Raw genomic sequence first — 45,641 nt, 5'->3', positions numbered from 1 at the left:
CCACGCCCACGGCGAACTCCTCGTCCATGACACCGCCCGGGACCTTTGGTGGTACCCCGACGCCGACCTGACCCCACGCACCCAGCCGCTCGGCGACCGCCGCCACCGCGTCGTGCTCACCGGCGAGACAGCCATCGACCCCCTCACCCTGGCCGGCGGCCGACCGATGGAACCCGGCACCCACATCGTGTGGGCCAGTGCCCAACTCCTCGGCGTCGGCCGCAGGGCGCGGGTGACACGCGGCGACGAGGCAACGGGCGTCGCCGCACCGGACCTCGGTCTCGGCGCGGGCCTCGGCCTCGGCTTCGGCGCGGTCAAAGTCGGCACCCCACCCCACCTGGTGATCCCGGCCTGGGGCGGCTCGGCCGGCCAACTCCGCCTCTCCGTCCGCCCACCGGGCCAGGCCACGCTCCCGCACCGCCTCTACCTGCGCACCACCTCGGCCCCACCCCTGCGCCGGGCGGCCCGCACGGTCCTGCACCGCCTCCCGCCGGACGTCCGCGGCCGCGCGAAGCAACTGGCACGCAGGGCGGACCCTTGGAGCGGCGGCTGACAGGGCCGAAGGACCATCCGGAACGGCTCTCCCACATGACCTGTCGGTGTGCGAGATGACCAGTGGTATTCGCCCACGCCCGAAACGCGTGGCGTGGGCCGCGAGACGCCGCTGACCATGGGGTGCCGCCGGAGCAAGGGCTCCGGCGGTACACCCACGGGAGAGACATGAATCCGCTGAAGCCGAAGAATCCGCTGAGCCCCCGCCGAACCACATTCGCTCTGGGACTGGTCGCCGCGTCCCTGTTCACGACGGCCATGGCCACCCCGTCGGTCGCCGCGCCCGCAGAAGCACCCTCCGCGCAGGCGGCGGACAGCCGGACCGATGGCAAGTACTGCACCATCGTCGTGGAACCGGTCAAGTCCGGCGAGCAGGCCTCCCGGGTGAAGAGCCGGACCTGTTCCGACACCAGGACGGCGGCGGCCGCCCGCAGCAGCCAGACCCTGCTCATGACCTGGTACGAGCACGCCGCGTACGGCGGCGGCAGCACCGACGTGTACGGGGACTACGGTCCTTGCGACGCGGACGGCTACGTCCTGAGCACCGGCCTGTGGCGCTATTCGATCTCCTCGTTCATCACCTACAACAATTGCGACGGCCAGCAGGCCGTCCTCAACGACGGCCAGAGTGCCGTCTACTACTACGGGTTCGGCACGCCGAACGTAGGTGCCCGAGCGAACGACAACATCGGCTGGTTCAAGGTCTGGGACGCCCTGTAGACCAACACGGCGACATACCGCGCCTCGGGCTCGAACGATGAGTTCAGGCGGCGGATCGGGTCTGCCCTTGCATGACTCGAATCATCGCTGACATCTCGGTCTCCCTCGACGGCTTCGTCACCGGGCCCGACCCCAGTCCGGACGACGGGCTCGGCGTCGGTGGCGAGGCCCTGCACACATGGGCGTTCTCCGACGACCCCGACGACCGCCGCCTCCTGCAGGAGGGGACCGCGCGCTCGGGTGCCGTCGTGCTGGGCCGCCGCCTCTTCGACATCGTCGACGGGCCGAAGGGCTGGGACGACACGTCGGGCTACGGCGCCGGTGAGGTCGGCAAGCCCGCCTTCGTCGTCGTGACCAGCTCCCCGCCGGAGTCGGTGCGCACCACCGACCTCGACTGGACCTTCGTCACCACCGGTCTGGCCGACGCCGTCGCCGCCGCGCGTGAGCGGGCCGAGGCGGCCTCCTCAGCAAGGGGCGAGGACCTCGACGTGATCCTCATGGGGGGCGGCGCCACGATCGGCTCGGCACTGGAAGCCGGGCTGGTCGACGAACTGACGCTGCACCTCGCGCCCGTCGTGCTGGGCGCCGGGACACCACTGTTCACCGGCGGAGCGCCCCGCACGCTGGTGCAGCGGAGCGTGGTCCCGACCTCCACAGCGACCCACCTCACCTACGACGTCTCCCGGTGATCCGATGACCACGGTCCAGGCTCACGGGACGGCCCTGGGCGTCGAGTCGTTCGGGGACGACTCCGGGCCCCTCCTCCTGCTCGCGGGCGGGACGACCATGCTCTCCTGGCCCGACGCCCTGTGCGAGCGCCTCGCCGCCGGCGGACGTCGTGTGGTGCGCTACGACCTGCGCGACAGCGGCGAGTCCACTACGACGGACCCGTCGACGCCCGATTACACCCTGCGCGACCTGGCCGCCGACGCGGCAGCCCTGGTCGACGTGCTCGGCGGCGGCCCCGCCCATCTCGCGGGGATCGGCGTCGGCGGAATGGTCGCCCAGGTCGCCGTGCTCGACCACCCCGGTGCCTTCTCGGCGCTCACCCTGGTCGGCACCCGCGAGGTCGCCCCCGGCCCGCCCGACGACGACCTCCCGGACCACGATCAGGCGACGATGAGCAGGCTGTTCGCGCGTCCGATGCCCGACTGGGCCGACCGCGAGGCGGTCGCGGAGTACGTCGCGGCCGGCGCGGACATCCTCGGCGACGACCCCGACGCGGCCCGCGCGACCGCCGCCCGTATCTGGGCCCGCACGCCCGGCACCAAAGCCCCGGTCCAGATGGCCAACCAGTTGGGCATGGTGTTCGCCAGGCTCGACTGCGCACCCCGCTGGCGCGAGCGCCTGCCCGAGATCGACGTCCCCACGCTCGTCGTCCACGGCCGCCGCAACCGCTTCTTCCCCGTCGGCAACGGGGAGGCGATCGCGCGCGAGATCCCCGGGGCACGGCTGCTCGTCCTGAAGGAGGCCGCCACGGCGATTCCCGACGGGGCGGTCGGCGAGCTGGCCGGAGCGATGCTCGGGCTCGGGTAGGGGAGGGGCCCTGAGGGCGCGGTCACCGTTCGGACACGCGGCCGCCGAGGCGAGCGTCGGCCAGTTTCCGCCCCGCCACGCGAGGCCGCCGGGGAAACACCTACGCACGCACTCCACCGCGAGCCATCACCCCAACGTCGTCTCCTCGCCGACGGACCGCTCACGGGCGGAGGCGACGACCAGGGCCGTGGCCGCGGCGTCCTGCACTGCCACGCCCACCGACTTGTAGAGGGTGATCTGGTCCGGTGTGGTGCGTCCCGGTCGGCTGCCGTTGATGAGTTCGCCCAGTTCGGCGTGCACGTGATCGGCGGTGATGACACCGTCGCGGATCGGCAGGAGCAGGTCGTTGCTGCCCGCGGGAAGCGGGGCGAGCACGGCCCGGCGCGATTCGACGCACACCAGTGCCTCGGCCACCGTGGCGTCGTCGACCTCGCGACCGGCCGGGTTGTACCCCACGGACGTGATGTGCACGCCGGGTGAGAGCCAGGCGCGGCGGATCACGGGTTCGACGGAGTGGGTCGTCGCGGCGGCGATGTCCGCGCCGTCGAGCGCCTCGGCGTAGCCGGACACGGCCCGGACCTCGCCCTCCACCAGGCCGGCGAGCTCCGCGGCCAGTGCGGCCGCCCTCGCCGGGTCGCGACCCGCGACGCGGATCTCCCGGATGGGGCGGACCCGGCAGATCGCGCGGGCGTGGGACCTGGCCTGCACCCCGGTGCCCAGCACCGCCAGCACGGTGGCGTCCTCGCGGGCCAGCAGCCGCGCGGACAGCGCGGAGCAGGCGCCGGTGCGGGCCGCGGTGATGGCCGTACCGTCCAGCAGGGCCGTGGGCTCACCGGTGTCCGGGTCGAACGCCACGATCAGCGCCTGGTGGGTGGGCAACCGGACGCCGTCGTTGTGCGGAAACAGGGACACCAGCTTGGTCATGAGGATCCCGGCCGAGGGCAGGAACCCCGGCATGGCCGCCAGGAAGCCATCCCGTTCGGGCACCAGGGCGGCGACCCGGTCGGGTACCGAGGCCCGGCCCGCACTGAGATCGGCCATCGCGAGGGCCAGGGCGTCGATCAGCGAATCCATGTCGAGCAGGGCCTCGACCTGCGAGCGACCCAGAACAAGCATGCGTCTCACCCTTCTGATGCCGGTCGTACGGCCGACGACCGCACATCGGAAGCGTCAACCGTGGCCCCTGATCGTCCGGGCTTCGACACGCCGCCACCCCTGCGGCGATCTCACCCACTCCTCCCGACGACGCATTCGAGTCAACAAAAAGGAGGCCGTGTGAATTTCGGCCAGAATTGACGCCGAATTCGCTGGCAAATCCTTTCTTCGACGAGCAGATCTTGAATATGTCCTGAACTCGGTCATACGAAAAATCAGCCCGCATTTTCCCGCGATCTGCGCGCACGATCCTGACACGCTTATGGCGGCGCGGACGGCCGAAGCGGCGGTCGCGTCGAAGCCTTCGTAGTCGATCGGAAAGAGGAAGTAATGCGCACTTCTCTGACCAGGGCACTCGTCGTCGCGAGCGCGGTCGTCGGCATCGCCGCCGGAGGTCTCGCGACGGCGAGCGTGAGCGTGGCGGCTCCGCAGCATGCCACCAGTCTTGCGGCCAGCAGCCGGCCTGCCTCGGTCCTCGCGGTCAACAACCTCGGCCTGAACACCGCTCGGGCCAAGAACTGGCAGAGCTGCCTGAACGCCTGGGGCTTCAACGCCGGCACCGAGGACGGACAGCTCGGCACCAATAGCTGGAAGGCGGCCCAGCGGATGCTCAACGCCTGGGGCTACAACGCCGGCGCCGAGGACGGGGTCGTCGGGCCCAACACGATCACGGCGCTGCAGAAGTTCCTGAACGCCGTCGGTGAGAACGCCGGAACCCCCGACGGGATCGCCGGGACCCAGACCAGGGCCGCGTTCTGGAATTACAACGCCACTGGCTGCTGAGCCGATCCCGCACATCTCGTCGGGCTGGTCGGGTGGGTGGCGGAACCACTCGACCAGCCCGGCTTCCATTCCGGCGGGACGAGCGCGGGACGAGCGCGGAATGAGCACCTGATCACCGAGTCCAGGAGTCGGCATGGCGCGCTGAGCGACACCGCCCGGCCAGGGCGCGGCATGGGAGCAGGGCTCACCGTGCGGCCGTAGCCGCGCCGTCACGACCAGACGGTGGCCTGTGCCCGGAAGACCTCGGGATCGCTCTCCACGGGCAGCACGCAGACCAGTTGCCCACCGGGCACCCGCAGCACATGACACTCCTGCCACTGCGCGATCCGCTCCGCGCCCAGCGCGATCAGGCGGGCGGTCTCCGCCTCGACGTCGTCGGTCTCGATGTCCAGGTGCATCCGGGGTGCGTCGTCGACGGCCTGAACGGCGGTGACCAGTCCCGGCAGGGCCTGGTGGAGGGTGGTGAACTGCGGTTCCGGCGGAAACGGCCGGGCCTCTACGCCGAGGGCCGCAGACCAGAAGTCCGCTGCCCGCGCGGCCTCGGCTTCGGGCGTGTCGATGATGACCGCGTAGACACGGCTGCGGTGCACGTTCGGTGACCTTCCGTCAGAGGGTGCGGATCGTCGTACGGGCGCGCGTCACCGTCGTTCGACGGCTCCGGACCGGCCTCAGGGCTTGCGGGCGAGGCCGGCGGCGATGAGGTGCTCCCAGACCGTGAGTTCCCGCGGTCCGTCCTCGTCCCAGGGGGTGTCGACCTGGTCCGGACGCCACAGGGGAGCGGCGACGATGCCCGGGTCCAGGATCTCCAGGCCGTCGAGGAGGGCGGCGATCTCCGCGTCGGTACGCCACCGGCCGCGACCGAACGTCTGCTGGAGGACCTTCTCGGCCTCCTGCGTCTCCGGGTTGTTGCCGGAGCGGAAGTGGCTGACGAAGAAGTAGCTCCCGGAAGGCACGTGCTCGCGCCAGTAGCGGACGAGGCCGGCCGGGTCCTCGTCGTCGTTGACGTGGTGGAGGATGGCGCTGAACATCACGGCGACGGGACGGCTGAAGTCGATCAGGTCCAGGGTGTCGGGGTGGGTGCGGACGGCCTCGGGATCGCGTACGTCGACCGCCACGACCCGGGTCCGCTCGTCCTTCTCCAGCAGCGCACGTCCGTGGACCAGGACCTGGGGGTCGATGTCGACGTAGACGACCCGGGCGTCGGGGGCGTGCCGTTGCGCGACCTGGTGGACGTTGTCGGCGGTCGGCAGGCCGCTGCCCAGGTCGATGAACTGCTGGATGCCGGTCGTCCTGACGATCTCCCCGACCGCGCGGGTGAGGGCCGCGCGGTTGGCGAAGGCGATGGCCACCGAGCCGGGCAGGTCGCGCTTGAACACGTCGCCGATCTCTCGGTCGACGGCGTAGTTGTCCTTGCCGCCCAGCAGGTAGTCGTACACGCGGGCGATGCTCGGCTTGGACGGGTCGATGGTGGAGCCTTCGTACGTCATGCCCGCCATTTTCCCCGCAACCTCCGCCGCTGACCACGGTTTTGAGATCCCCGAACCGCCTCGGGTGCAGGTGGGCCGGTTTTGCCGCCCTGGGTGAAGGGTTCGGAGGTTGGCCGGCGGCGACGGGTCCTATGGCTGGCAGCCGAGGTGGGCGTGCCAGGGGCACAGGGTGCTGGTGGTGATCACGGTGCTCTTGCGGTTCAGGGGGTGGGGTCGCAGCCGGCAGCGACCGATGATCAACGGTCCCACCTGCCGTGATCACCACGTCCGCTCGTCCGCCCACCGGCCCGGAACGGCGCCCGTGAGAAGTCCCCGCTCGATGTCCGTCGTCGGGTGGGGTGATGTTGCCGCTTCGGGGCATTCGGGAGGTAACACGTCAGCTCACACCAGGAGGCACGTCATGATCGCGCTCGGCATCATCCTGCTTGTTGTCGGTTTCCTCACCGGCATATCGATCCTGTGGACCCTCGGCATCATCCTGGCCGTCGTGGGAGCCGTCTTCTGGGTCATGGGGTCCATGGGGCACGCGGTCGCCGGCCGTCGCCACTACTGGTGACCGGGTCTGACCTGGAACGGCGTCTGACGCGGGGCCTGCCCTACGAGGGCAGGGCCGTCTCAGCCGTACGGTCTCGGCGGCTGCGTCTGCCGAGGGAGGAACCTTCTGATGCCCGGGCCCCTGGTCCGGGCATCAAGGGTTGACGGCAGGCAAGGGTTGGCGGCAGGCAGCGAAACCGGCCGCGGAGATCACGTGGGTGCCCGGTTCAGCGCGGCCCCACCCGGCACGCAGGTGGGGCCGAACCACCGGGGTCGGTGCCTACTGGTAGCAGGGATTCCCGCACAGGACGGTGACAGTTCCCTCGTGGGTGTCCGGCGCGGCCGGGACGGCCGGGACCCGGCTGGTCTCCCAGGGCATCGGCGCCGCCATCGCGGGCGCGCCCACGGCGCCCAGGGCGGTCGCGGCCAGGAACACGACGGTGATCGCGCGCTTGCGCAGGTTCATTGGTTCCCCCATTGGTCGTTGGTCGGTGCTCTTCGGGACGTGGATCGGTGCTAGTGGGCCCTGATGGTCACGTGCTGAGCCGGTGGGTGACCGGCGGCCAGGACGGAGCAGCAGCCGAGCAGCAACAGTGCGATCAGTGCGGCCTTGACGGCACGCCCCATGTGATTCCCCCTGGTCGTTCAACGCTGGTGAAGACGGTGCCACGCGCTCGCACGGCCCGCTATGTTTTCGATCCTCTTCGAAACGTCGTCCCGGTGCCGGCCAGCAGGTTGAGGGCCAGTGACGTGGCCGTGTGCTCCACGTGCTTGCCGTCCCGCCTGCTGACGATGAGTCCTGCCCCGCGCAGGACGCCTATCTGGTAGCTCGCACTGGCCGGTGCGAGTTCGAGGGCGTGCGCGACCTCGGTGGTGGTGCGGGCGGGATGTCCCGCCACGTCGACGAGGACCGCGCTCCTGGTCCGCCCGAGCAGCCGGTCCAGCCGCTCCTCGCCTGCCCGGGCGATGTCGAGCGGCTGCTTCCTGATCGGGTAGACGAGCACCGGATCGAGCGCGGGGTCAGCCAGGGCCGTGGGTCTGCGCCAGCAGAAGTACGACGGCACGAGAGTCAACCCCCGCCCCTCCAGACGCAGTTCGCGGTCGACGGGATAGTCGACGTCCAGATACGGCGGGTTCCAGCGGGCATAGGGCTCCAGGCCCTCCAGAAGGGCGGCGGTGCCGCCGTCGAGGACGGCCCGGGTGCGCACGGACACGTCGTCCCCCACGGCCGAACGGACATGGCGCCAGTAGGGGTCCAGGAACGCCCGGAACGAGGCCCGGAGGGCGTCGGACACCAGTTTCAGCGAGGAGGTGGTCCGTTCGTGGGGGCCGCGCATCCAGCCCGGCACCGGCCGGGCGGAGGCGAAGCGGGTCAGTTCCGCGGTCAATCGGTCACGGGGTGTCGCCCGCACCCGGTCGAGTCCCGCCTCCAGGCATTCGCCTGTGACGGGAGGTGTCAGGAAGTCGGGGATGTAGCCGGTGGCGGGGATGACGGTGCGCAGGGTGCCCAGGGCGTGGGAGGCCCTGCGGTCTCGCGACAGCCGCTGAACCGTCTCGCGACGCCAGTGACCGAACTCGACGATCCCCTGCCGGCTCTGGAGGCGGCAGACGGCGCACATCAACTCCCACAGTGGATCGGGTTGTTGCGCGATCCGGACGTTCTCCAGATCGCTCCAGCCGAAGTGGATACGTAGCAAGTGACTCCTTGAGAGGGGCGGTGTGGACGGTCGAATCGGAGAAGGGCTGACCGTGGGGCCGGGCCGGTCACGCCTGAAGCGCCCGGTGCTGTGACGCCCAGGGTGAGCACGGCGGACCGAACGGCGCACCGGACGCGGCACGTTCGACGCCGGGAGCCGGAACGAGCTACGGATGGCGGGGATCACCGCGGCGGACAATCTCGGCGTCGTAGGGACCTGCTGTCACCGCACTCGACGAGGGCACGGTCAGGATCACGGCCGTCCTCACCCCCGTGCACCGCCGCGTCCGCCTTCCTCCAGCGGGCCGGATCCGCAGGACAGGCAGAGCCCGCCGGGAAGCGTCCGGCTCGTCCTGATCCGTCGGCCAGGTAGGCCCCATAGATCCTGATGGAGCGGGCCTGCCAGGGATAGCCCGGAGGGAGAAGAGGATGACGGTCTTGTCGATAACCTTTCGTTTATGAGTACCGGTGGCGGATCCAGTGGCAAGCGGGAGCCGAGTCTGCACCAACTCCGGCTGTTTCTGGTCCTGTCCGAGGAACTGCACTTCGGGCGCGCGGCAGCCCGGGTCTACGTCACCCAGCCCGCGTTCAGCCAGCAGATCAGGTCCCTGGAACAGCGCCTCGGTGTCGTACTCGTCGAGCGCCGCGGCCGTAGTGTGCGGCTCACGGCGGTGGGCCGGTCCGTTGCCGAGGAGGCCGGTGCGGTGGTCGACGCCATGAGCCGACTGCGCCAGGCAGCCGACCGCCATGCCGGCGCGGCGCGCGGGCTCCTGCGGATCGGCAGCCTCGGTGCGGAGGCCGCCATGCCGTACGCCCAGGCCATCCTCGCCGACCTCCGCGGCCGTCACCCCGACCTGGAGATCGAGGTGCGCAATCTGACCTTCCTCGACATGTTCAGCACGCTGCTCAGCGGGGAGGTCGACGCCGCCTTCCTCCGCGGGCCTCTGCCCGCCGGTGTCCAGTCCCTGCACCTGGCGTCCGAGGCGCGGGTGGTCTGTCTGTCCGAGGACGATCCGCTCGCCGACCGGGAGACGCTGACGCTCGATCACCTCGCCGATCGCACGGTCGTCGACATGCCGCCGGAGGTGCCCCGCTCGTGGTGGAACCACCTGACGGTCAACCCACGCCCCGACGGCACCAGGGTCCGCTTCGGCCCTGTCGTCAGGGACACCGAGGCCATGGTGCTCGCCGTCACCCAGGGGCGGGCGATCACGTTCCTGCCGGCCGCGGCCCGCCGCCTGTACCCGCGCGCGGGCCTCACCTACGTCGACTGCCCTGAGTTGGGTCTCTCGACGGCCGAACTCGCCTGGCTGCCCGACAACCGCGACCAACCAGCCGTCGCCGCCCTGCGCGAGGCAGCCCGCCGGACCGTGCGGGGGCACAGCCCGGTTCCCGACCCCGCGTCCGACGCGTGACGCGGCGCGGGACCGATCCCGTTCACCGAAGGCCAAGGTGGCGCACGGGCGCCGCGGTTACCCTCGGCGCGTGATGCAACGGTGGAAAGGCCACGTAATCCGCCACCCCCTGTGGGGCGCCGTCGAGTTCACGCTCGCCTGGCATGTCGTACTGGTGCTGTTCGCCAAGGAGATCCTGCCTCCCCTGGCCCCGTCCTGGTTCCCCGACTTGGGCGCCACCGTGGTCAACGCGGTCTGCTTCGCGGCCGTTTGGGCCGTCCTGTGGCGGTGGGGATGGCTGCGCGTGAGCGGGGTCGCCGTACCGGGCCGGCTCCGGCGCTGGTGGCTGGCTCTGCCGATGCTGGCCGTGGCCTGCGCGTACGCCGTGCAGGGCGTCGAGGGACGTACGACCGTGCTCGTCAGCAGTCTGGTCTCACTGCTGTGGGTGGGCCTCAACGAGGAGATCCTCAGTCGCGGCCTGGTGCAGCAGGTCCTCACCCCGCTCGGTGCGCTGCGGGCGGCGATCGGCGTCGGCTTCCTGTTCGGCGTCGGCCACGTCCAGAACTACCTGTTCTTCGGCGCCCCGTTGGACGACACGCTGTGGCAGATGCTGTCCGCCGGCCTGTTCGGCTTCACCTGCGCGGGGCTGCGGTACTCGATCGGCTCGGTCTGGCCGATGGTCGCCGTGCACGCGCTGGACGACTTCTTCCAGATCCGTTCGCCGGGCTCGGCTCCGGACTGGTGGCAGGTGTCCGTGTACGTCTTCCACGCCGCCTACGGAGTGTGGCTGCTGCGGCGCTACGGCACCGGGGACGCCCGTACGGACCCCGACGAGCGCCCTGAGCCGGCGAGGGCGCTCGACTGACCAGCGGCTCGCGAGGTCGGTGCACATGGCGAGGCCCGGCAGCCCGAGAAGCGGGATGCCGGGCCTCGCCGCGCGAAGCGCGATCAGACGGGGCGGATGTTCTCCGCCTGCGGGCCCTTCTGGCCCTGGGTGACGTCGAACTCGACGGTCTGACCCTCATGCAGCTCGCGGAAACCCTGGGCGGCGATGTTCGAGTAGTGGGCGAAGACGTCGGGGCCGCCACCCTCCTGCTCGATGAAACCGAAGCCCTTCTCGCTGTTGAACCACTTGACAGTGCCCTTGGCCATAGCCGTCTCCTTCGAGGGAAACCGGGCCCGCACCTTGCGTACCCGGAGGTGATCGCCCTGGTCCGGAGAGGTGTGTTACACGCAAGAACGCCCGTGACGGCGATCACGGGCGAACGGGACTTCGGAACCACGACTGCTGAATCATGACGCTACACCCGGCAGGTGTCTGCCGCTACTGAGGGCACGCCCGAGTCACCACTCGACCGGCCGCGTTGCCGACGCGGAGGTTCGGTGTTAGGACGCGGTTCCAGGACGGCGCCGACCGTGTCCGCGGGGGCCGGGACACCCGTCGACGCGGCCGGTCAGTAGTACTGGACCAGGCAGAACTCGTGGTCCTCGGGATCCGCCACCACGACGACCACGCCTTCGTCGTAGTCGTGCCGTTCGCCGGTGAAGCGGCCGCCGAGCGCGAGGACCTGGGCGATGCCCTGGTCGATGTCGTCGACCCCGACGTCGAGGTGCAGGCGTACTTTGGCGCGTTTCGGCTCGGTCACCGGCTGGAAGTTCAGGCGCGGTTGGGGGTCGCCGGGGCGGCCGAGGTAGACCCAGCCGGGGCGGGCCGGCATGGTCGGGCGGTCCAGCAGCGCGCTCCAGAACTCCGCGGTCCGTTCCACGTCCACGCAGTCGATGGTGACGCCGATCCAGCGGTTCGTCATGCCGTCAGTTCTCCTGTGTCGTAGGGCCCGTGGGCCTCGTAGGCTCCGTGAGCCTCGCAGAGTTCGCGGGGCGACGGGGCGACGGCTCGGGGTCCCGCCGTGCGGCAGTGGGGGAGGCCGGGGGCGGCGCCGCGCCGTGAGCCGGGCTCGGGGCTGTCCGGCGAACGCGTCGCTGGGCGAGTTCCGTGGCCGCCTCGGCGGGGGTGGTCCGACGCGTCCGGGCCATGTCGAAGACCTCGCGGAGCGTCGCCGCGATGCCGGAGAGGCGTTCGGTGAGCTGGTCCTCGGACTCCCCGCGCAGCTCGACACCGGTGGCGTGGATGACCCCTCCCGCGCTCACCACCACGTCCGGTGCCCAGAGGATGCCGCGGTCGGCGAGGAGGCGGGCGGTGGCCGGTTCGTCGAGCTGGTTGTTGGCCGGGCCCGCGACGGCGGCGCACCGCAGCAGCGGCACGGTGCGTGCGGTCAGGAGGCCACCGAGCGCGGCCGGCACGAGGATGTCGACCTCCGCCGTGAGGGCATCATCGGGCTCCACCCAGGTCGCCCCCGTCTCCTCGGCGAGCCGGCGGGCGGCGGGGTCGATGTCCGTCACGACCAGCCGGGCTCCGGCACGGCTCAGCAGCCGGGCCACGTGCCCGCCGACCGCGCCGAGGCCGATGATCCCGACAGTCCGGCCCGCCAGCTCCGGTGAGCCGAAGGCCTCGTCGGCGACCGCGCCCAGTGCCGCGAGGGTTCCGCGGGCGGTGTGGACGGAGGAGTCGCCGCTGCCGCCGTCCTCGACGGGGCGGCAGCAGACATGCGCGGTGCGCTCGCCGATCACGGTCATGTCGACCGGGGCGCTCCCCACGTCCGGACCGGCGATGTAGCGGCCGCCGAGCAGTTCGATCGCGTCGCCGACGTCGTGGAGCAACGCCGTGCGCTCCGCGCCGGTCGGCCGTGTCGCGGTGGGCAGGGCGACGACCGTCTTCGCGCCGCCGTGGCCCAGTCCGGCCAGCGCGTTCTTCTCCGTCATGGCCGCCGCCAGCCGCATGGCGTCCGCGATCGCGGCGGCAGGGGCGGGGTAGTGGGCGATGCGGCAGCCGCCGGCGGCGGGGCCGAGCGCGGTCGAGTGGACCGCGATGGTGATCGCGAGGCCACTGCGACCGCCGCGCACGACCTGCACCAGCTCGTGCGTGGGCTCCGGGACGTCCAGGTCCATGGCTTCCACAAGTGCGGCTGTCATGCGGTGAAGCTAGCCGTTCCGACAAAGGTGCTGACGGCTGACCGAACGAAATTCGGTGGAGTCGGCATAATCACCGCATGGACGAACTTGATTCGGCGATCATCGAGCATCTCCAGCGCGATGCGCGGCAGACCAACCGCGACCTGGCCCGCACCCTCGGCATCGCCCCGTCGACCTGCCTGGAACGCATCCGCGCCCTGCGCGCCCGCGGAGTCATCACCGGCTACCACGCCGCCGTCGAACCGGCCGCCCTCAACCGGCACGTCCAGGCACTCGTCCACTTCCAGATCCGCCCCCTCAGCCGCGCCGTCATCGAGGCGTTCAAGACCTACGCGGCCGGCCTGCCCGAGGTCAGCACGGTCTACGTCGTCACCGGCGGCGACGACATGATCGTGCACGTCTCCGCGCCCAGCGTCGACTACCTGCACGGATTCCTCATGGACAAGTTCACCGCCCGCCGCGAGGTCGTCGGATTCCGCACCTCGGTGATCTACCAGCACACCCACAACCAGGTGCTGGCACCCCTCACGCCCTGACCCGCGCCGCCTACACTCCACCCGTAGGAGATACTGGGCAGCAAGACGTGGCAACCAGGGGTGACGGGGTGGACAGTGCAGGAGAGGCGGACGCGCCGTCGGCATCGCCGGGGCCGCCCACGGGGCTGCGCGTGCTGCCGCTGACGGACCGGCCGGGCTGGCAGGCGGCCGGAGAGGTCAGCCTGCTCACGCGCCCGGCCTGGGAACAGACGCTGTGCCGCCTTGCCCGGAGCGACGAAGAGACATGCCACTTGGAACTTTCCGCGGTCACCTTCGTCGACGTCGCCGGCGTCTCCGCCCTGGCGATGACCGCCCAGGGCCTTCCGCTCGGACGCCGCATCGTGCTTGAGGAGCCGCCTGCCACCCTGCGGCGCGTTCTGGACCTGTTCTGGCCGGACCTGCTCACTGTCGAGGTGATGGGGCGATGACGATGCCCGGCACCGAACCGTTCGTTCACCCTGCCTTGTTCTACCGGGGCGAGACCGAGTACTTGCAGGGCACGGTGCCCTTCATCCGCGACGGCCTGGAGGCCGGGGAACCGGTGGCGGTGGCCGTACCCGGGTCCAACCTCGCCCTTCTCAAGGCGGCCCTGGGTGACGACGTCGCCCATGTGCAGTTCCTCGACATGACCGAGGCCGGGCGCAACCCCGGACGCATCATCCCCAGGGTGCTGCGCGCCTTCGCGGACACCCACCGCGAGAAGCGGGTGCGGATCATCGGCGAGCCGATCTGGGCGGGCCGCAGCACCGTGGAGTACCCGGCGTGCGTCCAGCACGAGGCCCTGATCAACCCGGCGTTCGAGGGGCGGGACGTCACCATCCTGTGTCCCTACGACGCCGACAGCCTCGACGAGCAGGCGCTCACCGACGCGTACGAGACGCACCCCGTGGTCATCTCCGGGGGCAGGGAGCGGCTCAGCACGGCCTACGCCCCCGAGGACGTCGTCGCGCGCTACAACCAGCCCCTGGAGCAGCCGGCGGCGGCCGAGGAGTTCGTCTTCCAGGCCGGCCAACTGCCGAGAGCCCGTCAGTTCGCGGTCGAGCACGCCATGCGGTTCGGTCTCTCCGGGATCCAACTGGAGGACGTGGCCCTGATCGTGGCCGAGCTGACCACCAACAGCGTGGTGCACGGCGGCGGTTCGGGCACCCTGCGGCTGTGGGCCGAGGAAGACCACGTGGTGTGCGAGGTGCACGACCACGGCCGCCTGAACGATCCGCTCGCCGGCCGCCGCCCACCCGCACGGGAGACGCTCGGCGGCCGGGGCCTGTTGCTGGTGCACACCCTCGCCGACCTGGTACGCATACACACCAGCCCGGAGGGCACGGCAGTTCGCTGCTACATCGGCCGCCACTGATTCGTGCCGCGGACGGCCGCATGACGCTCAGCTCCCCGGCGGCCACACGGACGCCGGGGGCACCTCCCGTCAGTCGCCGCTCGTCACTGCGAGCCCGCCGCCACCAGCCTCGCGTTGATGGGTTCGAGCTCGGTCACCAGCTCGTCGAGTTCGGCGGGGGACAGGGCGTCGTACGGCGGGGCCGCGAGTTCGTCGGTGAGGGCCTCTACGTGTCGCTTGGTCTCGCGACCGGCGTCGGTGAACCGGCCGTCGGCGTCGACGAGTCCGCGCTCGCGCAGACCCTCCATGACCGCCGCCAGCCGCTTCTTCGGCAGGTGGTGGATGCGCCCGAACGACTCCGGCGGATGGATGCCCATGTCCAGCGCCGAGAGCACATGGGCCTCCGTGCCGCCGATGCGCGCGCCGACGAGGGCGGCGACATGCCCGTCACCGCGGTGCTCGCGCAGCATGGTCGCGGAGTGCCACAGCCGGGCCACCGGGTCGCTCGGCACCGGAAGGGTACGCATCCCGGCGTACATCACCCGGCCCTCGACGGGCGCGTGCGTCGCGGCTTCGGTGGTCAAGTCGGCGGCGCGCACCAGACCGGGGGAGTGGGCCAACTCGTCGCCGAGGATGCGCCGTAAGGAGGCCGCGCTGCCGCGTTCCCGCGCGGCGACGGACTCCTCGGGCGGGATCTTCTCCCACGCGCTCGGGATGTGCCGGGCCACCTCACCGTCGGCGAAACTGTAGAAGGCCGCGTGCACGACCTCCGCCGGCACCCGTCCCAGCGGTGCGGCGCGGCTGGCGAAGTAGCCGTCCCAGTAGGTGCGGTGGCCGAGGGCGGCCAGCTCTTCGTTGCACTCGTCGGCGAAGTACGTGACCAGGCAGATCGGTTCGAGGAGTTCGTGCATACGACGGGCGGTGTGGGTCATGGCGTCCATCATGCCCGCGGGTACGCCCCTGGAGGCGCTGTCGCGTGCGGGGGCCGAACGCAGTGCGGGGCCGTCCGGCGCGGCGCGTGTCGTCGGCGTAGGACGGCGGGGCGGTGAGCCGCCGCCTCGACTCGTACGCGTACGAGTGTTGGCGCTACACGCTGAAGGGCGAGCCCTGCCGGGACGCTTACTTGGACTTTCCCATCGGGTAGGGGCCAGGCCGTGACCAGGTCGGGTGTGGTCCGGATCGGTGCCCGGTGCCGGCGGCTACGGCCCGGCGGGGCCGCCGGGGGTGGGGAGTCGCTCATCTCCCGTCGGCTGGTCGCCCGCCGCCAGTCGGTTGAGAACTTCCCCAGGGGTGAAGCTCCAGCCGACGAGCCGCGGCCCGCTCCAGTTGATGCCGATCATGTATCCCTCTCGGGCGGCATCGGGCAGATCGCGATCGCGCCAGACATCCAGGGGCATGGAGGCAACACGTAGCCCGTGCCCCCAGGTGCTCGCCGCTCTCTGCGCGCGGGCCGAGGTCGACCAGTAGGGCAGACTTCGCGTGCCGTCCTCGGAGAGGGGGGCCGGGCTTCCCTCGTCGTCACGGACGAACCAGACCAGTCCGCTCCGACGGGCGTCCCGGAAGAACGCTGCTGCCTGCGCACCACTCTGGCTCATGTCACGTGAGCCCAGCTTTCGGTCTTACGCCCGTCAGGTCCCGATGCCGTGGGCGAGCAGGCTCTCGGCCGTGTCCTCGATGGTGTCCTCGATGGGACGGGCCCGCCAGCCGAGGAGGCGCTCGGCCTTGGCACTGGTGGCGTCGAGGTCCCGGCCCAGTTGGTGCCTCAGCAGGCGCAGTTCGGGGTTCACGGCGCCCAGGGTGCGGGCGAGCCATACGGGCAGTTCACGGGTCGGCGCCTTGGCGGCGCGGTCGCCCAGGCGCTCGTGCAGGACGCGGGCGATGTCGAGGACGCGCAGGCTGTGCCCGGCGATGGCGAGGAAGCGTTCGCCGGCGGCAGTCGGGTCGGTCATCGCGCGCAGGTGCAGATCCGCGACGTCCCGAACGTCGACGAACCCCATCCCGAAGGGAGGGCACGCGGGCACCCGGCCTTCGAGCATCCTGCGCACGAGACGCAGGGACGGCGGGTCGTCGGGTCCGAGGAGGGGGCCGAGAACGCCGACGGGATGAATTGCCGCCAGTTCCAGAGTGCCGCCCTCCTCCTTGACGAACTGCCAGGCGGCGCGCTCGGCCAGTGTCTTGGACCGCTGGTAGGGCGGGATGTCGCTGTCGACATCGGTCCAGTCCTCCTCGGTGAAGGGTGTCGAGCGTGGCGGATGCCCAATTCCCACGGCGCCGAAGGCACTTGTCAGAACGACCCGACGCACGCCGGCGTCGCGCGCGGCACGCAGCACCCGCAGGACGCCCTCCCGAGCCGGGACCACCAACTCGTCGTCGTTGGCCGGGGCGAGGCGCAGGGTGGGTGAGGCGACATGCAGGACGTAGTCGCAGTCGGCGACGGCGTCGTCCCAGCCGTCGGGACTCTCGAGGTCGGCGCGCACGACCGTGAGACGGTCGTCGTCGAACGACGTGGCCGCGTGGAGCCAGGAGCGCAGTGCGGGCTCCCGCTGCGGGGTGCGTACGGTGGTGCGGACGGTGTGCCCTGCGTCGAGGAGGGCGAGCACGCACCAGCTCCCGATGAAGCCGGTCCCTCCGGTGACCAGTACCCGTGTCATCTGTGTCTCCTCAACTCGCGAGTCGGGTGTCGTACGGCGTCAGCGGGCGGGTCGCTCGACGCCGGTGGGCGGCGGCCAGGCTGCTTCCGAGGAGGGCGTGGCCGATCATGATGGGGTAGATCACGGCGCGTTCGAACATGCCCACGTTCCACATCCAGCCGGTCCAGACGTCGGCCATGAAGAGGGGGAAGGCGAGCAGTCCTGCGGTGCCGAGCGCGATGCTTGCGCGGGACCGGCCCCTGCTGAGACCGGCGCGGGCTCCGGCGGATCCGACGACGATCGCCATGATGTTCCCGGTGAGCATGACGGCCTGCGCGCCGACGGTGTGGAACACGATCAGGCCGTTGTGGACGTTCGCGTTCGAGCCCTGGAAGATGCCGACTAGCGAGACGCCGGTACCGGCGAGGACGGCGAGCACCACGACGAGGGTCGGCCGGAGGCCCTTGCGCGGGTCGAACACGAGGAACGCGCCGACGATCAGGAGGACGCCGTACACCACCCAACCGGTGTCCATGACGGCGCCGAGGGGTGAGTTGGCGGCCTGGCCGAACGCGGTCTGCGGTGGGCCGGTCAGTCCGAGGTGGCTGACCCAGTTGTGCAGCGGCGAGTACGGCGGGTCCTGCCATGCGGCGGCGGTGACGAACTCGGCGGTCCAGGACACGAGCGGGCCGAGGAGGATGAGGAGGGCTCCGGCGCGGGCGGCCGCGCCGGAGCGGACGATGGGGTTCATGCCAGGGCCATGCCTGGGACGCGCTGTCGGATGGCCTCCATCTCGGCCTCGTCGGACACGCCCTGCCAGTCGTAGCGGGGGGTGTACGGCGTTTCCAGGGCGCGTACCTCGTCGTCGGTGAGCTCGATGTCGAGGGAGGCCACGGCTTCGTCGATCTGCCGGATCGAGCCGGCCCCGACCAGGGGAGCGGTGACGACGGACTGGCGGCGCAGCCAGGCGAGGGCGATCTGCGCGCGGCTGGCGCCGTGGGCGTCGGCGACCTGGCCGACCGCGTCGATGATCGCGCGGTTGGACTCCTCTTGGGCTGGCGAGTAGAGCAGGTCCGCATAGGCTCCGTCGGACTCGGAGCGGGCCGTCGAGCGGGCGTCGTCCCAGCCCCGGGCTAGGCGGCCGCGGGCCAGCGGCGACCAGATGATCGTGCCGACCCCTTCGTCCAGGCACAGCGGGATCATCTCTCGCTCCTCCTCACGGGCGAGCAGGTTGTAGTGGTTCTGCATGGACACGAACCGTGCCCAGCCGTGCTGCTTCTGCAGGTTGAGGGCCTTCGCGAACTCCCAGGCGTGCATGGACGAGGCGCCGAGGTAGCGGACCTTGCCGGCCTTCACGAGGTCGTTGAGCGCTTCGAGCGTCTCCTCCCAGGGGGTGGAGTGGTCGTTGCGGTGGATCTGGTAGAGGTCGATGTAGTCCGTGCCCAGGCGGCGCAGCGAGTGGTCCACCTCGGTCATGACCGCCTTGCGGGACAGCCCCCGTCCGTTCGGCCCGAGCCGCATCGGGTGGCGCAGCTTCGTGGCGATCACCACGGCGTCGCGGTCGCCGTACTCCTTCAGCGCACGGCCGAGGATCTCCTCGCTGGAGCCGTTCGAGTACATGTTGGCGGTGTCGAAGAAGTTGATGCCCGCGTCCAGGGCGTGCCTGATGAGCGGGCGTGCCTCCTGCTCGCCCTTCGACCAGACGGGGTGGCCGCGGTCGGGCTCGCCGTAGGTCATCGCGCCGATCGCGACGGGGGACACGTCGAGGCCGGTGGTGCCGAGCTTGATGTATCGCATGACGCTCCTTAAAGTATGTGGAGAGCTCTCCAGATAACGTAGTGGAGAACTCTCCACTTAGCAAGGGGAGGTCTTGTGGTCCGTTCGGACGCCCGTGAGAACAGGGCGCGCATCCTCGCTGCCGCACGTGAGGCACTCACCGCGGACGGCAGCACGTCGATGAACCAGATCGCCCAGCGCGCCGGAGTCGGCGCCGGCACCCTCTACCGCAACTTCCCGACGCGCGAGGCGCTGGTCCTGGCCGTCTACCAGGACGAGGTCGCCCGCATCATCGGTACCGTGCCGGGGCTGCTGGAGAAGATGCCACCGCTGGAAGCGCTCCGCCACTGGACGACCGACCTCGTCGAGGCCATGCGCAGGAAGCACGGCCTCGGGGACGCCCTCAGCCCGGGCGCGCACCAGGCGATCAGCGAGCAGAGCTACGGCCCGGTCGTCGCCGCCATCACGGAACTCCTCGACGCCGGCAAGAAGGACGGAAGCATCCGCGAGGACGCCGACCCCGGCGACTTCCTCCAGCTCACGGGCGCCCTCTGGCGCGCCGCGCCCGGCCCGGAGGACCGCGCACCCCGCATGCTCGCGCTCATCCTCGACGGACTCCGCCCACACCGGTAGCCCCACGGCACGTCGTCATGTGGAATGCCCCGGGGCACAGGGTCCCGGGGCATCGACGTATGCGATCCGCGGTAGGACTGTCCTGCTCGGCGCAGCCCAGCAACCGGCTGGCGAAGAGTGTGTCGCTGGCACCCTGCTCCCAGGAGACCGCTGCTGGAAGAAGGGAAGCCGCCGCCGATGAGAACCCACGTTCGGCACATCGGCGACGGCTTGCCTTCTCAGAACCAGTGCAGGCAGTGCGGAGGGTGGTCGGAGCTGAAGAGGGTGTCGGCCAGGGGGATCGCGTCCGGGTGGTGGGCGTGGATGTGTCCGGCGCGTACGAGGGTGCTGGGGGCGGTGCCGCCGAGGTAGATCGAGCCCAGGTCGTTGACGTTCAGGGAGAGGTCGGGATCCCGGTCGGTCGGGACGCAGTCGGCCTTGCCGTCCTGGACGGTCAGGAGGTAGCGGTTGTGCTCGTCGAGGAAGGGATCCTCGACGTCGAGGACGAGCTCGCCGTCCGTGAACCAGCCGCGTGCGGTCAGCGCGCGTGGGATGTCCAGCAGGCGTACCCAGAGCCAGTCCGTGTCGCCGCTCACCTCGGCGGCGCGAAAGTCCGTGAGCTGCCAGCGCAGCGGGTGCCGGGGCGGGACTTGGTGGAACACGACCTGGGAGACCAGGTCGTGGTCGAGCACGAAGCGGGCGAGGGCGGTGAAGACGGAGTCCTCGCAGGTGATGATCTCGTCGACCTTCAGGCTCCGGGAGTCGTCGAGCGAGTAGCTGGCGTACCCGTCCGGTACACCGTCGGAGTCCCGGTGGACGGCGATGTAGCGCGGTGTCGGCGAGATCGGGGGCTGTCCCGCGCCCTGGGCCCACCAGCGGTGCGGCCGGGACAGCGCGCCGGGCTGGGCGCGCCGGTACCGGTCGTAGACCTCCTCCAGGATCTCGCCGCAGTCGGCCCGGCGCAGCACCTCGATCGTGCCGTCGTCCCGGCCGGCCGCCGGTGGGTCAGCCGCGGCGGCGCGTGCCCGGGGGACGGCGATGGCGGACCGATGGCGCTGCACGGTCAGCCGCTGGGTGTAGGTCGCCGGTCCGTAGCCGAACCTGCCGTAGATCAGGGCTTCGGAGGCCAGCAGGACGGAGAGGAACTCCCCGCGCTCCCGCAGGTTCGTGAGCTGGTGCCGCATCATCGCGCTGAGCACGCCTTGCCGTCGGTGCGAGGGCAGGACGCCGACGGCGGACACGCCGGGGGCCGGGGCGAGAGTCCCGCCGGGCAGGGTGAGCTCGAAGGCGTACGTGGCGGCCGTACCCATCGGCCGTCCGTCGGCCGTCCGGGCGAGCAGACAGCGGTCCGCTTCGAGCGCCGACCACCAGAGCCCGCCGCCGTCGGTCGGGGTCTCCGGGAAGCGCCCGAACGCGGCGTGGACGGTGTCGACGAAGACGTCGAAGTCCTTCTCGGTCGTGGGACGTATCTCCATCGCGGCCGCTGCCTCCTCGGGGTCCGGGCCGCACGACTGGTGGGGCCTGGCCACAGTGCAGCGGTGGCCCGCGGCCCGGTCAAACGAATTACGGGCAGGCCCTACCGCCCGTGCACCTGCTGCTGGTTGGACCGGTGGGGAGCGTAGAGCCAGTCCGCGTGCGGTCCCAGACGTGCGTCGACGGGTTCCTCCCCGCGCCGGAGCGCGTCGAGGTACGCGCGGTCGGCGGCGAGACGGGCCGCCACCTGGGGACCCTGGGCAACGGCCCCATGACCGGGGATCACGACATCGACTTGCCTGGCCGCCTCGTCCAGCCGGTCGAGCGCCTCCTCGTAGGCGTCCACCTGATCGTCCTGGCGTACGTCGAGGAGCGGGACAGGTACGTCGGAGAGCATGTCTCCTACGCCCAGGACGCCACGGTCCGCGAGGAGGATCGCTGCGTGGCCGACGGCGTGTGCCCGATGTTCGATGATCCCGCCCATGAAGGGGCCGTCGGTCGCCGGCAGCGGGGTGAGAAGCCCGACCAGGTCGAGAGGGACGTCGGACGCGCTCTGCGCCGCCATCGCCCGCGCCCGCTCCCTGGCCTCGGCGGCCACCTGCGCGGCGGCGGGAGTGGCGTAGCGCGGCACGTCACCGAACCGGGGATGCCAGAGCAGGTGGTCCCAGTGCGGGTGGGTGCAGAACCCGGCGACCACCGGGACACCGAGCTGGTGCACGGCGTCGGCGAGCTGGTCCAGCTCGGAGCCGTTGATGCCGGGATCGATCACGATCAGCCCGTCGTCTCCCCGTACCACGACGGAGTTGCTCCAGACCCACTCGCTCTGCCGGACCCAGACACCATCGGCCACCTGGTGCAGCTTGCCCATCTCTACTCCCGTCGGTCGGTCACACTGGTGAGACTGCTTGGGGCGGCCGCACTCATCGGTCGAGGGGGAGAGTCGTTCGCGGTTGGAGCGGCTGGAGCGGGCGTTCCCGTGTCCGACGCCGCCCGCCGGGTCGTGTACGTGCCCGGCGTGCAACTGGTGTGCGGCGGTCCAATGGGCGTGGTCGAGGAGGCGGCGGCCTTCGAGCAGCCGCCGTTCGTCGATGACCTCGCGTGCCCCCTTGCCGGTGGCGGCCCGGACGGCGCGGCTCAGTGTACGGACCGAGCAACCGGGCGTAGTCCTCGACGTGATGCAGCTCGCGGATTCAACTCCAAGGCGTCCAGGAAGCGTTCGCAGAAACACGTGACCGAGTCGTACCGGCTGGTCGGCGCTCAACTCCCCCTTTCCGGGCGATCCGTTGACCCGTTCACCTACGCCCGCCGCGCGTGACGCCGCGGCGGAGCAGGCTGCGTCAGGCGTCGGCGGCAGGGCGTGGTTCGCCGCGGAACACCTGGCCGGTGTGCCAGGTGAGATGGTCGGCCGCGACGCGGCGTACGCCGGGCTGCGGCCCGACCAGCGGACGTCCAGCCAGCGCGACGACCTGCTCGCGAGCGGCGGGGCTGTGGCCGACGAAGCGCTGTGAGACCAGGATGCGGTGATGGTCGTCGACGCCGAGGACGCCCTTGTCGAAGAGCCTGTGGTGCAGCGAGCACAGGCACAGACCGTTGTCCACGTCGTCCGGGCCGCCGAACGCCCACCAGCGGACATGCGCGGCCTCCAGGCCGACCGGGACGGTGCTGATCCTGCCGTCGTAGCCGCAGAAGGCGCACCGGTACTCGTAGGCGGTCAGCACGATCTCGCGCATGCGCCGGTCCCGTTGCCTCCTCCGCAGGGACGGAAGGTGCTCGGGCAGGGTCGCCTCCGCTTCCAGGCCCACGGCTTCGCGCAACTCCTCGTGCAGAGACGGCGGGAAGTGCAGATCGAGCAGCAACTGGGCCATCCGACCCAGGAGTTCGGGGTCGCTGTCCAAGGCGGTTCTGAGTTCCGGGGCGAGCCGCCCCGCGGCACCGCTCTGGCGGAGATCCCCCACCCCGCTGCCGGGGCTGCCGTGCCCACGGTCGGTCCGCACCTCCCACACCCCGTCGCTCACCAGATGGTGGAACGGGTACGAGGGTGATGTCCTGTTGGGCGGCCCGTACTCGGTCAGCAGCCGTTGCAGATCCTCCTCCACCGCGGTGTACCGCAACGCGCTGTCCGCGTCCTCCTGGTACCGGCCCATGGCGTACAGCAGGAGCAGCGGCTTGTGCGGGGCCCGGGTGCCGTTCCTGGTCCACTGCCGAAGCTTCGCGAGGCGTTCGAGCCAATCCATGGGAAGTGATCGTAGTGATGGCTCCGCTGCCCACGGCCGGCGTCCTCGGGCAGCCGTGCGTGGGCCTCACCCCGACCTCGTCACCGCCAGCCAGACGGTCACGGCTGTGACGGCGATGAGCCCGACGTTGAGGGTGATCCGGCGGTCCTCGCCGGTGAGGTGGACGGCGATCGCACCGACCTGAAGGAGCAGGAAGCCGATGGCCGCGGCCGGGGCCAGTGCGGGAGCTATGCCGGTCAGCGGTGGCAGGACCAGGCCCGCCGCGCCGAGGAGTTCGACCGTTCCCAGCGCCCTCACGAAGGTCATCGGCATGCGGTCGACCCAGGCCATCATCGGCCGTAGCTGCGCGCGGCTGCGGGTCACCTTCATGGCGCCCGCGTAGAGGTAGAAGAGGGCGAGCAGTCCCGCGACGATCCAGTAGGCGATGTTCATCGTTTCCGTTCATGGGCTGCCGGTTTCCGGCGCCCGTCGATGGGCGGAAGAGGTCTGGAGAAGGTCCGGGCGGTGCTCTGCGGGCCCGGCCGGGCAGAAAGCTGCCGGGCCCCGCCCGTCAGCGGTTCGACCTCAGGCAGGCTCAGTGGCGTAGCGGCTCATCGTCTCGATGTTGGCCTGTGGCGTCAGCGGCCGGCCCTCGGCGAGCACGTCCTGCAGATCCCGGAAGTACTGCACGTACAGGTCGGGGGTGAAGGTGCTCAGCATGACGGCGGGTTCGTCGGCCACGTTGGCGAAGGTGTGCGGGGTGCCGGGCGGAACCATCACGAGCGTGCCCGCGGTGGCGTCGTGGTCCTCGTCCCCGACGGTGAACCGCACCCGGCCGGAGAGGATGTAGAAGCCCTCGTCGTGCTGGGCGTGGCGGTGCTGGGGCGGCCCCTGGGTGTGGGGGGCGAGGACGGACTCGGCTATCGCGAGGCGGTGCCCGGTGCGGCTGCCGTCCTCCAGAACGCGCATGCGCGTGGTGCCGAGGACGATCGTCTCGCCGTCGCCGGGGCCCACCACCGAGACGGCGGGGGCGGACTGGGCTTCGCTGGTCCTTGCTGTGTCGGTCATGCCCCGAGTCCACCGCCGGTACCTCGCAGGTGTCCAAGACCTGTCCTGCGGTGCCGATACCCGCTGGGTATGGTTGCAGCGTGGAGCTACGGACCTTGCGCTATTTCGTGGCGGTCGCCGAGGAACTCCACTTCGGCCGGGCCGCGACCAGGCTGCACATGAGCCAGCCGCCGCTGAGCCGGGCGATCAAGCAGTTGGAGGCCGAGGTCGGGGCCCTGCTGTTCGCCCGCTCGCCCGCGGGTGTCACCCTCACACCGGTGGGCACCGTGCTGCTCGACGAGGCGCGGGCGCTGCTCGAACACGCCGACCGCGTCCGCGTGCGCGTGAAGGCGGTGGCCGGCGTCACGACCCTCACCGTCGGCATCCTGGGGGACGGCACCGATCCGGGAGCGACCAGGCTGGCCGCCGCCTACCGCCGACGGCATCCCGGTGTCGACATCCGCGTCCGTGACACCGATCTGACCGACCCGACGTGCGGGCTGCGCGCCGGACTGGTCGACGTCGCCCTGACGCGAGCCCCGTTCGACGAGACCGCCCTGACGGTGCGTGCGCTGCGCTCGGACCCGGTCGGAGTCGTCCTGCGCGCCGACGACCCGCTGGCCCGTCGCGACCGGCTGCGGCTGGCCGACCTCGGCGATCGGCGCTGGTTCCAGTTCCCGCGGGGCACCGACCCCCTCTGGCAGTCGTACTGGAACGGCGGGACACCGCGCGAGGGCCCCGTGGTGCGGGGCGTCCAGGAGTGCCTGCAGGCCGTGCTGTGGAACGGCACGGTGGGCGTGGCCCCGCTCGGACACGACCTGCCCGCCGAACTGGCCGTGGTGCCGTTGATCGACATGGCCCCGAGCCGGGTGGTGGCCGTGTGGAACGAAGGCGACACCAACCCGTTGATCCGATCCTTCGTGGAGATCGCGACGGGGGCGTACCGCCACTGAGGGCCGGCAACCGGTGCTGCCGCTGCTCGTGCACCGGTTGCCGTCGCCGTCCAGGGACGCGGTCGCCGAGGCGGGAAGGTCAGTTGACGCGGGCCAGAGGACCGGCGCCGACCGGCTGGGCGGCGGCATGCGTGTCCGAGACGTACGGGGAGTGCCACCGCTGGATCGGGTGGACGCGTTGCGGCTCGGTGCTGTCGGTGCGCAGCACCATCAGCGTGCCGTCGCCCCAGCGGGCCCAGCCGTGGCAGGAGAGCGGGGTGGCGACCTCCTTGCGGATCATGTTGTAGGGCAGCAGCAGGGTGCGGCCTTCCGCGCGGGCGTGGAAGGCGAACAGCACGTCCTCGCCGTTGGGGGAGCGGATCTCGCGCTCGAACTTAAGCCCTGTCGTGTCGACCTCGTACGTCTTGTGGGCGCCTGTGGCCAGGCAGTAGCCGCCCGGGAAGACGATGCCCTGCTCCTCCGGGAGGCGACGACAGGCCTGTCCGATGCCGTCGAGGCGTACGGCGGTCCTGGTGAGGGTGTTGAAGACCAGGTAGCGGTAGGTGTCCTCCTTGTAGGGGCGGACGCGCAGCAGGATCAGGGCGCCCACGCGCGCGTGGGCGATGTCGGCGTCGGCGAGCGACTGGAGGGGCTCGTCGACGGGCTCGGCGTGGATTCCCTCGGCGGTCTCGGTGTCGTTGTCGACCTTGACGGTGAGGGTGCCGCCGAGGGTGTCGACGAAGACCTCACCGAGGACGGAGACATGGGGATGGCGGCCGAGGACGTGGTCCTCGCTCACGGCCGGGACCCATGCGAAGAACGTGGGAGGGCGGGAGGACGTGGTCGCGGTCGCCGCGCGCGTCGAGGAAACCCGCTCGGCCGTCGTCGGTGAGCACCCAGCGCAGCACGCGGATGTCGCCGGCCCTCTCGCCGGTCTGGAAGACGGCCAGCAACTTGCCTTCTATGCGGCGCAGTTGGAGCAGGCGGGCCTGCCGGTAGTAGCGGTGGAGGGCGTCGAACTCGCGGCGGAACGCCGGATCGTCGAACAGGCCGGGAACGGCGTCGTCGGACAGCCGGTTCAGGTCGCGGTCGTACAGGGCGAAGACGTCACCGACGGCGGTCTCGGCGGTCGGACCCAGGAGGACGTGGTGGCCGAACAGCAGCGTGTCGCCGACGGTGACGATGTCGCGGGGTACGCAGGCGTGCTCGGTGCGCAGCCGCTCGGCGCCGGCCAGTTCGAGCCGTGCGGAGCCGAACTCCTCGGTGCGGCTGGCGTTGAGCTCCTCCGCGCGGCGGGCGAGGTCGGCGGCCTGCGCGGAGAGCCGGTCGCGCAGCACCTCGTACGTGCCGGTGTCCAGACCGGTGGCCATGGGGTCCCTCTCGGAAAGGTCGGATGGAACGCGGTCCGGAGCTGCCGTCCCCTGTGCGGCAGCTCCGGACCGCCGATCGTCAGCCCCCTGACGCTGCCGTCCAGGGCGGCGAGGGAGGTGTCCGCCAGCCCCAGCTCACCTGCTCTGTCGAGCAGTTGGCGGAACTGCCCGGCGTGGTCCCCGCCGGTCTTCATCATGTGCATCAGCAGGGCGGAGACGGTCAGGTTCTGTACGTCGGCCGTCGAGACCGAGCCGAGGACGCGGCTCAGGTCGTCGGTGAAGCTGGACGTGCCGTCCAGCCAGGGTTTCGTCAGCGCCTGGGCAGTCTCGGAGTGCTGGACGAAGGCGTCCACGCCCTTGCCCAGCGCGATCGAGGACATCAGCCGGTCGAAGAAGACCGACTCGCCGCCGACGATGTCAGCCGCGAGCGCGGCGACTGCCGGGGTCGAACGGAGTCCCTGCCGCCAAGTCCTGGCGTGAGACGTCGTATTGACACGAGAAGCGCCTGGCGAGCGAAGCCGTGAACCCGGAGTTCACCCACCAGGCGCCGAGCACGGACAGCGCGAGCAGCCCGAGCCGGGCCAGGACGGAACCGAGCCCCGTCCAGCCCATCCGCTCCAGTGCGACGGTCCCGGCGAGGCTGACGAGCCAGCCGCTCACCGTGACGACGGAGGCGGCGACGGCGACCGGTACCCCTCGCAACGCCCGGGCCAGTGCCGGGGCGTCGGCGTCGAAGTCGTGTACGTGGGCCCGGCCCAGCATGACCAGGAGCCAGAAGCCGAGCGCGACGACCAGCGGTGAGGTGAAGACGACGGCGGGGAACTGCGCGGCCGCCTCGATGATCTCCAGCATTCCGCTCCCCCCCGAGTTCCGCTCAAGCGTCCAGGTTCCCGCGGACGTTGCCGGGGTCGGACGCGGGACGCAGCGGCGGCTGCGCCGTAGCCATTGTGAAATGGCTTGCGGTGGCGGCGCATTGCCGTGTTCCGGCAATCTTGACGTCTCGTTGATGCCGGACTGTGATACCTCGGACAGTCGACGCGGACGGGTCGGCACCTTGCCGCGCCCGTCGCCCGCTCAGGCCCCGCGGGGGTCTGTCACTCTTGTCCCCCGTGCGGGGGCAGTTCGCCGGCACCGGGTCATGAGGACAAGAGGAGAGGAGGCCAGGTGGCCGGGCGTGAGGTACCCGACGAGTATCTGGACGGCTATCCCCGGATACTGGCGGAGGCGTCCGAGACGGGCCGCCGGCTGACCAGGGACGAACTGGAGTCCCTCCGCGCCCGGGGAGAACGCGCTGCCGAGGCGGGGTTCGGGCTCCGAGCACTGGTCCGCCGGCATCTGTCCGTGACTCGGGAGCAGTGGCCCGCTCTGTGTTCCGCGGACGCCGAACACACGCTGGCCGTCGTCGAGCAGGCGATCGACGCCTTCGTCGAGGGCCATGAACGCGCCCAGCGACTGGCGGTGCGCCAAGAGGAGGGCATCCGCCGCGAGTTCATCGACGACCTGCTCTACGGCCGCAGCGACCTGGGGCGCCTGGCGGAACGCGCCGAACGCTTCGGACTGCTCCTGTCCCGGGCACACGCGGTCGCCGTGGCCCGGGGCGGCGCACCGATGGAGGACACGCATCCCGCCACCCGGCAGGTGGAGAGCGCCCTGATCGGCAGGTTCGGCGAGCGGCGCATCCTGGTCACGACGAAGGACGGGAGGCTGGTGTGCATCGCCCCCGGAGAGCAGGAGGAGGTGCTGGCGTACTTCGCCAAACAGGCGTACGGGGCCGCCGACGGTGGCCAGGTCGCCATCGGGCGTCCTCACCCGGGCGCGGGGGGAGTGGTCCACTCCTACGAGGAGGCCCTGAACGCCCTGGACCTGGCCGAGCGGCTGCACATCGAGGCGCCGGTGCTGCGCGCGGCCGACCTCCTCGTCTACCCGGTCCTGGCTCGTGACCGACAGGCCATGGCCGATCTCGTGCACAACACCCTGGGGCCGCTGCAGGCCGCGCGAGGCGGGGCCCAGCCGCTGGTCGACACCTTGACCACGTACTTCGACTCGGGGTGCGTCGCGGCCGAGGCGGCGCGACGCCTGAAGCTGAGCGTGCGGGCCCTCACCTACCGCCTGGATCGCATTCACAAGCTCACCGGCGCCGATCCAGCCGATCCCTTCGACCGTTACACCCTCCAGACGGCGGCGATCGGTGCCAGGCTCCTGGGCTGGCCGGACAACGACGTGTGACCTGCTGCCGGCCACCGTCGGCGCTTCACTGATCGCGAGACGGAGGGTGCGTCCAGTGGTCCAGCAGCTCGTGCAAGGTTCGCCGGAACGCGCCCATGAGGTGGCAGCACAGGGGGCCGCCGTGGGGGAGGGGCACGGCACTCTCCCGGGTCATCGTCTCGAAGAACTCCCGTCCGTCGCGGGTCTGTGAGGTCGTGCTCCACCGGAAGCCGGGGCAACGGGCGAGGACGGAGTGGACGAGATCGCGGCCCAGCCCCTGACGCTGCCGGGCGTCGCAGACCCAGACGTCCAGGATCCGCCCGGTACGACAGCTCCGGCAGGCCCGGAAACGCAGCCGCCCGACGACGTGTTCCTCGTGGTCGAGCAGGACTATTTCCGTCGCCGTGCCGGGCAGAGCGGTGCTTAGGCCGTTCAACTGCACCTCTTGGTGGTCTTCGTCTTCTCATCCTCGGGAAGGCCGATCGGAGGACACTATGGAGCACGTGTGTGTGGCGTGTGAAGGTGTCGGTCGGTGCGATCTGTACGGCGCCGGCCCGACAGGCCGACGACGTGCGCGGACCTCCCGGCGCCCGACGATCGCCGCATCGAGTACCCGGTCACTCGGCGCCGGAACGGCCCCGCCCAAGGGCGACGGTGGGCCTCCGAGGGCGGGCCGCGCTCAGTGTCCCGTCCCGGTGGACGTCGTCAGCGAGGCGGGACCGACGGGAGGACGTCGGGGGTGGTGCGATCGACCTTGGCGGCGTCCGCGAGGGCCGCGGCGGCTGCCTGCGCGGCCTCAGCCGTGTCGTCGGCGGCCCGTTCGGCGCTGTCGTCCGAGGGCTTCTCGCGGGTGGCCGGGGACTGGGGCAGCACCTCGGTGAAGGCGCGGGACACACCCTGGAGCGCGGAGGTGATCTCGCTGGGGATCACCCAGAAGTTGTTGCCCGAACCCTGCGCCAACTGGGGCAGCGTCTGGAGGTACTGGTAGGCCAGCAGTTTGGGGTCGGGGTCATTGCGGTGCACGGCCTGGAACACCTCGTCGATGGCCCGGGACTGGCCCTCGGCCTGGAGGATCGCAGCGGTACGGTTGCCCTCGGCGCGCAGGACGGCGGCCTGTTTGTCGCCCTCGGCGGTGAGGATCTGCGACTGGCGCTGGCCCTCGGCCCCGAGGATCGCGGCACGCTTGTCCCGCTCGGCGCGCATCTGCTTCTGCATCGCGTCCTTGATGGACTGCGGCGGGTCGATGGCCTTGATCTCCACTCGGTTGACCCGCAGCCCCCACTTGCCGGTGGCCTCGTCCAGGACGCCACGGAGCTGGCTGTTGATGGTGTCCCGCGAGGTGAGGGTCTTTTCCAGGTCCATGGATCCCACGACGTTGCGCAAGGTGGTCACGGTGAGCTGTTCGACCGCCTGAAGGAAGTTCGCGATCTCGTAGAACGCCGCTCGGGGGTCGGTGACCTGGAAGTACAGAACGGTGTCGATCTCGACGACCAGGTTGTCCTCGGTGATCACAGGTTGCGGCTTGAAGGAGACGACCTGCTCCCGGAGATCGATCACCGGATGGACCCGGTCGATGAACGGGATGACGAGGCTGAGCCCCGGCGTCAGGGTCCGGTGGTAGCGACCGAGCCGCTCGACGTTGCGAGCGCGTGCCTGCGGCACGATACGGACCGCCCGCACCACGGTGAAGACCGCGATCAGTGCGACGAGCAGGCCGGCAATGAGGAACGCCGAGGTTTCCATGGTTTCAGTCCCGGGGGTAGACGAGGGCGGTGGCGCCGCAGATCTCCATGACGTCGACTGTCTTTCCAGGCGGAATCACCAGCGTCTCGTCGTAGGCGCGGGCCGTCCATTCCTCGCCGTCGATGCGGACCCTGCCGCCGAGGCCCGTCACCTCCGAGAGGACGTAGGCGGGCTTGCCGACCAGAGCGTCGATGCCGAATCGTTCCACTTGGGGGCGGAGCAGGTGGCGCAGCGCGATGGGGCGTACGAACACCACGGTGCCCGTGGCGACGAGGGTGAACACCAGAAACTGGAAGGGCAGCGGCAGCCCGAGGGCTGCGGTTCCCGCCGTGACCAGTGCGGACACACTCAGCATTCCGAGGGCGGCGGTGAGGGTGGCGATCTCCGCCACAGCCAGCACGGCCGCGATGATCAACCAGATCAGAGATGGATCCATGGCGTGCCTCTTCTGACCGGTACGGGTGCGGAAGGGCCTGACGTACCCCATTGGACCCCGACACCGGACGGCGGCGATACCCCTGGAAGGGAAACCCGCGTGTCCGGGCCTCCAGATGTTCGGTTTCCGCCCTGCACGGCGCCCCGGGCCGGGACGGAGTCACACCCCCGCCCACTGAGCTCGCTCAGGACTGCCGGGGGGCCACCTGGCCGTGCGCGGGAAGGCCCAGCGCGTCTGCGACAGACGTCAGGGCGGTTCCCAGCGGGAGGCTGACGCGGGTGTGGGCGAGTGCGTCACCGCGGGTGGGGTCCCGGTTGATGATGAGGACGCGCTTGTCCGACTGGGCCGCCTGACGGACGAACCTGAGTCCGGACATCACCGTGAGCGAGGAGCCCAGGACCAGCACCGATCTCGCCGCTCGCACCATCTCGCGGCAGCTCTCGATCCGCTGCGCCGGCACCGGCTCGCCGAAGAACACCACGTCGGGCTTGAGGATGCCGCCGCAGTCCGCACAGGGCACGACGCGGAAGTCGGCGACCTGCTCGTCGGACAGATCGGCGTCACCGTCGGGGTTGATCCCCGCGGCCACCGGCCGGTACCCCGCGTTGGCCTCTTCCAGCCGTCCGGCGAGGTCACGGCGCGAGCTGATGGCACCGCAGGCCAGGCACCGGACTCTCGCCAGGCTGCCGTGCAGTTCCACGACCCCCTCGGCGCCGGCGGCCTGGTGCAGACCGTCGACGTTCTGGGTGATCACCCCCGAGAGCAGACCGTGCCGGGCGAAGGCGGCGACGGCCTCGTGCCCGGCGTTCGGACGGGCGCGGCCGAAGGTGCGCCACCCGAGATGGCTGCGGGCCCAATAGCGTCGCCGGGCCTGCGGTCCGGCGGTGAAGTCCTGGTACGTCATCGGCGTGTGCCGACTCAGACTGCCGCCCTCGCCCCGGTACGCGGGGATGCCCGACTCCGTGGAGATGCCCGCCCCGGTGAGCACCAGCACACCGCCGGCGCCGAGCGCGTCGACCACCGGCTCGAGGTCGGTGGTGCCCGGCGGCAGGTCCGGGGGAGGGGTCCAGTGCAGTGTGGGACGGGTCCGCATGGGTGCCAGGGTACGAAACCGGGCCCGCGTCGTCGTACGGGCGGATAGCAGAAGGCCACTGACCCATGCAGGGGCGCATGGGCGGTGGTGCCGGGGCGACGGCCTACGGGGTTACGCCGAGTCCTGGTCGAGCAGGTAGCCGATGGCCTCGACGACGTCGTCGACGGTGTGGTGCGGGGTCACCAGTCCGTCGGGCCAGGGGCGGCCGGTGACCCAGATGGTGCGAAGTCCCGCGTCGTGGCCGCCGACGATGTCGGTCTCCGGATTGTCGCCGGTCATCCAGTCCCCGGGAGTGAGCTGTGTACCGCATCGCGCGGCGGCGAGCTCGAAGAGCCGCGGGTCGGGCTTGCGTATGTCGATGTCGCCGGACGCGGCGATCCCGTCGATCAGGTCGGACAGGCCGGTGGCGTGGATCTTGGCACGCTGGATGTCGCTGGCGCCGTTCGTGGCGACGCCGATGCTCCAGCCCGCCTCCTTGAGACGCTCCAGGCTGTCGAGGACGGCAGGGCGGCACTCCATGGAGGCCGCCATACGGTCGATGTAGACGCGCCACAGATGGTCGGCGCTCTCACTGACGGGGAAGGCGGCGCGCAGCCGGTCGAAGTCACCGCGCTCGGCGTGGTCGGCCAGCTCGGTCAGCAGCCACCGCTCGATCTCCGGGCCGTAGGCGTGGTCGTGGCTCAGGGAGGTGATGGCATCGGCGAAGGCGCCGGTGCGGTCGACCAGAGTGCCGTCCAGATCGAAGATCGCGAGTTTCACGATGATGGACCCTACTTGCCGCGGCGAGTGACCGGTATGGGGCTGTCCTGCTTCGGCCGCGGTGGGGGCGGCCGGTCGGGCCCCGCGCTGACATGGGAGCGAGTCGGACGTGGCGCGGCGGTGGCGGGTAACTCGCGGTGAGGCCGCGTGAGTTGGGTGCGCGTGCTGACGTCGCACGGTGGGTTCCGTAGTACCCGTGCCAGGTCCGCGCCCAGACCCGAGTTCAGGCCTCTGTTCAGGCCGTAGCCGCGTGCCAGGTCCGTTCCCTGGCCCCTGTTCAGACCTCCAGCGTCTCTGTGGCGCGCTCCCGGGTGTTGGCGGCGGGGGCGATCAGGATCGCGGAGGCGACGAACACCAGCACCGCGACCATCGCCGTACGCAGCCCGTAGTGGTCACCCAGGAAGCCCAGGGCCGGTGGTCCGACGAGGAACGCGACGTAGCCGATGATGGCGACCAGGGAGACGCGCGCGGTCTGGTCCGGGCCCGAGTCGCCGGCCGCCGACAAGGCCACCGGGAAGCCGAGGGAGGCCCCGAGCCCCCAGAAGAGAACGGACGTCGCCGCGACGGCCACGTTGTCGGAGAAGATCACCAGGACGAGCCCGAGGGCACCGGAGAGGGCGCTCGCTCGCAGGACGGTGGCACGCCCGAAGCGGACGAGGAAGAACGTGCCGCAGAAGCGGCCCAGTGTCATCGCGGCGGCGAACCCGACGTAGACGAGGGAACCGGCTGTGGCGTCCAGGCCGTGGCCGTCCACCATGAGCAGCGGCAGCCAGTCGTTGGCCGCTCCCTCGGCCAGTGCCATGGCCAGCACGATGGCACCGATGAGGAGCAGTTTGCGGTCCTTCCAGACCTGCGGCCCGGCGTGCTCGGTACCACGGTCGGCGGTCCGGCGCCGCGTGCTGAGACCGACACCCTTCGGCAGTGCGCGGGAGGCGTGGATCAGCATCCCGGTGGCGACCAGTGTGATCGCGGCGAGGTGCCAGTGGACGGGGACGTCCGCGGCCGTGGCTGCCATCCCGGCCAGGGCGCCGACTACCGTGCCCAGGCTGAAGCAGCCGTGCAGGGTGGGCAGTACCGGTGTGCCGGTGATGCGTTCGACGTCGGCGCCGTCCACGTTGACCGCCACCTCGCCGGAGCCCATGCCGGCGCCGAACAGGAAGAGCCCGGCTGTGACCAGGGGAGGCGACGAGGCGGCGCTGCCGGCGCCGATGACGATCGTGGCCGAGACGATCAGGGTGGTGCCCAGCACGATCACGGGCCGGGTGCCGAGGCGCTCCACGAAGCGGCCGGAACACAGGATGCCGATCATCGATCCGACGGACAGGCCGAAGAGGATCAGCCCCATCTCCGCGGTGGAGGCGCCCAGTTGGTCCCGCACGTCGGGGGTGCGCGTGACCCAGGAGGACATGGCGATGCCCGGGAGGAAGAAGAACAGGTAGAGGGCTTGGCGGCGCCGGCGCACGGCGGGGTCTGTCAAGAGGGGGCTCCGCGGGGCTCGTGAGTCGGTGCGGGCCGGCGGCGGGCCCCACGTCCATCGGATATGTACAAATGTACATAATCGCAAGGCGTGAGAGAAGACGGGAGATCACTGGGATGGCGGTGGTGACCGCGGACGGTTCCATCCGCCCATCCGCCCATCCGTCCCATCGGCTCATCCGTCCCTGCGGCGCGTACGCGGGTCTCCATGAGGCGGGCAGGCGGCGTGCCTCGCTGGGCGGCACTCGTGCGGCGGCCCGGGGGGGGGGCATCCGCGGCATGCGTGAGGACCGGGCATCCGCACCGGCGCTGCCTCCCCCCCCGGAACGCTATTGAGGTTGCTCGCGGCGCGCCGTGGCGAACCGGCGCTGGTACGCGGTCGGGCTGATGGACAGCTCGCGGGCGAAGACGCGGCGCAGACTCTCGTAGCTCGGGAAGCCCGCCATGGACGCCGCCTGGGTGGCGGTGTGCCCCTGGTCGAGGAAGGACTTCGCGATGTCGAAGCGGATCGACTCGACGTAGCGGGCGGGCGTGGTGCCCAGCTCCTCGCGGAACAGCCTGGTGAGGTGGCGCGTGCTGACGTTGAGCCGTCCGGCGAGCGCGGCGAGCGAGTAGTCGCCGGCGGGATCCGCGGTGACGATGTCGACGACTCTGCGCAGGGCCGGTGACCGGGGCGGTGAGCCCTGCAGGGGCGCGGAGAACTGTGACTGGCCGCCCGCCCGCTGCAGGTAGACGACCAGGGAGCGGGCCACCTCACGGCTGACGTCGGGGCCGTGGTCCTCCTCGACGAGCGCGAGGGCCAGGTCGATGCCCGCGGTGACGCCCGCAGACGTGTACATCTGGCCGTCGCGCACGTAGATGGCGTCCGGCTCGACGCGGGCCTTGGGGTGCCGGCTGGCGAGTTCGGCGGCGATCTTCCAGTGCGTGGTCGCCCGCCTGCCGTCCAGGAGTCCCGTCGCGCCGAGGACGAAGGCGCCGGAGCACACGGAGGCGACCCGGCCGGCGTGCGCCGCGAGCTGCCCGGTCGCTTCGGTCAGGTCGCGCGTGACCGGGGTCCTGGGATAGACGGCCCCGCCCGGGACCAGGAGCGTGTCGGGGTCCGGCTGCGTGGCGGCACTGCCGTCGACGGCGATCCGCATGCCGATCGAGGAGGTGACGTCGGCGCCCGTCGTCGACACCACGGAGATCCGGTAGTCGGCGCCGAGGAGGTTCGCCTCCCCGAAGACCTCGGCCGGGCCGACGACGTCCAGCAGCTTGACCCCGTCGTAGACGAGGATCGCCACGCGGTGCGGGGTGGAGCTCACTGGCCCACCCTGGGATGACCGGATTCGAGGGGGTCATGGCCGGACGGAGGCGGCGCCGAGGGCCCTGAGGTCGGCAGTGTGGAGAACGGGCCCACGGTCCATTCGTCGTACTCGTCGTACATCGCATCGGAAAGCGCGGACATCATGACCGACATCATCGCAGGGGTGGAAATACCCGGGACCTCGGCCGTCGCGGAGGCCACGGAGTTTCTTCGGGAGAGGACGAATCCGCTGATCTTCCACCACTCCCGGCGGGTGTTCCTCTTCGGTTCACTCCACGCGCGTGCCAGGGGACTGCGGCCCGATCCCGAGTTGCTGTACGTCTCGGCGATGTTCCATGACGTGGGCCTTCTGATCCCGTTCCGCGACGCACAGCAGCGATTCGAGGTGGACGGCGCCGACCACGCGCAGAAGTTCCTGCTGGCACGCGGGTTCTCCGAAAGCGCCGCCGACGTGGTCTGGAGGGCGATCGCCCTGCACACGACGCCGGGGATTCCGGGCCGGATGGACCCCGAGGTCGCCGCCACGAACTACGGCGTCCTGACCGACGCCATCGGCTGGGGGCTCAACGAACTGGAAGGTGACCGGACCGACGAGATCGTCGCCGCTCATCCTCGCGGCGATTTCAAGAAGGAATTCCTGCAGGCATTCGTCGACGGCCTCAAAGACCGCCCGGACACCACCTACGGAACCGTCAACGCGGACATCCTCGAACACTTCGTGCCCGGATTTCGACGTACGTCCATGGTGGAGCGGGTCCTCGATGCTCCCTGGCCGCAGTGACCCGGATCCCGCCCGTTCGGAACCCCGAGACGCCGTTGGGCCCCAACTCCGGACGGCGCCCTGAAGCCCTCACCCACCACAGAGCACACCACGAAAGGGAAATCATGCAAGCCATCACTGTCCGGGATCGCGAAGCCGGGATCGAGGGACTGACCCTGGAGGAGCTTCCCCCTCCGCACGCCGCCGAGAACGACGTCATCCTGCGGGTGCACGCCGCCGGCTTCACCCGGGGCGAGCTCGACTGGCCCGCCACCTGGACCGACCGCGCCGGCCGCGACCGTACCCCGAGTGTGCCCGGACACGAGGTCTCCGGCGTGGTGACGGAACTCGGATTCGGCACGACCGGCCTCACCGTCGGCCAGCGCGTCTTCGGACTGGCCGACTGGACCCGCAACGGCTCGCTCGCCGAGTACGTCTCTGTGGAGGCCCGCAACCTCGCCCCGCTGCCCGCCGACATCGACCACACGGTGGCCGCCGCACTGCCGATCTCCGGCCTGACCGCCTGGCAGGGTCTGTTCGACCACGCGCGTCTCACCATCGGCCAGACCGTCCTGATTCACGGTGCCGCCGGCGGCGTCGGCTCGATCGCCGTGCAGCTCGCTCACGAAGCGGGCGCCCGGGTGATCGGCACGGGCCGCTCCGCCGACCGGGACACCGTCCTCGCGCTGGGCGCGCACACGTTCCTCGACGTGGAAGCCGACGAGTGGGAGAACTCGGGCCAGGTCGACGTCGTGTTCGACGTCATCGGCGGTGACGTCCTCGACCGCTCGGCCGCCCTCGTACGACCCGGCGGCACACTCGTCAGCATCGCGCAGCCGCCCTCCGTGCGCCCCACCGACGGTCACGCCGTCTTCTTCGTGGTCGAACCCGACCGCGCCCGCCTCGCCGACCTCGCCCGGCGTGTGCGGGAGGGCCGACTCAAGGTACGCGTCGGCGCGGTGCGGCCGCTCGCGGAAGCGGTCGAGGCCTTCACCTCGCGCGAGCGTGTCCCTGGACGCACGATCATTCGCGTGGCCGAGGACTGAGGACGGTGAAGTCGGCAGGGCGGGCAGGAGCGAGGTCGCCCGCTGATCCGGGCGTACGGTCGCGGGCTCGTCCAGGAGCTCGTCCAGGAGCTCGCCCTCACCGCCCGCGGCTTCCTTGCCGTACAGAAAACCCTTGGTGAGGGGCGTGTTGGTCATGCCAAGCTGATGGCTGACCAAGGGGTGTAGCTCAGATGGCCAGAGCGCCGGTCTCCAAAACCGGATGCCGCAGGTTCGAGTCCTGCCACCCCTGCCGGATCACACGCCTAGCTTTCCGGCGTGAGCTCGTCCTGCGTGACCCTGTGCCGGGTGCGCAGACGGGAGATGAGCGGTCCGCCGTAGCCGGCGGCCAGCGGGGCGAGGAACCACAGGACGTAGGCGTAGGAGATCGCCCACGCGAGACCGACGCTCAACAGGAACCAAAGGCCCACCGCCCAGGAGCCGTTGGCGTGTCTACGGGCTTCTGTGACATCGCCGATGACGAGTCCCGCGGCGACCGAGACCTCCTTGAGGGCGACCTCGCAGAAGACGATGCCGGCCATGGTGCCGGCGAAGAGCGTCTGGGCCATCGGATTGGTGAGGGTGGCACCGATGACGGCCGTCGGGAAGGGGAGGAAGGCGACCAGCAGCAGGAACGGGGCATGCCAGGACGCGAAGGTCTTCGACAGGACACGAACGCGGTCCATCAGTTGGTGGTGGCGGCGCCACACCGACCAGAGCAGGACGAAGGCCAGGGCGAACGCCAGATACGAGCTCCGCTGGTCCAGGAGGAAACCGCCGAGCGCGTCGGCAGACTTCAGCGCCTCCGCGTCGGGGCGCTCCAGCTCCACCGCCAGCAGTGTCATCGCGATGGCGAAGATCGCGTCGGTGAAGAAGGCCAGTCTCTCGGGCGAGAGCCCTGGTTCCGGCCGCACATCCTCGCTCATCCGAACTCCCCAGGATCAAGATCGTGGATCGATCGTAGGGAGGGCGGCGGTGAAATCCCTGGCTTGGCTCCACGATCAGGCTGGACGAATCCACGCCGTTCACGCGCTGAACGAGGACTCCTGGACGCGCGGGCTGGCATGCTCGACGTGTGTCGAGAGGGGTTCCGGTGGGGGACGAAGTACAGCGCGACCAAGAACAACGCGAAGTCGCGCCCGGCGAGGTCACGGTGGGCGGCCAGCTCGCCCACGCGCACAACGTCGTGACCATGATGTTGGAGGCCGGCGGGGTACTCGCTGCGACGACGTTCCTGCAGTCGTTCGCGCAGCACTTCGGCACGCGGCTGGCCGGCACCCTCGATGGTGTCGCCGTACGCCGGTTCCTGCGCCGCCAACAGGAGGACGCCGGCGCCAGCCCCGCCCTTGCGGGGTTCGAACTGCGGACGGAACAAGGCTGGCGGGTCTCGATGTCGACCGACCTTCCTCCAGAGGCGCTCGTGCAGTTGCGTGACCTCTGCGAGGCCGCGCCGCCGGTCGCGGAGATCTCGACCCTCCTGATCAACTTCGGAAGAGGCGGCTGGGAAGCCTGGGGCGTCGCTGACGGTGAGTACGCGCGCTACCTCTGGAAGCCGGAAGAGAAGACCTGGGTCACCAGGTAGGGCGACGGAACGGGGAGTTGCTGAGCGGCCGGCCGCGGGCAGCGCGACCGGGCAGGCCCATCCCGTCGGCCCATGGCAACCCCCTCCCGGAGGGCGTGGTGACGAAGGTCCCCAAGCGGGGCCTGATCTCCACCAGCCCCTCGGTCTGCAGTTGCTTGAGGGCTTCGCGCACCGGCGTACGGCTGACCCCGAACTCCTCCGCCAGGGCCAGCTCCGAGAGCGGAGCGCCGGGCTCGATGTCGCCCTTGATGATCCGCCGCCGCATCTCGGCGATCACCCTGGCCTGCACCGAGCCGTTCTCGGTCCAGACGCTGAGGATCCGGCCACCCCCTCCCAGGCGGTGGGCCGTTCCGACCGTCCCGCGTCGAGGAGCTCTACGACCGGCGCCGGGTGCTGGACTGGGGCTTCGTCGCCTGGGCCGGCGGTGTCGCCGCCTCCGTGCCGTTCTGGCAGTCCAGCCTCTACACCGGGCCGTTCTCCGAGGCGTACCCGGGCGCGGGTGACCTGAGCATGTTCGTGGCGGCTGCGGCGGGGGCGATGCTGTACCTGCTGACGTACCGCCTCAAGCCCCTGTGGGTCCGTGCCGGCGCGACCGCTCCCGAGACCCGTGTCCCCAACCCGACTGTGCACACCGGTTCCTGACGAGGCGTCGGGGAACGGGCGGCACCGCTGAACGGTGCCGCCCGTCTGCCTGTTCCTGGGCGCTGGACGTTTACGGCAGGGCGGTCAGAACATCGAGGAGAGGCCGCTCGTGATCGAGGAGACCAGCTCCTTTCCTTCCTCGGCGACCTCCTTCACCACCGGGGCCACCCTCTTGGCGACCGGGGTGATCCACCTCGACTGGCCGTAGGTCACCAGGCTCAGCGCGGTGCCGGCCGCGGCCCACCCGAACTCGCTGCTGGTGAAGCCGTATTCGATGCCGGTGAACAGGGTGCTCAGCGCGCCGGCGCCCATCGCTATGCCACCGAAGATCGCCGCGGCCGGGACACCGACCACGGCGAACGGGGGGAACACGGCGCTGGCGACTCCCAGCCCGGCAGAGATGAGTCCCGCGGCGAGGCTGACGTAGCTGAAGGCGTCGGCCCACCAGCCGGCGTCCGAGTACCACGCGTCGTTGTCGCCGTTGGTGCCGTTCTGGTTGACCTCGTCATTGCCGCCGTTGTCGGCCGGGTTGTGGTTGTTGTCCCGGTCCTGCTGCGCCTTCTCGGCGGCCTCGCGGGCGGCCTCGCGGGCCTCGGCCTGGCGCTTCTGGATGACGATGGCGCGCGCCTGGTTCGCCGCGGCGGCGGCCGTGGCCGCGTCCCGGCCCGCTGCGAGCTCGGACTGGCGGGCGCTGGCCGCGGACTGCTGGGCGCTGTAGGCCGAGTTCAGCGCCGAACGGGCCGCGTCGATCGCCTTGTTCGCGGAGTAGTTGGCCGAGCGGGAGGCGGTGCGCGCCGTCGACGCGGCGGCCGAGGCCTTGTTCGCGGAGGCCTGGGCGTCGGCGGCCGACTTGTCCGCCGCGTCGGCGTTCTGCCGGGCCTGGTCGGAGTACTGGCCGGCCTTCGTGCCCGCGGCGATCGCCTTGTCGGCCCACTCCTGGGCCTCTGCGGCGGCGTTGCGGGCGGTCGCGGCGGCCTGGGACGCCAGGGCAGCGGTCTGCTGCGCCGTGTAGGCGGTCTTGGCCGCGGCGGCGATCGCGCCCTGGATCGCGGCGACATGAGTGGCGGCGTCGTGGTCGAGCTGGGCCGCGGAGTACTGCACGACCTGCACGAAGTTACGACGCATCCACGTCGGCCCCTCCAGGGCGACCTCCCCGTAGGCCTTGGTGTAGTCACCGCCGCTGGCCACCGAGGTGGCGGTCTCGACCGCGTCGTCCTCCCGCACCGCGGCGGGGTAGGTGCGGTCGAAGAAGTCCTGCAACGCCTCCGGGGTGTTCTTGTCCAGCGCGTCGTTGGCCGCTTCGGTGACGGCCTTGCCGGGCTTCTGGTCGAGGATGCGGCCGATCTGCACCCGGTTGTCGTCCTGCGAGGCCCGGATCACCCCGGAGGTCAGGAAGTCCCCGATCGCCGTGGAACTGCTGCTCTCCAACGCGGCCAGGGCCGCATTGGCGATGGCGGGGTTGGAGACCTGGGCGATGTAGAGGACGGTCTCCCGGTCGTCCTGGCCCTGGGCGACGGCTCGGTCGAGGTCGATCCAGGAGAGGACGTCGTCGTCGCTGCCGGACAGCGCGAACTGGGCGGCCTCCCGTGTCCAGGCGCCCTTGGCCTCCAGCAGCCCGGTGGCGGCCTTGCGGCCCAGGGTTGCGGCGAGGGACAGGTCCCCGTCGGTGTACAGGGCCTTCTCGGCCGCGCTGATCAGGTCCTTGATCGCCTGGTCGGTCTGTGTCTCCTGGGCCCGCTTGTCGGCGTACTCGGCCTGGTCCTGCGCCTCGATCTCGGCCAGCAGCCGGGCCTCGTCCAGGCCCTGGAGCCGTTCCTGGTCCAGGCGCGCGAGTTCGGCGTCCCGTGCCGCCTTGGCGACGGCGACGGCGTCGGTGACGGCCTTGGTGGCGGTGTCGGCGGCCTTCACGGCCTCGGCGGCGTGGGCGGTGGACTTGTTCGCGAAGTCGATGGCCTTGCCCGCGTTGGCCACGGCCTCGTCGACGGCGTCGGCCGCCTTCTCGGCGTGGGCGGCGGCGGAGTTGGCGGCATCCCGCGCGTCGCTCGCCGCCTTGGCCGCCGTGTTGGCCAGGGCCTGGGCGGTGGAGGCGGCGTTCGTGGCCCGGTTGGCGGCGGCGGAGGCGATGGCCGCCTGGCGCTTGGCCTCGGCGGCCTGCGACTGGGCGACGCCGGACGCGGCCGCCGCCTGGGCGGAGGCGGCAGCGGCGGCCGCGGAGTTGCGGGCCGCGGAGGCGGCCGAGGCGCTGGCGCTGACGGACTGCGCGCAGGCGGCGCGCGCGTAGTCGGCGGCCTTGGCGGCGGAGCGGGCCTTCGCGGCGGAGTTGCGGGCGGCGACAGCGGCGTTCTTGGCCGCCTCGGTCTTGCCGGCGTCCTTGGAGGCCGCGATGGCCGCGTTGTAGGCACGGGACGCGGCGCCTCCGGCGGCGGACGCGGCCTGGGAGGCGGCGGTGGCCGCCCAGGAGGCGCGCCGGGAGGCGTTCACGGCCGCGTTGGAGGCGTTGATGGCGATGCGGGCGGCGTTCGCGGCCCCCGAGGCCGCGCTGGCCGCCTTCCGGGCGGCGGCCGCGGACTTCTGTACGTCCTCCTTGGCGGCCTCGGCCTCGGCGGCGGCCTTCTCGGCGGCCTTCTTCGCCTCGGCCGCGGCGGCCTGGGCCCGCTCGGACGCCTCGACGGCCAGGTCGGTCTCGGCCTGGGCGCGCTTGCCCTCCCGGTCGACGACCGCGACGAGTTCCTCGATGGTCGCCGACTCCTGGTCGCGCGCGCGGGCGATGTGCTGGCCGGTGTCCAGGAACCACTGGATGTCCGTCGCGGTGCCGTCCAGGGCGCGGTTGGCGTACTTCTGCACCTCCGGCCCCGCGTTGACCAGCATGGCGGAGACCTGGAGCTGCGAGTCCTCCAGTCGGGCGGTGTACTGGCCCTCCGTCAGGAAGGTCTCCAGTGCCGCGCGCGTGCCCGTGTCCAGGGCCGCGGACGCCTTGCGCTGGACCGCCTTTCCGCCCGTGGCCGACAGGATGGCGGTCGCCACCTGGAGGTCCTCCAGGAGGGCCGACTCGTAACCACCTTGGAGGAAGGCCGAGATGGCGCTGTCGCCGCTGTCCAGAGCGGCGACGGCCTCGCGGCGCAGGCCCTTGCCGGAGCGGGCGAGGTAACTGGCGATCGCGACGCGGTTGTCCTCCGTCGTGACCGTCGGCAGGGTCTGGGCGAGGAAGGTCTGGATGTCGGTGTCGGTGCCGAACAGGGCGTCGGCCGCTGCTGCCTTGGTGGCCCGGCCGCCGGTCATCCAGGCCTTGACCACCTTGGCCCGGTCGGTGTCGGGGAGGGTGAGCGGATCGGGTGTCGTGGTGTCGGCGGCGCGGGCCACGGGCGTCCACGCCAGGGGCGTGGCGGCGACGGCCGTGACGGCGGCGAGCGAACCGAGGAGCCGTCTGCGACTCCAGAAAATCGTCTGCATAGGAAGTTGTCCTCGTGGTCTCTGCCGGCGCGGCAGATCGGCGATCACTGACACGGCAGGCTTCCCCCGCATGGCCGGGAAGTCATGTGTGGCACCGGTGAGGCGTATGCGTTGCCTGCGCACGGACGTGACCATACCAACGCGGATGCAGTGCGCAATCAAATTTGGCTCAGTGAATTGAATCCGCACGGAGAAATGTGCCCCGCCTTCGTTACCGAGTCTTTGTAAAGGACCGTACAACCCTTCCAGGAGTGTGGCGAGGGTCACATGGAGCCCTCAACTGTCGTCCGTTTTATGACTGTTGGCGGAGTGGACAAGCCACGGGAAGCGAGATGGCATGTGGGAGGCAAAGCGCCCCCGGGGCCGGGGAGCGCTTTTTGAACGGGGGGAAGACGATTTCCTTCACGCCTGCCTTGAACTACGTTACGGACTTCTTTTGGGAAGCGACGATTTGAGGAAAGTGATGAAGTCGCGCAGCACATTTACGGTGAAGTCGCGCCCCTTTGCGGCGCGGACACGACGTGGACGAGTACTGGCCCGCGCCCTGGGCGCGGCAACCGTCGGCGCCCTGGCCTGGACGGCTCTCGCGGCCGGCGTGCCCGGCGCAACCCACGCCGAGGCGGGCACCGCCGCTACCGTCGCGGACAGCGCACCCGGTTACGCGGTCGAGGACTTCGACTACCCGCAGGCCGACAAGATCCTGGCCGAGAAGAACATCCTGCTCAAGCGCGGCGACGGCCACATCCTGCTGGCCGACTGCGTCAGCGGCACCGGCCAGTTGGAGGTGCAGGCGCGCGACAAGAGCAAGGTCTGCTTCGACGTCAAGGGCACCTCGGGCTGGCTGACCCTGGAGCTGCCGTCGGTCTACCTCATCCGCGGCAACGACTACGCGACCGAGGTCGACATGACGGTCGGCACCGAGGAGACGACGTACGACATCGCCAAGAACACCTGGACGCCGGTGGGTGAGAGCACGGACGAACAGAGCCGTGAATTCACGCTCCTGGAGATCAGGAGCACCAAGTGAGCAGACGTGTCAGCCGACTTCGCCGCCTCGCACCGGCCGCGGCCCTGAGCGCGGGAGCCGTGGTGCTGGCCGGCGTGCCCGCCGCCGCCGTGACGGGTCCCGAGGTCGCCGCCGCCGACACGACCTACGCGTACACCGCGCAGATCACCGTCGGCGACCACGACCGCGGCTGCTCCGGCGTCCTCGTGGACGCCGAGTGGCTGCTGACCGCGGCCAGTTGCTTCGCCGCCGACCCGGCGACGAGCCTGAGCGTGCCCGCCGGCAAGCCGGCCACCCGGACCACCGCGGTCATCGGGCGCTCCGACCTGACCGGCACCGCGGGCGCCGCTCGCCAGATCGTGCAACTCGTCCCGCGCACCGACCGCGACGTGGTCCTGGCCCGCCTCAACCGCCCGGTCACGAACGTCACCCCGCTGGCGCTGGCCACCACCGCGCCCGCCGCGGGCGAGACCCTCACCCTCGCCGGCTACGGCCGCACCGCGAGCGAATGGGCCCCGCTGAAGCTCCACACCGGCGACTTCTCGGTGAACTCGTCCGCCGCCACCGCGGTCACCGTCACCGGCAAGGACGGCGTGGCCGCCTGCATGGGCGACACCGGCGGACCCGTCGTCCGCGTGAGCGGCGGCACCGCCCAACTGGCCGCGCTGGCCAGCCAGTCGTACCAGGGCGGCTGTTACGGCATCGAATCGACCGTGACCGACACCGGCGGGATCGCCGCCCGCGTGGACGACCTCGCCTCCTGGGTGAGCTCGACCGTCGGCGCCGTGCGCGTCACCGACTTCAACTGCGACGGTGTCGAGGACATCGCGATCTCCGACCCCCAGGCCACCGTCGGGGGAGCCACCAAGGCCGGACTGGTGCGGATCGTCTACGGCGGCGGCAAGGGCACCGCCGAGATCAACCAGGACCTCGACTGGGTATCCGGCGCAGCCGAGGCCTCCGACGGATTCGGCCAGGCCATCGCCACCGTCGACTACGACGAGGACGGTTGCACCGACCTCGTCGTCGGCACCCCGGCCGAGGACATCGGGACCGTGGCCGACGCCGGCATGGTCGACATCCTGCACGGCGCGACCGGCGGCCTCGGCACCGGCGCCGCCAAGGACACCCACCTCGAACAGGGCGCCGGCACCGGCTCGTTGGGCGCCTCCGTGAGTGAGGCCGGAGACCGCCTGGGCCACGCCCTGGCCGCCGGCACCACCGCTGCGGGCGAACCGTTCGTCCTGATGGGCGTGCCCGGCGAGGCCCTCGGCTCCATCGCCAAGGCCGGCAGCGCGATCTACCTGCACGGCACCACCAACATCGCCATC

The 45,641-nt window shown here is 70.9% G+C and carries 48 protein-coding genes, 1 tRNA gene and 4 pseudogenes (1 of these 53 cut by a window edge); 21 read left to right on the top strand and 32 right to left on the bottom strand.

Features of this window, described 5'->3' with window-relative positions; genetic code table 11:
- The 4 genes and pseudogenes from ACZ66S_RS35190 to ACZ66S_RS35175 all read left to right on the top strand — a co-directional run.
- Positions 1-553: pseudogene (locus ACZ66S_RS35190) on the top strand (glycosyltransferase family 2 protein); the annotation flags it as partial.
- A 167-nt stretch (positions 554-720) separates the two neighbouring features.
- Positions 721-1,272, top strand: a complete 552-nt coding sequence (locus ACZ66S_RS35185; RefSeq protein ID WP_469905619.1) for a hypothetical protein — start codon at positions 721-723, stop codon at positions 1,270-1,272.
- A gap of 71 nt (positions 1,273-1,343) precedes the next feature.
- Positions 1,344-1,961 carry a dihydrofolate reductase family protein gene (locus ACZ66S_RS35180; RefSeq protein WP_469905618.1) on the top strand — a complete coding sequence of 206 codons (618 nt, stop codon included), beginning with the start codon at positions 1,344-1,346 and terminating at the stop codon, positions 1,959-1,961.
- Between the two features lie 4 nt (positions 1,962-1,965).
- Positions 1,966-2,808 carry an alpha/beta fold hydrolase gene (locus tag ACZ66S_RS35175; protein WP_469905617.1) on the top strand — a complete coding sequence of 281 codons (843 nt, stop codon included), beginning with the start codon at positions 1,966-1,968 and terminating at the stop codon, positions 2,806-2,808.
- Between the two features lie 126 nt (positions 2,809-2,934).
- Here ACZ66S_RS35175 and ACZ66S_RS35170 read toward each other — a convergent pair whose 3' ends face one another.
- A complete protein-coding gene (locus ACZ66S_RS35170) occupies positions 2,935-3,924 on the bottom strand; it encodes an ornithine cyclodeaminase family protein (protein ID WP_469905616.1) in 990 nt (329 codons plus the stop codon).
- A gap of 369 nt (positions 3,925-4,293) precedes the next feature.
- Here ACZ66S_RS35170 and ACZ66S_RS35165 point away from each other — a divergent pair, with 369 nt between their 5' ends.
- A complete protein-coding gene (locus ACZ66S_RS35165) occupies positions 4,294-4,746 on the top strand; it encodes a peptidoglycan-binding domain-containing protein (RefSeq protein ID WP_469905615.1) in 453 nt (150 codons plus the stop codon).
- A gap of 209 nt (positions 4,747-4,955) precedes the next feature.
- On the opposite strand, the gene ACZ66S_RS35160 is transcribed toward ACZ66S_RS35165, so the two are convergent.
- Positions 4,956-5,336 (bottom strand): VOC family protein, encoded by a 381-nt coding sequence (locus ACZ66S_RS35160; protein WP_469905614.1) that lies wholly within the window; start codon positions 5,334-5,336, stop codon positions 4,956-4,958.
- 78 nt (positions 5,337-5,414) lie between these two features.
- Entirely contained in the window at positions 5,415-6,233 is an 819-nt protein-coding gene (locus ACZ66S_RS35155; RefSeq protein WP_469905613.1) for an SAM-dependent methyltransferase, read from the bottom strand.
- Positions 6,234-6,633: 400 nt separating this feature from the next.
- On the opposite strand from ACZ66S_RS35155, the gene ACZ66S_RS35150 reads away from it, so the two are divergent.
- Positions 6,634-6,789, top strand: a complete 156-nt coding sequence (locus tag ACZ66S_RS35150; protein ID WP_148104231.1) for a DUF6131 family protein — start codon at positions 6,634-6,636, stop codon at positions 6,787-6,789.
- Positions 6,790-7,047: 258 nt separating this feature from the next.
- On the opposite strand, the gene ACZ66S_RS35145 is transcribed toward ACZ66S_RS35150, so the two are convergent.
- Together ACZ66S_RS35145 and ACZ66S_RS35140 are read right to left on the bottom strand one after the other, a co-directional pair.
- Positions 7,048-7,233 carry a hypothetical protein gene (locus tag ACZ66S_RS35145; protein ID WP_469905612.1) on the bottom strand — a complete coding sequence of 62 codons (186 nt, stop codon included), beginning with the start codon at positions 7,231-7,233 and terminating at the stop codon, positions 7,048-7,050.
- Between the two features lie 220 nt (positions 7,234-7,453).
- On the bottom strand, positions 7,454-8,464 hold the full coding sequence (locus ACZ66S_RS35140; RefSeq protein WP_469905611.1) for an ArsR/SmtB family transcription factor: 1,011 nt from the start codon (positions 8,462-8,464) through the stop codon (positions 7,454-7,456).
- Positions 8,465-8,921: 457 nt separating this feature from the next.
- On the opposite strand from ACZ66S_RS35140, the gene ACZ66S_RS35135 reads away from it, so the two are divergent.
- On the top strand, positions 8,922-9,878 hold the full coding sequence (locus ACZ66S_RS35135) for a LysR family transcriptional regulator (RefSeq protein ID WP_469905610.1): 957 nt from the start codon (positions 8,922-8,924) through the stop codon (positions 9,876-9,878).
- A gap of 73 nt (positions 9,879-9,951) precedes the next feature.
- Positions 9,952-10,722 (top strand): lysostaphin resistance A-like protein, encoded by a 771-nt coding sequence (locus ACZ66S_RS35130; protein ID WP_469905609.1) that lies wholly within the window; start codon positions 9,952-9,954, stop codon positions 10,720-10,722.
- Between the two features lie 83 nt (positions 10,723-10,805).
- On the opposite strand, the gene ACZ66S_RS35125 is transcribed toward ACZ66S_RS35130, so the two are convergent.
- From ACZ66S_RS35125 to ACZ66S_RS35115, 3 genes are all read right to left on the bottom strand, one after another.
- Complete coding sequence (locus ACZ66S_RS35125; RefSeq protein ID WP_053846898.1) at positions 10,806-11,009, bottom strand: cold-shock protein; 204 nt, start codon at positions 11,007-11,009, stop codon at positions 10,806-10,808.
- Between the two features lie 302 nt (positions 11,010-11,311).
- Complete coding sequence (locus tag ACZ66S_RS35120) at positions 11,312-11,665, bottom strand: VOC family protein (RefSeq protein WP_469905608.1); 354 nt, start codon at positions 11,663-11,665, stop codon at positions 11,312-11,314.
- Positions 11,666-11,669: 4 nt separating this feature from the next.
- Positions 11,670-12,887, bottom strand: a complete 1,218-nt coding sequence (locus tag ACZ66S_RS35115) for a Glu/Leu/Phe/Val dehydrogenase family protein (protein ID WP_469905607.1) — start codon at positions 12,885-12,887, stop codon at positions 11,670-11,672.
- A 77-nt stretch (positions 12,888-12,964) separates the two neighbouring features.
- Here ACZ66S_RS35115 and ACZ66S_RS35110 point away from each other — a divergent pair, with 77 nt between their 5' ends.
- The 3 genes from ACZ66S_RS35110 to ACZ66S_RS35100 all read left to right on the top strand — a co-directional run bounded on the left by ACZ66S_RS35110 (position 12,965) and on the right by ACZ66S_RS35100 (position 14,777).
- Positions 12,965-13,423 (top strand): Lrp/AsnC family transcriptional regulator, encoded by a 459-nt coding sequence (locus tag ACZ66S_RS35110; protein WP_469905606.1) that lies wholly within the window; start codon positions 12,965-12,967, stop codon positions 13,421-13,423.
- Between the two features lie 131 nt (positions 13,424-13,554).
- On the top strand, positions 13,555-13,851 hold the full coding sequence (locus tag ACZ66S_RS35105) for an STAS domain-containing protein (RefSeq protein WP_469905605.1): 297 nt from the start codon (positions 13,555-13,557) through the stop codon (positions 13,849-13,851).
- Positions 13,848-14,777: an anti-sigma factor RsbA family regulatory protein gene (locus tag ACZ66S_RS35100; protein WP_469905604.1), complete on the top strand. Its 930-nt coding sequence runs from the start codon at positions 13,848-13,850 to the stop codon at positions 14,775-14,777. The genes ACZ66S_RS35105 and ACZ66S_RS35100 overlap by 4 nt, the downstream gene beginning before the upstream one ends.
- Before the next feature lie 83 nt (positions 14,778-14,860).
- On the opposite strand, the gene ACZ66S_RS35095 is transcribed toward ACZ66S_RS35100, so the two are convergent.
- The 5 genes from ACZ66S_RS35095 to ACZ66S_RS35075 form a co-directional block, all read right to left on the bottom strand.
- Entirely contained in the window at positions 14,861-15,688 is an 828-nt protein-coding gene (locus tag ACZ66S_RS35095; protein WP_469905603.1) for an SCO6745 family protein, read from the bottom strand.
- 267 nt (positions 15,689-15,955) lie between these two features.
- Positions 15,956-16,351 carry a DUF2750 domain-containing protein gene (locus ACZ66S_RS35090; protein WP_469905602.1) on the bottom strand — a complete coding sequence of 132 codons (396 nt, stop codon included), beginning with the start codon at positions 16,349-16,351 and terminating at the stop codon, positions 15,956-15,958.
- Between the two features lie 33 nt (positions 16,352-16,384).
- The gene (locus ACZ66S_RS35085; protein ID WP_469905601.1) at positions 16,385-17,407 is read right to left on the bottom strand and encodes an SDR family oxidoreductase; all 1,023 of its coding nucleotides are present in this window, start codon (positions 17,405-17,407) and stop codon (positions 16,385-16,387) included.
- A gap of 10 nt (positions 17,408-17,417) precedes the next feature.
- Positions 17,418-18,137 carry a DUF998 domain-containing protein gene (locus tag ACZ66S_RS35080; protein ID WP_469905600.1) on the bottom strand — a complete coding sequence of 240 codons (720 nt, stop codon included), beginning with the start codon at positions 18,135-18,137 and terminating at the stop codon, positions 17,418-17,420.
- Positions 18,134-19,183 carry an aldo/keto reductase gene (locus tag ACZ66S_RS35075; RefSeq protein WP_469905599.1) on the bottom strand — a complete coding sequence of 350 codons (1,050 nt, stop codon included), beginning with the start codon at positions 19,181-19,183 and terminating at the stop codon, positions 18,134-18,136. The genes ACZ66S_RS35080 and ACZ66S_RS35075 overlap by 4 nt, the downstream gene beginning before the upstream one ends.
- A gap of 75 nt (positions 19,184-19,258) precedes the next feature.
- On the opposite strand from ACZ66S_RS35075, the gene ACZ66S_RS35070 reads away from it, so the two are divergent.
- Positions 19,259-19,795: a TetR/AcrR family transcriptional regulator gene (locus ACZ66S_RS35070; RefSeq protein ID WP_469905598.1), complete on the top strand. Its 537-nt coding sequence runs from the start codon at positions 19,259-19,261 to the stop codon at positions 19,793-19,795.
- Positions 19,796-20,013: 218 nt separating this feature from the next.
- Here the strand turns inward: ACZ66S_RS35070 and ACZ66S_RS35065 are convergent, their stop codons facing one another.
- The 6 genes and pseudogenes from ACZ66S_RS35065 to ACZ66S_RS35040 form a co-directional block, all read right to left on the bottom strand.
- Entirely contained in the window at positions 20,014-21,249 is a 1,236-nt protein-coding gene (locus ACZ66S_RS35065; protein WP_469905597.1) for a GNAT family N-acetyltransferase, read from the bottom strand.
- A gap of 101 nt (positions 21,250-21,350) precedes the next feature.
- Positions 21,351-22,115 carry an MBL fold metallo-hydrolase gene (locus tag ACZ66S_RS35060; protein WP_469905596.1) on the bottom strand — a complete coding sequence of 255 codons (765 nt, stop codon included), beginning with the start codon at positions 22,113-22,115 and terminating at the stop codon, positions 21,351-21,353.
- 162 nt (positions 22,116-22,277) lie between these two features.
- Positions 22,278-22,462, bottom strand: a pseudogene (locus ACZ66S_RS35055) (helix-turn-helix domain-containing protein); the annotation flags it as partial.
- Between the two features lie 122 nt (positions 22,463-22,584).
- The gene (locus ACZ66S_RS35050; protein WP_469905595.1) at positions 22,585-23,481 is read right to left on the bottom strand and encodes a phosphorothioated DNA-binding restriction endonuclease; all 897 of its coding nucleotides are present in this window, start codon (positions 23,479-23,481) and stop codon (positions 22,585-22,587) included.
- Between the two features lie 66 nt (positions 23,482-23,547).
- Positions 23,548-23,913, bottom strand: coding sequence for a DoxX family protein (locus ACZ66S_RS35045; protein ID WP_469905594.1), 366 nt, complete (start codon positions 23,911-23,913; stop codon positions 23,548-23,550).
- 132 nt (positions 23,914-24,045) lie between these two features.
- Positions 24,046-24,528 (bottom strand): cupin domain-containing protein, encoded by a 483-nt coding sequence (locus ACZ66S_RS35040; protein ID WP_469905593.1) that lies wholly within the window; start codon positions 24,526-24,528, stop codon positions 24,046-24,048.
- A gap of 80 nt (positions 24,529-24,608) precedes the next feature.
- On the opposite strand from ACZ66S_RS35040, the gene ACZ66S_RS35035 reads away from it, so the two are divergent.
- The gene (locus ACZ66S_RS35035; protein WP_469905592.1) at positions 24,609-25,460 is read left to right on the top strand and encodes a LysR family transcriptional regulator; all 852 of its coding nucleotides are present in this window, start codon (positions 24,609-24,611) and stop codon (positions 25,458-25,460) included.
- 85 nt (positions 25,461-25,545) lie between these two features.
- Here the strand turns inward: ACZ66S_RS35035 and ACZ66S_RS35030 are convergent.
- From ACZ66S_RS35030 to ACZ66S_RS35020, 3 genes and pseudogenes are all read right to left on the bottom strand, one after another.
- Positions 25,546-26,809 (bottom strand): annotated as a pseudogene (locus ACZ66S_RS35030) (DNA repair ATPase); the annotation flags it as partial.
- A gap of 86 nt (positions 26,810-26,895) precedes the next feature.
- Positions 26,896-27,228, bottom strand: a pseudogene (locus tag ACZ66S_RS35025) (flotillin family protein); the annotation flags it as partial.
- A complete protein-coding gene (locus tag ACZ66S_RS35020; protein WP_469905591.1) occupies positions 27,227-27,661 on the bottom strand; it encodes a hypothetical protein in 435 nt (144 codons plus the stop codon). The pseudogene ACZ66S_RS35025 and the gene ACZ66S_RS35020, both read right to left, overlap by 2 nt.
- Positions 27,662-27,973: 312 nt before the next feature.
- On the opposite strand from ACZ66S_RS35020, the gene ACZ66S_RS35015 reads away from it, so the two are divergent.
- Complete coding sequence (locus ACZ66S_RS35015) at positions 27,974-29,035, top strand: PucR family transcriptional regulator (protein ID WP_469905590.1); 1,062 nt, start codon at positions 27,974-27,976, stop codon at positions 29,033-29,035.
- 25 nt (positions 29,036-29,060) lie between these two features.
- Here ACZ66S_RS35015 and ACZ66S_RS35010 read toward each other — a convergent pair whose 3' ends face one another.
- From ACZ66S_RS35010 to ACZ66S_RS34980, 7 genes are all read right to left on the bottom strand, one after another.
- Positions 29,061-29,450: a GNAT family N-acetyltransferase gene (locus tag ACZ66S_RS35010; RefSeq protein ID WP_469905589.1), complete on the bottom strand. Its 390-nt coding sequence runs from the start codon at positions 29,448-29,450 to the stop codon at positions 29,061-29,063.
- Between the two features lie 269 nt (positions 29,451-29,719).
- Positions 29,720-30,757, bottom strand: coding sequence for an SPFH domain-containing protein (locus tag ACZ66S_RS35005; protein WP_469905588.1), 1,038 nt, complete (start codon positions 30,755-30,757; stop codon positions 29,720-29,722).
- Between the two features lie 4 nt (positions 30,758-30,761).
- Positions 30,762-31,193 (bottom strand): NfeD family protein, encoded by a 432-nt coding sequence (locus ACZ66S_RS35000; protein WP_469905587.1) that lies wholly within the window; start codon positions 31,191-31,193, stop codon positions 30,762-30,764.
- 184 nt (positions 31,194-31,377) lie between these two features.
- Complete coding sequence (locus ACZ66S_RS34995; RefSeq protein ID WP_469905586.1) at positions 31,378-32,286, bottom strand: NAD-dependent protein deacetylase; 909 nt, start codon at positions 32,284-32,286, stop codon at positions 31,378-31,380.
- Positions 32,287-32,397: 111 nt separating this feature from the next.
- Entirely contained in the window at positions 32,398-33,045 is a 648-nt protein-coding gene (locus ACZ66S_RS34990; RefSeq protein WP_469905585.1) for an HAD family hydrolase, read from the bottom strand.
- A 277-nt stretch (positions 33,046-33,322) separates the two neighbouring features.
- Positions 33,323-34,585 (bottom strand): MFS transporter, encoded by a 1,263-nt coding sequence (locus ACZ66S_RS34985; protein WP_469905625.1) that lies wholly within the window; start codon positions 34,583-34,585, stop codon positions 33,323-33,325.
- Positions 34,586-34,850: 265 nt separating this feature from the next.
- On the bottom strand, positions 34,851-35,825 hold the full coding sequence (locus tag ACZ66S_RS34980; protein WP_469905584.1) for a GlxA family transcriptional regulator: 975 nt from the start codon (positions 35,823-35,825) through the stop codon (positions 34,851-34,853).
- A 144-nt stretch (positions 35,826-35,969) separates the two neighbouring features.
- Here ACZ66S_RS34980 and ACZ66S_RS34975 point away from each other — a divergent pair, with 144 nt between their 5' ends.
- The 3 genes from ACZ66S_RS34975 to ACZ66S_RS34965 all read left to right on the top strand — a co-directional run bounded on the left by ACZ66S_RS34975 (position 35,970) and on the right by ACZ66S_RS34965 (position 37,883).
- Positions 35,970-36,608, top strand: a complete 639-nt coding sequence (locus tag ACZ66S_RS34975) for an HD domain-containing protein (protein WP_469905583.1) — start codon at positions 35,970-35,972, stop codon at positions 36,606-36,608.
- A gap of 104 nt (positions 36,609-36,712) precedes the next feature.
- Positions 36,713-37,633, top strand: a complete 921-nt coding sequence (locus ACZ66S_RS34970; RefSeq protein ID WP_469905582.1) for an NADP-dependent oxidoreductase — start codon at positions 36,713-36,715, stop codon at positions 37,631-37,633.
- A 176-nt stretch (positions 37,634-37,809) separates the two neighbouring features.
- Positions 37,810-37,883 (top strand) — tRNA-Trp (locus tag ACZ66S_RS34965).
- Positions 37,884-37,896: 13 nt separating this feature from the next.
- Here the strand turns inward: ACZ66S_RS34965 and ACZ66S_RS34960 are convergent.
- A complete protein-coding gene (locus ACZ66S_RS34960) occupies positions 37,897-38,556 on the bottom strand; it encodes a TMEM175 family protein (protein WP_469905581.1) in 660 nt (219 codons plus the stop codon).
- A gap of 167 nt (positions 38,557-38,723) precedes the next feature.
- Here ACZ66S_RS34960 and ACZ66S_RS34955 point away from each other — a divergent pair, with 167 nt between their 5' ends.
- Positions 38,724-39,212, top strand: a complete 489-nt coding sequence (locus tag ACZ66S_RS34955) for a hypothetical protein (protein WP_469905580.1) — start codon at positions 38,724-38,726, stop codon at positions 39,210-39,212.
- On the opposite strand, the gene ACZ66S_RS34950 is transcribed toward ACZ66S_RS34955, so the two are convergent.
- The gene (locus tag ACZ66S_RS34950) at positions 39,202-39,501 is read right to left on the bottom strand and encodes a GntR family transcriptional regulator (protein WP_469905579.1); all 300 of its coding nucleotides are present in this window, start codon (positions 39,499-39,501) and stop codon (positions 39,202-39,204) included. The genes ACZ66S_RS34955 and ACZ66S_RS34950 overlap by 11 nt on opposite strands.
- Before the next feature lie 101 nt (positions 39,502-39,602).
- Between ACZ66S_RS34950 and ACZ66S_RS34945 the strand changes: the two genes are divergently transcribed.
- Positions 39,603-39,854 (top strand): hypothetical protein, encoded by a 252-nt coding sequence (locus ACZ66S_RS34945; protein ID WP_469905578.1) that lies wholly within the window; start codon positions 39,603-39,605, stop codon positions 39,852-39,854.
- An 84-nt stretch (positions 39,855-39,938) separates the two neighbouring features.
- On the opposite strand, the gene ACZ66S_RS34940 is transcribed toward ACZ66S_RS34945, so the two are convergent.
- A complete protein-coding gene (locus ACZ66S_RS34940) occupies positions 39,939-43,304 on the bottom strand; it encodes an ALF repeat-containing protein (protein ID WP_469905577.1) in 3,366 nt (1,121 codons plus the stop codon).
- Positions 43,305-43,791: 487 nt separating this feature from the next.
- Here ACZ66S_RS34940 and ACZ66S_RS34935 point away from each other — a divergent pair, with 487 nt between their 5' ends.
- Positions 43,792-44,331 carry a hypothetical protein gene (locus tag ACZ66S_RS34935; protein ID WP_469905576.1) on the top strand — a complete coding sequence of 180 codons (540 nt, stop codon included), beginning with the start codon at positions 43,792-43,794 and terminating at the stop codon, positions 44,329-44,331.
- Positions 44,328-45,641 carry the 5' portion of a trypsin-like serine protease gene (locus tag ACZ66S_RS34930; RefSeq protein ID WP_469905575.1) on the top strand. Its footprint extends 903 nt past the window's final position, so the window shows 1,314 of its 2,217 coding nt (coding positions 1-1,314); it begins with the start codon at positions 44,328-44,330; its stop codon lies beyond the right edge, outside the window. Before ACZ66S_RS34935 ends, ACZ66S_RS34930 begins: the two co-directional genes overlap by 4 nt.

Source organism: Streptomyces sp. NPDC107471 (assembly GCF_055582845.1).
Note: the sequence above shows the minus strand (reverse complement) of the source record. Positions and strands in the feature narration are given on the sequence as shown.

What these genes read in the sequence shown, in the direction of transcription:
- ACZ66S_RS35185 (WP_469905619.1), top strand. Translation starts at nt 721, where the DNA reads ATGAATCCGCTGAAGCCGAAGAATCCGCTGAGCCCCCGCCGAACCACA.
- ACZ66S_RS35180 (WP_469905618.1), top strand. Translation starts at nt 1,344, where the DNA reads ATGACTCGAATCATCGCTGACATCTCGGTCTCCCTCGACGGCTTCGTC.
- ACZ66S_RS35175 (WP_469905617.1), top strand. Translation starts at nt 1,966, where the DNA reads ATGACCACGGTCCAGGCTCACGGGACGGCCCTGGGCGTCGAGTCGTTC.
- ACZ66S_RS35170 (WP_469905616.1), bottom strand. Translation starts at nt 3,924, where the DNA reads ATGCTTGTTCTGGGTCGCTCGCAGGTCGAGGCCCTGCTCGACATGGAT.
- ACZ66S_RS35165 (WP_469905615.1), top strand. Translation starts at nt 4,294, where the DNA reads ATGCGCACTTCTCTGACCAGGGCACTCGTCGTCGCGAGCGCGGTCGTC.
- ACZ66S_RS35155 (WP_469905613.1), bottom strand. Translation starts at nt 6,233, where the DNA reads ATGACGTACGAAGGCTCCACCATCGACCCGTCCAAGCCGAGCATCGCC.
- ACZ66S_RS35150 (WP_148104231.1), top strand. Translation starts at nt 6,634, where the DNA reads ATGATCGCGCTCGGCATCATCCTGCTTGTTGTCGGTTTCCTCACCGGC.
- ACZ66S_RS35145 (WP_469905612.1), bottom strand. Translation starts at nt 7,233, where the DNA reads ATGAACCTGCGCAAGCGCGCGATCACCGTCGTGTTCCTGGCCGCGACC.
- ACZ66S_RS35135 (WP_469905610.1), top strand. Translation starts at nt 8,922, where the DNA reads ATGAGTACCGGTGGCGGATCCAGTGGCAAGCGGGAGCCGAGTCTGCAC.
- ACZ66S_RS35130 (WP_469905609.1), top strand. Translation starts at nt 9,952, where the DNA reads ATGCAACGGTGGAAAGGCCACGTAATCCGCCACCCCCTGTGGGGCGCC.
- ACZ66S_RS35125 (WP_053846898.1), bottom strand. Translation starts at nt 11,009, where the DNA reads ATGGCCAAGGGCACTGTCAAGTGGTTCAACAGCGAGAAGGGCTTCGGT.
- ACZ66S_RS35120 (WP_469905608.1), bottom strand. Translation starts at nt 11,665, where the DNA reads ATGACGAACCGCTGGATCGGCGTCACCATCGACTGCGTGGACGTGGAA.
- ACZ66S_RS35115 (WP_469905607.1), bottom strand. Translation starts at nt 12,887, where the DNA reads ATGACAGCCGCACTTGTGGAAGCCATGGACCTGGACGTCCCGGAGCCC.
- ACZ66S_RS35110 (WP_469905606.1), top strand. Translation starts at nt 12,965, where the DNA reads ATGGACGAACTTGATTCGGCGATCATCGAGCATCTCCAGCGCGATGCG.
- ACZ66S_RS35100 (WP_469905604.1), top strand. Translation starts at nt 13,848, where the DNA reads ATGACGATGCCCGGCACCGAACCGTTCGTTCACCCTGCCTTGTTCTAC.
- ACZ66S_RS35095 (WP_469905603.1), bottom strand. Translation starts at nt 15,688, where the DNA reads ATGACCCACACCGCCCGTCGTATGCACGAACTCCTCGAACCGATCTGC.
- ACZ66S_RS35090 (WP_469905602.1), bottom strand. Translation starts at nt 16,351, where the DNA reads ATGAGCCAGAGTGGTGCGCAGGCAGCAGCGTTCTTCCGGGACGCCCGT.
- ACZ66S_RS35085 (WP_469905601.1), bottom strand. Translation starts at nt 17,407, where the DNA reads ATGACACGGGTACTGGTCACCGGAGGGACCGGCTTCATCGGGAGCTGG.
- ACZ66S_RS35080 (WP_469905600.1), bottom strand. Translation starts at nt 18,137, where the DNA reads ATGAACCCCATCGTCCGCTCCGGCGCGGCCGCCCGCGCCGGAGCCCTC.
- ACZ66S_RS35075 (WP_469905599.1), bottom strand. Translation starts at nt 19,183, where the DNA reads ATGCGATACATCAAGCTCGGCACCACCGGCCTCGACGTGTCCCCCGTC.
- ACZ66S_RS35065 (WP_469905597.1), bottom strand. Translation starts at nt 21,249, where the DNA reads ATGGAGATACGTCCCACGACCGAGAAGGACTTCGACGTCTTCGTCGAC.
- ACZ66S_RS35060 (WP_469905596.1), bottom strand. Translation starts at nt 22,115, where the DNA reads ATGGGCAAGCTGCACCAGGTGGCCGATGGTGTCTGGGTCCGGCAGAGC.
- ACZ66S_RS35050 (WP_469905595.1), bottom strand. Translation starts at nt 23,481, where the DNA reads ATGGATTGGCTCGAACGCCTCGCGAAGCTTCGGCAGTGGACCAGGAAC.
- ACZ66S_RS35045 (WP_469905594.1), bottom strand. Translation starts at nt 23,913, where the DNA reads ATGAACATCGCCTACTGGATCGTCGCGGGACTGCTCGCCCTCTTCTAC.
- ACZ66S_RS35040 (WP_469905593.1), bottom strand. Translation starts at nt 24,528, where the DNA reads ATGACCGACACAGCAAGGACCAGCGAAGCCCAGTCCGCCCCCGCCGTC.
- ACZ66S_RS35020 (WP_469905591.1), bottom strand. Translation starts at nt 27,661, where the DNA reads ATGCTGGAGATCATCGAGGCGGCCGCGCAGTTCCCCGCCGTCGTCTTC.
- ACZ66S_RS35005 (WP_469905588.1), bottom strand. Translation starts at nt 30,757, where the DNA reads ATGGAAACCTCGGCGTTCCTCATTGCCGGCCTGCTCGTCGCACTGATC.
- ACZ66S_RS35000 (WP_469905587.1), bottom strand. Translation starts at nt 31,193, where the DNA reads ATGGATCCATCTCTGATCTGGTTGATCATCGCGGCCGTGCTGGCTGTG.
- ACZ66S_RS34995 (WP_469905586.1), bottom strand. Translation starts at nt 32,286, where the DNA reads ATGCGGACCCGTCCCACACTGCACTGGACCCCTCCCCCGGACCTGCCG.
- ACZ66S_RS34975 (WP_469905583.1), top strand. Translation starts at nt 35,970, where the DNA reads ATGACCGACATCATCGCAGGGGTGGAAATACCCGGGACCTCGGCCGTC.
- ACZ66S_RS34970 (WP_469905582.1), top strand. Translation starts at nt 36,713, where the DNA reads ATGCAAGCCATCACTGTCCGGGATCGCGAAGCCGGGATCGAGGGACTG.
- ACZ66S_RS34960 (WP_469905581.1), bottom strand. Translation starts at nt 38,556, where the DNA reads ATGAGCGAGGATGTGCGGCCGGAACCAGGGCTCTCGCCCGAGAGACTG.
- ACZ66S_RS34940 (WP_469905577.1), bottom strand. Translation starts at nt 43,304, where the DNA reads ATGCAGACGATTTTCTGGAGTCGCAGACGGCTCCTCGGTTCGCTCGCC.